Origin of the sequence: Pseudomonas sp. NPDC099000, assembly GCF_044759925.1 — a bacterium.
In the GTDB taxonomy this organism is placed as follows: domain Bacteria; phylum Pseudomonadota; class Gammaproteobacteria; order Pseudomonadales; family Pseudomonadaceae; genus Aquipseudomonas.
On the sequence record NZ_JBIWAF010000005.1, the window covers coordinates 1 to 55,327 of the forward strand.

Annotated in this window: 57 protein-coding genes, 1 tRNA gene and 5 pseudogenes (1 of these 63 cut by a window edge); 39 read left to right on the forward strand and 24 right to left on the reverse strand. The window is 58.6% G+C overall.

From position 1 onward, the window contains the following. The first annotated feature begins 368 nt into the window (after positions 1–368). From ACIQV9_RS08420 to cyoE, 6 genes are all read left to right on the forward strand, one after another. Positions 369–878, forward strand: a complete 510-nt coding sequence (locus ACIQV9_RS08420; protein WP_403100029.1) for a disulfide bond formation protein B — start codon at positions 369–371, stop codon at positions 876–878. 825 nt (positions 879–1,703) lie between these two features. Next, positions 1,704–2,648, forward strand: a complete 945-nt coding sequence (cyoA, locus tag ACIQV9_RS08425; protein ID WP_403100030.1) for a ubiquinol oxidase subunit II — start codon at positions 1,704–1,706, stop codon at positions 2,646–2,648. A 3-nt stretch (positions 2,649–2,651) separates the two neighbouring features. Further along, positions 2,652–4,682, forward strand: coding sequence for a cytochrome o ubiquinol oxidase subunit I (cyoB, locus tag ACIQV9_RS08430; RefSeq protein ID WP_403100031.1), 2,031 nt, complete (start codon positions 2,652–2,654; stop codon positions 4,680–4,682). A 3-nt stretch (positions 4,683–4,685) separates the two neighbouring features. Next, positions 4,686–5,312 (forward strand): cytochrome o ubiquinol oxidase subunit III, encoded by a 627-nt coding sequence (locus ACIQV9_RS08435; protein ID WP_403100032.1) that lies wholly within the window; start codon positions 4,686–4,688, stop codon positions 5,310–5,312. Next, positions 5,313–5,648, forward strand: coding sequence for a cytochrome o ubiquinol oxidase subunit IV (gene cyoD / locus ACIQV9_RS08440; RefSeq protein ID WP_403100033.1), 336 nt, complete (start codon positions 5,313–5,315; stop codon positions 5,646–5,648). 11 nt (positions 5,649–5,659) lie between these two features. Then, positions 5,660–6,547, forward strand: coding sequence for a heme o synthase (gene cyoE / locus ACIQV9_RS08445; protein WP_403100034.1), 888 nt, complete (start codon positions 5,660–5,662; stop codon positions 6,545–6,547). A gap of 87 nt (positions 6,548–6,634) precedes the next feature. Here cyoE and ACIQV9_RS08450 read toward each other — a convergent pair whose 3' ends face one another. From ACIQV9_RS08450 to ACIQV9_RS08465, 4 genes are all read right to left on the reverse strand, one after another. After that, positions 6,635–7,318: a hypothetical protein gene (locus ACIQV9_RS08450; RefSeq protein WP_403100035.1), complete on the reverse strand. Its 684-nt coding sequence runs from the start codon at positions 7,316–7,318 to the stop codon at positions 6,635–6,637. A 164-nt stretch (positions 7,319–7,482) separates the two neighbouring features. Beyond that, positions 7,483–8,667 carry an AAA family ATPase gene (locus ACIQV9_RS08455; RefSeq protein WP_403100036.1) on the reverse strand — a complete coding sequence of 395 codons (1,185 nt, stop codon included), beginning with the start codon at positions 8,665–8,667 and terminating at the stop codon, positions 7,483–7,485. Between the two features lie 161 nt (positions 8,668–8,828). After that, complete coding sequence (locus ACIQV9_RS08460) at positions 8,829–9,107, reverse strand: DUF3077 domain-containing protein (protein ID WP_403100037.1); 279 nt, start codon at positions 9,105–9,107, stop codon at positions 8,829–8,831. 550 nt (positions 9,108–9,657) lie between these two features. Then, positions 9,658–11,070, reverse strand: a complete 1,413-nt coding sequence (locus ACIQV9_RS08465; protein WP_403100038.1) for a PLP-dependent aminotransferase family protein — start codon at positions 11,068–11,070, stop codon at positions 9,658–9,660. A gap of 121 nt (positions 11,071–11,191) precedes the next feature. On the opposite strand from ACIQV9_RS08465, the gene ACIQV9_RS08470 reads away from it, so the two are divergent. After that, positions 11,192–11,686, forward strand: coding sequence for a RidA family protein (locus tag ACIQV9_RS08470; protein WP_403100039.1), 495 nt, complete (start codon positions 11,192–11,194; stop codon positions 11,684–11,686). Positions 11,687–11,962: 276 nt separating this feature from the next. On the opposite strand, the gene ACIQV9_RS08475 is transcribed toward ACIQV9_RS08470, so the two are convergent. The 3 genes and pseudogenes from ACIQV9_RS08475 to ACIQV9_RS08485 all read right to left on the reverse strand — a co-directional run. Continuing rightward, complete coding sequence (locus ACIQV9_RS08475) at positions 11,963–12,667, reverse strand: hypothetical protein (RefSeq protein WP_403100040.1); 705 nt, start codon at positions 12,665–12,667, stop codon at positions 11,963–11,965. Between the two features lie 116 nt (positions 12,668–12,783). Next, positions 12,784–12,912: pseudogene (locus ACIQV9_RS08480) on the reverse strand (DUF72 domain-containing protein); the annotation flags it as partial. Between the two features lie 6 nt (positions 12,913–12,918). Further along, positions 12,919–13,145, reverse strand: a pseudogene (locus ACIQV9_RS08485) (two-component sensor histidine kinase); the annotation flags it as partial. Positions 13,146–13,147: 2 nt separating this feature from the next. Between ACIQV9_RS08485 and ACIQV9_RS08490 the strand changes: the two are divergent. Next, a pseudogene (locus ACIQV9_RS08490) lies at positions 13,148–13,297 on the forward strand (peptide-methionine (S)-S-oxide reductase); the annotation flags it as partial. Positions 13,298–13,309: 12 nt separating this feature from the next. Here ACIQV9_RS08490 and ACIQV9_RS08495 read toward each other — a convergent pair. From ACIQV9_RS08495 to ACIQV9_RS08505, 3 genes are all read right to left on the reverse strand, one after another. After that, positions 13,310–13,714 carry a GNAT family N-acetyltransferase gene (locus ACIQV9_RS08495; RefSeq protein WP_403100041.1) on the reverse strand — a complete coding sequence of 135 codons (405 nt, stop codon included), beginning with the start codon at positions 13,712–13,714 and terminating at the stop codon, positions 13,310–13,312. Beyond that, positions 13,711–14,724 carry a diguanylate cyclase domain-containing protein gene (locus tag ACIQV9_RS08500; protein ID WP_403100043.1) on the reverse strand — a complete coding sequence of 338 codons (1,014 nt, stop codon included), beginning with the start codon at positions 14,722–14,724 and terminating at the stop codon, positions 13,711–13,713. The genes ACIQV9_RS08495 and ACIQV9_RS08500 overlap by 4 nt, the downstream gene beginning before the upstream one ends. A 72-nt stretch (positions 14,725–14,796) precedes the next feature. Then, positions 14,797–15,702 carry a LysR family transcriptional regulator gene (locus ACIQV9_RS08505; protein WP_403100044.1) on the reverse strand — a complete coding sequence of 302 codons (906 nt, stop codon included), beginning with the start codon at positions 15,700–15,702 and terminating at the stop codon, positions 14,797–14,799. Positions 15,703–15,804: 102 nt separating this feature from the next. Between ACIQV9_RS08505 and ACIQV9_RS08510 the strand changes: the two genes are divergently transcribed. Beyond that, a complete protein-coding gene (locus ACIQV9_RS08510; protein ID WP_403100045.1) occupies positions 15,805–16,980 on the forward strand; it encodes an aspartate aminotransferase family protein in 1,176 nt (391 codons plus the stop codon). 52 nt (positions 16,981–17,032) lie between these two features. Here the strand turns inward: ACIQV9_RS08510 and ACIQV9_RS08515 are convergent, their stop codons facing one another. From ACIQV9_RS08515 to ACIQV9_RS08540, 6 genes are all read right to left on the reverse strand, one after another. Continuing rightward, a complete protein-coding gene (locus ACIQV9_RS08515; protein WP_403100047.1) occupies positions 17,033–17,233 on the reverse strand; it encodes a hypothetical protein in 201 nt (66 codons plus the stop codon). A 103-nt stretch (positions 17,234–17,336) separates the two neighbouring features. Beyond that, a complete protein-coding gene (locus tag ACIQV9_RS08520; protein WP_403100049.1) occupies positions 17,337–17,780 on the reverse strand; it encodes a bleomycin resistance protein in 444 nt (147 codons plus the stop codon). An 11-nt stretch (positions 17,781–17,791) separates the two neighbouring features. Then, entirely contained in the window at positions 17,792–18,301 is a 510-nt protein-coding gene (locus ACIQV9_RS08525; RefSeq protein WP_403100050.1) for an adenylate kinase, read from the reverse strand. Positions 18,302–18,315: 14 nt separating this feature from the next. After that, entirely contained in the window at positions 18,316–20,238 is a 1,923-nt protein-coding gene (locus ACIQV9_RS08530; RefSeq protein ID WP_403100051.1) for an alkaline phosphatase D family protein, read from the reverse strand. Between the two features lie 146 nt (positions 20,239–20,384). Beyond that, positions 20,385–20,648, reverse strand: coding sequence for a hypothetical protein (locus tag ACIQV9_RS08535; protein WP_403100052.1), 264 nt, complete (start codon positions 20,646–20,648; stop codon positions 20,385–20,387). Next, positions 20,638–21,429 carry a VacJ family lipoprotein gene (locus ACIQV9_RS08540; RefSeq protein WP_403100053.1) on the reverse strand — a complete coding sequence of 264 codons (792 nt, stop codon included), beginning with the start codon at positions 21,427–21,429 and terminating at the stop codon, positions 20,638–20,640. The genes ACIQV9_RS08535 and ACIQV9_RS08540 overlap by 11 nt, the downstream gene beginning before the upstream one ends. Before the next feature lie 167 nt (positions 21,430–21,596). On the opposite strand from ACIQV9_RS08540, the gene ACIQV9_RS08545 reads away from it, so the two are divergent. The 3 genes from ACIQV9_RS08545 to ACIQV9_RS08555 are packed head-to-tail and all read left to right on the forward strand — an operon-like array spanning position 21,597 to position 24,042. Continuing rightward, positions 21,597–22,307 carry a response regulator gene (locus tag ACIQV9_RS08545; RefSeq protein ID WP_403100055.1) on the forward strand — a complete coding sequence of 237 codons (711 nt, stop codon included), beginning with the start codon at positions 21,597–21,599 and terminating at the stop codon, positions 22,305–22,307. Further along, complete coding sequence (locus tag ACIQV9_RS08550; protein ID WP_403100057.1) at positions 22,304–23,644, forward strand: ATP-binding protein; 1,341 nt, start codon at positions 22,304–22,306, stop codon at positions 23,642–23,644. Before ACIQV9_RS08545 ends, ACIQV9_RS08550 begins: the two co-directional genes overlap by 4 nt. Positions 23,645–23,673: 29 nt before the next feature. Then, complete coding sequence (locus ACIQV9_RS08555) at positions 23,674–24,042, forward strand: PH domain-containing protein (RefSeq protein ID WP_403100059.1); 369 nt, start codon at positions 23,674–23,676, stop codon at positions 24,040–24,042. Between the two features lie 189 nt (positions 24,043–24,231). Here the strand turns inward: ACIQV9_RS08555 and ACIQV9_RS08560 are convergent, their stop codons facing one another. The 4 genes from ACIQV9_RS08560 to ACIQV9_RS08575 are packed head-to-tail and all read right to left on the reverse strand — an operon-like array spanning position 24,232 to position 29,334. Next, positions 24,232–24,453, reverse strand: coding sequence for a formate dehydrogenase subunit delta (locus ACIQV9_RS08560; protein ID WP_403100060.1), 222 nt, complete (start codon positions 24,451–24,453; stop codon positions 24,232–24,234). Further along, on the reverse strand, positions 24,450–27,332 hold the full coding sequence (gene fdhF, locus ACIQV9_RS08565) for a formate dehydrogenase subunit alpha (protein WP_403100061.1): 2,883 nt from the start codon (positions 27,330–27,332) through the stop codon (positions 24,450–24,452). Before fdhF ends, ACIQV9_RS08560 begins: the two co-directional genes overlap by 4 nt. Next, positions 27,329–28,861, reverse strand: coding sequence for a formate dehydrogenase beta subunit (locus ACIQV9_RS08570; protein WP_403100062.1), 1,533 nt, complete (start codon positions 28,859–28,861; stop codon positions 27,329–27,331). The genes fdhF and ACIQV9_RS08570 overlap by 4 nt, the downstream gene beginning before the upstream one ends. Next, positions 28,858–29,334, reverse strand: a complete 477-nt coding sequence (locus ACIQV9_RS08575; protein ID WP_403100064.1) for a formate dehydrogenase subunit gamma — start codon at positions 29,332–29,334, stop codon at positions 28,858–28,860. Before ACIQV9_RS08575 ends, ACIQV9_RS08570 begins: the two co-directional genes overlap by 4 nt. A 517-nt stretch (positions 29,335–29,851) precedes the next feature. Here ACIQV9_RS08575 and ACIQV9_RS08580 point away from each other — a divergent pair. Continuing rightward, positions 29,852–30,211, forward strand: coding sequence for a potassium channel family protein (locus ACIQV9_RS08580; RefSeq protein ID WP_403100066.1), 360 nt, complete (start codon positions 29,852–29,854; stop codon positions 30,209–30,211). A 12-nt stretch (positions 30,212–30,223) separates the two neighbouring features. After that, a pseudogene (locus ACIQV9_RS08585) lies at positions 30,224–30,328 on the forward strand (PH domain-containing protein); the annotation flags it as partial. A 203-nt stretch (positions 30,329–30,531) separates the two neighbouring features. Here ACIQV9_RS08585 and ACIQV9_RS08590 read toward each other — a convergent pair. Beyond that, positions 30,532–30,868, reverse strand: a pseudogene (locus ACIQV9_RS08590) (DUF3077 domain-containing protein). A gap of 764 nt (positions 30,869–31,632) precedes the next feature. On the opposite strand from ACIQV9_RS08590, the gene ACIQV9_RS08595 reads away from it, so the two are divergent. Beyond that, on the forward strand, positions 31,633–32,550 hold the full coding sequence (locus ACIQV9_RS08595) for an Abi family protein (RefSeq protein ID WP_403100067.1): 918 nt from the start codon (positions 31,633–31,635) through the stop codon (positions 32,548–32,550). A gap of 139 nt (positions 32,551–32,689) precedes the next feature. On the opposite strand, the gene ACIQV9_RS08600 is transcribed toward ACIQV9_RS08595, so the two are convergent. Further along, positions 32,690–33,019, reverse strand: coding sequence for a hypothetical protein (locus ACIQV9_RS08600; protein ID WP_403100069.1), 330 nt, complete (start codon positions 33,017–33,019; stop codon positions 32,690–32,692). A gap of 149 nt (positions 33,020–33,168) precedes the next feature. Continuing rightward, a tRNA-Leu gene (locus ACIQV9_RS08605) sits at positions 33,169–33,253 on the reverse strand. 107 nt (positions 33,254–33,360) lie between these two features. Here ACIQV9_RS08605 and queA point away from each other — a divergent pair. The 6 genes from queA (at position 33,361) to ACIQV9_RS08635 (ending at position 39,447) form a co-directional block, all read left to right on the forward strand. Continuing rightward, positions 33,361–34,410, forward strand: coding sequence for a tRNA preQ1(34) S-adenosylmethionine ribosyltransferase-isomerase QueA (gene queA / locus ACIQV9_RS08610; protein ID WP_403100070.1), 1,050 nt, complete (start codon positions 33,361–33,363; stop codon positions 34,408–34,410). A gap of 14 nt (positions 34,411–34,424) precedes the next feature. After that, on the forward strand, positions 34,425–35,540 hold the full coding sequence (gene tgt, locus ACIQV9_RS08615) for a tRNA guanosine(34) transglycosylase Tgt (protein WP_162130724.1): 1,116 nt from the start codon (positions 34,425–34,427) through the stop codon (positions 35,538–35,540). Positions 35,541–35,583: 43 nt separating this feature from the next. Continuing rightward, positions 35,584–35,922, forward strand: a complete 339-nt coding sequence (gene yajC, locus ACIQV9_RS08620) for a preprotein translocase subunit YajC (RefSeq protein WP_007916913.1) — start codon at positions 35,584–35,586, stop codon at positions 35,920–35,922. A 63-nt stretch (positions 35,923–35,985) separates the two neighbouring features. After that, positions 35,986–37,854 (forward strand): protein translocase subunit SecD, encoded by a 1,869-nt coding sequence (gene secD, locus ACIQV9_RS08625; protein WP_403100072.1) that lies wholly within the window; start codon positions 35,986–35,988, stop codon positions 37,852–37,854. A gap of 9 nt (positions 37,855–37,863) precedes the next feature. Next, entirely contained in the window at positions 37,864–38,778 is a 915-nt protein-coding gene (gene secF / locus ACIQV9_RS08630; RefSeq protein ID WP_403100073.1) for a protein translocase subunit SecF, read from the forward strand. Between the two features lie 120 nt (positions 38,779–38,898). Beyond that, positions 38,899–39,447, forward strand: coding sequence for a glycine zipper 2TM domain-containing protein (locus ACIQV9_RS08635; protein ID WP_010457893.1), 549 nt, complete (start codon positions 38,899–38,901; stop codon positions 39,445–39,447). Between the two features lie 252 nt (positions 39,448–39,699). Here ACIQV9_RS08635 and suhB read toward each other — a convergent pair whose 3' ends face one another. Next, positions 39,700–40,518: an inositol-phosphate phosphatase gene (gene suhB / locus ACIQV9_RS08640; RefSeq protein WP_008053258.1), complete on the reverse strand. Its 819-nt coding sequence runs from the start codon at positions 40,516–40,518 to the stop codon at positions 39,700–39,702. Between the two features lie 146 nt (positions 40,519–40,664). Here suhB and trmJ point away from each other — a divergent pair, with 146 nt between their 5' ends. The 18 genes from trmJ to bamB all read left to right on the forward strand — a co-directional run. Then, positions 40,665–41,435, forward strand: coding sequence for a tRNA (cytosine(32)/uridine(32)-2'-O)-methyltransferase TrmJ (gene trmJ, locus ACIQV9_RS08645; protein ID WP_010457884.1), 771 nt, complete (start codon positions 40,665–40,667; stop codon positions 41,433–41,435). A gap of 2 nt (positions 41,436–41,437) precedes the next feature. Then, positions 41,438–42,214, forward strand: a complete 777-nt coding sequence (gene cysE / locus ACIQV9_RS08650) for a serine O-acetyltransferase (RefSeq protein WP_403100075.1) — start codon at positions 41,438–41,440, stop codon at positions 42,212–42,214. Between the two features lie 264 nt (positions 42,215–42,478). Beyond that, positions 42,479–42,970, forward strand: coding sequence for a Fe-S cluster assembly transcriptional regulator IscR (iscR, locus tag ACIQV9_RS08655; RefSeq protein ID WP_007903581.1), 492 nt, complete (start codon positions 42,479–42,481; stop codon positions 42,968–42,970). 51 nt (positions 42,971–43,021) lie between these two features. Next, positions 43,022–44,236 carry an IscS subfamily cysteine desulfurase gene (locus tag ACIQV9_RS08660; protein ID WP_403100076.1) on the forward strand — a complete coding sequence of 405 codons (1,215 nt, stop codon included), beginning with the start codon at positions 43,022–43,024 and terminating at the stop codon, positions 44,234–44,236. Between the two features lie 84 nt (positions 44,237–44,320). After that, positions 44,321–44,707, forward strand: coding sequence for a Fe-S cluster assembly scaffold IscU (gene iscU, locus ACIQV9_RS08665; RefSeq protein ID WP_003443374.1), 387 nt, complete (start codon positions 44,321–44,323; stop codon positions 44,705–44,707). A 28-nt stretch (positions 44,708–44,735) separates the two neighbouring features. Next, positions 44,736–45,059 carry an iron-sulfur cluster assembly protein IscA gene (gene iscA / locus ACIQV9_RS08670; RefSeq protein ID WP_007903589.1) on the forward strand — a complete coding sequence of 108 codons (324 nt, stop codon included), beginning with the start codon at positions 44,736–44,738 and terminating at the stop codon, positions 45,057–45,059. Positions 45,060–45,067: 8 nt separating this feature from the next. After that, positions 45,068–45,589: a co-chaperone HscB gene (hscB, locus tag ACIQV9_RS08675; RefSeq protein ID WP_403100504.1), complete on the forward strand. Its 522-nt coding sequence runs from the start codon at positions 45,068–45,070 to the stop codon at positions 45,587–45,589. Between the two features lie 51 nt (positions 45,590–45,640). Beyond that, positions 45,641–47,503: a Fe-S protein assembly chaperone HscA gene (gene hscA / locus ACIQV9_RS08680; RefSeq protein WP_403100079.1), complete on the forward strand. Its 1,863-nt coding sequence runs from the start codon at positions 45,641–45,643 to the stop codon at positions 47,501–47,503. Between the two features lie 2 nt (positions 47,504–47,505). Then, complete coding sequence (fdx, locus tag ACIQV9_RS08685) at positions 47,506–47,847, forward strand: ISC system 2Fe-2S type ferredoxin (protein WP_219094529.1); 342 nt, start codon at positions 47,506–47,508, stop codon at positions 47,845–47,847. A 14-nt stretch (positions 47,848–47,861) separates the two neighbouring features. Beyond that, positions 47,862–48,062: a Fe-S cluster assembly protein IscX gene (gene iscX / locus ACIQV9_RS08690; RefSeq protein ID WP_282375258.1), complete on the forward strand. Its 201-nt coding sequence runs from the start codon at positions 47,862–47,864 to the stop codon at positions 48,060–48,062. Positions 48,063–48,154: 92 nt separating this feature from the next. Then, positions 48,155–48,580 (forward strand): nucleoside-diphosphate kinase, encoded by a 426-nt coding sequence (gene ndk / locus ACIQV9_RS08695; RefSeq protein ID WP_007916882.1) that lies wholly within the window; start codon positions 48,155–48,157, stop codon positions 48,578–48,580. A gap of 28 nt (positions 48,581–48,608) precedes the next feature. Further along, a complete protein-coding gene (rlmN, locus tag ACIQV9_RS08700; RefSeq protein ID WP_403100082.1) occupies positions 48,609–49,751 on the forward strand; it encodes a 23S rRNA (adenine(2503)-C(2))-methyltransferase RlmN in 1,143 nt (380 codons plus the stop codon). Between the two features lie 17 nt (positions 49,752–49,768). Then, positions 49,769–50,527 carry a type IV pilus biogenesis/stability protein PilW gene (gene pilW, locus ACIQV9_RS08705; RefSeq protein WP_403100083.1) on the forward strand — a complete coding sequence of 253 codons (759 nt, stop codon included), beginning with the start codon at positions 49,769–49,771 and terminating at the stop codon, positions 50,525–50,527. Then, entirely contained in the window at positions 50,527–51,555 is a 1,029-nt protein-coding gene (locus ACIQV9_RS08710; RefSeq protein ID WP_403100085.1) for a RodZ domain-containing protein, read from the forward strand. Before pilW ends, ACIQV9_RS08710 begins: the two co-directional genes overlap by 1 nt. A 3-nt stretch (positions 51,556–51,558) precedes the next feature. Continuing rightward, positions 51,559–52,668 carry a flavodoxin-dependent (E)-4-hydroxy-3-methylbut-2-enyl-diphosphate synthase gene (gene ispG / locus ACIQV9_RS08715; RefSeq protein ID WP_010457850.1) on the forward strand — a complete coding sequence of 370 codons (1,110 nt, stop codon included), beginning with the start codon at positions 51,559–51,561 and terminating at the stop codon, positions 52,666–52,668. 23 nt (positions 52,669–52,691) lie between these two features. After that, positions 52,692–53,981 carry a histidine--tRNA ligase gene (hisS, locus tag ACIQV9_RS08720; RefSeq protein WP_403100086.1) on the forward strand — a complete coding sequence of 430 codons (1,290 nt, stop codon included), beginning with the start codon at positions 52,692–52,694 and terminating at the stop codon, positions 53,979–53,981. A 42-nt stretch (positions 53,982–54,023) separates the two neighbouring features. After that, positions 54,024–54,665, forward strand: coding sequence for a tetratricopeptide repeat protein (locus ACIQV9_RS08725; RefSeq protein WP_403100088.1), 642 nt, complete (start codon positions 54,024–54,026; stop codon positions 54,663–54,665). Then, on the forward strand, positions 54,658–55,327 hold the 5' portion of the coding sequence (gene bamB / locus ACIQV9_RS08730; RefSeq protein ID WP_403100089.1) for an outer membrane protein assembly factor BamB. The gene runs 482 nt beyond the window's last position; only the first 670 of its 1,152 coding nucleotides appear in the window; the start codon lies at positions 54,658–54,660; the stop codon falls past the right edge of the window. The genes ACIQV9_RS08725 and bamB overlap by 8 nt, the downstream gene beginning before the upstream one ends.

Consider the following 55,327-nt stretch of genomic DNA (forward strand, 5'->3'; position numbering starts at 1 on the left):
GCAATAATCCTGTACCGCTGATAGCTTCGCTTGAATCGTGTACTTTCCCATGAAACACCCCATCGGTCGTGTCCAACTTTTGGGGTGCACACCACTCTGCGTGGGAATGCCTCCCCAGACGCTCCGCGTCTGCTTTTGGGACGCAGAGCGTCCCTTGCTGCATTCCCACGCAGAGCGTGGGAACGATCTCTAGCAGGACAGACCGAGTCGCCTTCTTCGCGGTCTTCATTCGTAATAATCTCGAAAGTTAATCCGTTCTTAACCGGTTTATCGTCTATTCCCCGATCACCACCGGAACGCTCCGGGCTCTCAAAGGTTGGAGCCTGCGTGTAGACTTCCGGGCAATCGATCTTTACAAGGGAAACGCGATGAGCGAGGAAACGATGCGGTTGGGACGTGAACGGCGCTATCTGGTGTTGCTGGGCATCATCTGCCTGGCGCTGATCGGCGGCGCTCTGTACATGCAAATTGTGCTGGGCGAGGCGCCGTGCCCGCTGTGCATCCTGCAACGCTATGCGTTGTTGCTGATTGCGCTGTTTGCGTTCATTGGCGCGGCGATGCGAAACCGACGCAGCATCACGGTATTCGAGACGCTGGTGGTCATCTGCGCCATCGCAGGCGTCGCGGTGGCCGGGCATCACGTCTACACCCAGTTCTACCCGGCAGTGAGTTGTGGCATCGATGTGCTGCAACCGATTGTCGATGGCTTGCCGCTGGCGAAGATCTTCCCGCTGGGCTTCCAGGTCGATGGTTTCTGCTCCACGCCGTACCCGCCGATCCTCGGTTTGTCGCTGGCGCAGTGGGCGCTGGTGGCGTTCGTGCTGATCGTGGTGCTGGTACCGCTGCTCACTTCGCGTAACCGCAAAGCGCTGCGCTGAGGTCATCCGCCACTCGGGCGGCCACCCCGTCCCTGAAACGAAAAATGCCCCGGTCCTCATCAAGAGGACTGGGGCGTTTTGCATTTCAGGGCCAGCGTAAAAAGTTCGTGATGTGTGGCAGCGAAGGGTGCGACACGTGTGCGACATGTTGTCACAGCGAGGCTGTCGCAAGGCATTTCAAGACGCCTGATCGGTGTATAGCCAGGCAACGAAATTGGTCTACTCAGGCCTCTGCCGATTTATAGGCTATCGCGCGCAAGCAGGCAGTTTTAACAGGGGCTGGCGAATCGCCAGAGCCCTTGTCTCATAGGGGCTAGGGCACCTTCGAAGTGCCTGCATAAGCACCGATAGCTGTCTGAACTGCGCGCTGTAGACCTACAAAATTTGGTGTTTTTGTTGAGAATGAATTTCGATAAGATGCCGCGCTTTTGCAAAAACCGTTAATGATTGTTGCTGGAATGGATATAAATTATTTCGGGATGAGACATGGTTTATGAATCGCTACATATCTACAATCGCCCGCACTGAATTCCGGCACTGCTCACCTTGAGCAGGAAAACAGGGCGTCGAGGAGCTTGAATGCTTCGTGCGACTCCCAGGTGTCGGAGTCTTCCAACTATCCGCACCAAATGGAATTGGTCTGTAACAAGGCCTTTGACCACGAATTCGAATAAGAACTTACCGCTAGCCCAGGATTTGTCGAACAGCGTCTGACGCGCGACGGGCAGCCCTTATTCAATCCAAGAAAATGCCAACCCTTGGCAGGGTGAAGTGTTGGCGATCAAAACCCAACTGCATTGCGCAAGCTGCTTTAGAGGTCGTGAGATGAGTAAAAACAGGTACCCCAGACTACTAGGCTTATTGCCGCTGCTCGGCACGTTGTTGCTGTCAGGCTGCAACATGACCTTGCTCGATCCCAAGGGCCAGGTTGGCCTGGAAGAGCGAAACCTGATCATCACCGCAACGCTGCTGATGCTTCTGGTCGTGGTACCGGTCATCGTCATGACCTTCCTGTTCGCCTGGAAATACCGCGCGTCCAACCAGGACGCCGTCTACACGCCGAAGTGGTCGCACTCCACCAAGATCGAAGTCGCGGTGTGGACGATTCCGGTACTGATCATCATTGCCCTGGGTTACATCACCTACAAGTCGACCCACGCGCTGGATCCTTACAAGCCGCTGGAATCCGACGTCAAGCCGATCACCATTGAAGTGGTCGCGCTGGACTGGAAGTGGATGTTCATCTATCCGGAGCAAGGCATCGCCACCGTCAACAAGATCGTGTTCCCGGCGCACACGCCGATCAACTTCAAGGTGACTTCGGACTCCGTGATGAACTCGTTCTTCATCCCGGCCCTGGGCGGCCAGATTTACGCGATGGCCGGCATGCAGACCAAACTGCACCTGATCGCCAACCAGAACGCTGAAATGGACGGTATCTCCGCCAACTACAGCGGCGCTGGTTTCACCGGCATGAAATTCAAGGCTATCGCAACTTCCCAGGAAGATTTCGACGCCTGGGTAAGTGAAGTCAAAAAGGCACCTAAACAGCTTGAAGAAGCTGAATACGCAGCCCTTTCCAAGCCAAGCCAGAACAACCCAGTCGAGCTCTACTCCTCGGTCACGCCGAACCTGTTCCAGATCATCGTCGACAAGTACGAAGGCATGAAACCGGGTCCGAAGGTGAAGCACGAGAAGAAAGAGAAAGAAGTGGCCGCTACGCAAGGAATGGACATGAACTCGCATTCAGCTGCCGGGGCAGAGGAGTAAACGATGTTTGGTAAATTAAGTTGGGAAGCGGTCCCGTTCCACGAACCGATCGTGATGATAACCATCGCCATGATCGCGCTCGGTGGTCTGGCGCTGTTCGCTGCAATCACCTATTTCAAGAAGTGGACCTACCTGTGGACCGAGTGGCTGACCTCGGTTGACCACAAGAAAATCGGCGTGATGTACATCATCGTCGCCATGGTCATGCTGCTGCGTGGTTTTGCCGACGCCATCATGATGCGTACCCAGTTGGCCATGGCCACCGAGGGTTCGCCCGGCTACCTGCCACCTGAACACTATGACCAGATCTTCACCGCTCACGGTGTGATCATGATCATCTTCATGGCGATGCCATTCTTCACCGGCCTGATGAACCTTGCAGTGCCGCTGCAGATCGGCGCGCGTGACGTTGCCTACCCGTTCCTGAACTCCCTGAGCTTCTGGTTGCTGGTGTCCGGCGTGGTGCTGATCAACCTGTCCCTGGGCGTTGGCGAATTCGCCAAGACCGGTTGGGTTGCCTATCCGCCGCTGTCGGGTCTGCAATACAGTCCGGGCGTGGGGATGGATTACTACATCTGGGCGCTACAGCTATCCGGGTTGGGTACGACGCTGACGGGGGTCAACTTCCTGGCCACCGTGCTGAAAATGCGTACCCCGGGCATGAAACTGATGGACATGCCGATCTTCACCTGGACCTGCACCTGGGCCAACGTCCTGATCGTGGCCTCGTTCCCGATCCTGACCGCTACCCTGGCACTGCTGACGCTTGACCGTTACATGGATTTCCACATTTTCACCAATGAACTTGGTGGCAATCCGATGATGTACGTCAACCTGTTCTGGGCCTGGGGTCACCCCGAGGTGTACATCCTGATTCTGCCGGCGTTCGGGATCTTCTCCGAAGTCATCTCGACCTTCACCGGCAAGCGTCTGTTCGGCCACCACTCGATGGTCTATGCATCGGGCGCGATCTCGATCCTGGGCTTCATGGTCTGGCTGCACCACTTCTTCACCATGGGTTCGGGTGCCAGCGTCAACGCCTTCTTCGGTCTGGCGACGATGCTGATTTCGATCCCGACGGGGGTGAAGCTATTCAACTGGCTGTTCACCATTTACCAAGGGCGTCTGCGTTTCACCAGCCAGGTTCTGTGGACCCTGGGCTTCATGGTGACCTTCGCCATCGGCGGTATGACCGGCGTACTGCTGGCCATTCCGGGTGCGGACTTCGTCCTGCACAACAGCCTGTTCGTGATCGCTCACTTCCACAACGTGATCATCGGCGGTGCTGTATTCGGTTACATCGCAGGCTTTGCCTTCTACTTCCCGAAAGCGTTCGGCTTCAAGCTGCACGAAGGTTGGGGCAAGGCAGCGTTCTGGTTCTGGATCTCGGGCTTCTTCGTCGCGTTCATGCCGCTCTATGCACTGGGCTTCATGGGCATGACCCGTCGTCTGAACGCCACCACCAACCCTGAGTGGGTGCCGTACCTGTACGTTGCCATGTTCGGTGCGGTGATGATTGCCGTCGGTATCGCCTGCCAGCTGATCCAGCTGTACGTCAGCGTGCGTGATCGCAAAAAGCCAGAGAACATGTGCGAACACGGCGACCCGTGGAATGCCCACACGCTGGAGTGGTCGACCTCGTCGCCACCACCGTTCTACAACTTTGCCGTGCTGCCAAAAGCGGAAACCATCGATCCGTTCACCGAAGCCAAGGAAAACGGTACCGCGTACCAGGCTCCGGCCCGTTACGAGCCGATCCACATGCCAAACAACACTGCGACCGGCGTGGTCATGGGTGCTCTGTTGACCGTGTTCGGTTTCGCGATGATCTGGCACATCTGGTGGTTGGCCATCGTCGGTCTGGTCGGCACCGTGGTGTACTTCGTGATCCACGCTGCACGTGATGATCAAGGCTATATGGTGCCGGTCGACGTGATCGAACGCATCGAAGCCGAGCAGCACAAGCGTCTGGTAGCGGCCGGGAAAGTTCCAGCCACCGCCACCCGTGTTGAAACCTCGTTGGAACAGGCTTAAACCATGTCGAACTTAGTGACCAATGCTGGACACACCCATGTCGATGGACATGGGCACGATGACCATCACCACGACTCGGGCGAGATGACCGTATACGGTTTCTGGCTCTACCTGATGACCGACTGCATCCTGTTTGCGTCGATCTTCGCGGTGTACGCGGTACTGGTTAACAACGTAGCGGGTGGCCCGTCGGGCCACGACATCTTCGAACTGCCATACGTGCTGGGCGAAACCGCTCTGCTGCTGTTCAGTTCGATCACCTACGGCTTCGCCATGCTGGCGTTGTTCAAGGGCAAGAAAACCCAGGTACTGGGCTGGTTGGCCATGACCTTCCTGTTGGGCGCCGGCTTCATCGCCATGGAGATCAACGAGTTCCACATCCTGATCGCCGAAGGCTACGGCCCTAGCCGCAGCGGCTTCCTGTCCGGGTTCTTTACCCTGGTCGGTACCCACGGTCTGCACGTGACCAGCGGTCTGATCTGGATGGCGATCATGATGTATCAGGTGCAGAAAAACGGCCTGACGGCGACCAACAAGACTCGTCTGAGCTGCCTGAGCCTGTTCTGGCACTTCCTGGACGTGGTGTGGATCTGCGTATTCACCGTTGTTTATCTGATGGGGACTATGTAAATGGCTAACGCTCATTCCCAGGATAGCCACGACGCCGGCCACGGCAGCGTCAAGTCCTACGCTATCGGTTTCATTCTGTCGGTGATCCTGACTGTCATTCCTTTCGGCCTGGTGATGTACCCATCGCTGCCGAAAGCCATGACCTTGTGGATCGTACTGATCTTCGCAGTGATCCAGGTGCTCGTTCACCTGGTGTACTTCCTCCACCTGGACCGTTCGGCCGCGCAGCGTAACAACGTGATTGCGTTTGTTTTCGCCGCCATCGTGATTGTTCTGCTGGTTGGCCTGTCGCTGTGGATCATGTTCAGCATCCACACCAACATGATGGCGCACTGAGGTAAATCCGGATGTCCTTGAAGCACTTTATCCAAATCACCAAACCGGGGATCATTTTCGGTAACGTGCTTTCAGTGGCAGGCGGATTTTTCCTGGCCTCGAAAGGGCATGTCGATCTGGCCATCTTCCTGGCTGCAATGATCGGCACGTCCCTGGTGGTGGCTTCCGGTTGCGTGTTCAACAACTGCATCGACCGCGACATCGACCTGAAGATGGAGCGCACCAAAAATCGGGTGCTGGTCCAGGGCCTGATCTCCCTGAAACTGGCGCTGATCTTCGCGACCGTCCTCGGTGTGGCCGGCGTTGCGTTGTTGTACAAGGTAGCGAACCCGTTGGCCGCGCTGTTCGCGGTGATCGGTTTCGTCATCTACGTCGGCTTCTACAGCCTGTACCTCAAGCGCAAGTCGGTTCACGGCACGCTGGTGGGCAGTCTGTCCGGTGCGATGCCGCCGGTGATTGGCTACGTGGCCGTGACCAACAGCTTCGACATGGCCGCACTGACGCTGCTGGTGATGTTCAGCCTGTGGCAGATGCCGCATTCCTACGCCATCGCGATCTTCCGCTTCAACGATTACCTGGCTGCATCGATTCCGGTGTTGCCCGTGAAGCGCGGGATTCAAGTGGCCAAGAAGCACATCCTGCTCTACATCCTGGCGTTCCTCGTGGCGACCTTGATGCTGACCTTCAGCGGCTACGCCGGCATGAGCTACCTCGCCGTCGCCGCCGCCATGGGCATGTACTGGTTGTACATGGCCTGGACCGGCTACAAGGCAGTGGATGACACGGTCTGGGCACGCAAGCTGTTCGTGTTCTCGATCTTCACCATTACCGCGTTGAGCGTGATGATGTCTCTGGACTTCAAAGTGCCGAGTGAGTTGTTGCTGACGTATGCGCCTTGAGGTCTAGAGGCTGAATTGAAAAGCCCCGCCTTCGAGAGAAGAGCGGGGCTTTTTGTTGGGGGCGATTCAGGTGATTCAGAACTGGTGCTACTTCTTGCCAGATGATCCGCATGACCTTTCTCCACAGGAAGATTTTTTCATGACTTCATCCTCCGACCAATCGGTTGGATGGCAATGAATTCCTTGTTTGTAGTTTTCCTGTATGAAACGGATGAAGCGCTCTGCCTCGGAAGGAGGAGTCATGTAGCCCTCTTTCGCAGGGCCTTGCGGCACCCGAAGCCGAAATTCAGCAGGAACGTTCAAGGGGCAAGATCCAAAGTAGTAAAACAAATCAGCCACCAGGACGTACTGACCAGAAATGTCGTCATTTAGGTGTTTTTGACATGGCCTATCGCTTGCCCAGTGGTGCGGGTTTTTGATCTGTTCGAAATGAAATGGCTCAGATGCTCCGGGTACCAAGGGGCGGTAGATGTTGTCCCCGACTCTTCTGATAGGGTCCGTTGAATTGGCGAAGGGGATTTTGTCTTGAAAGCGGGGGTCGGCGAAGTAGTCGCGCATATGACATTTTTCGCCAACCCGCATCAAGTAAACGAGCCGCTCTTCACCTACAGGGTCACGGTTCAGGTCAACTGAAGTGAAGCCAGCAATCCATTGGCCTTTATCTTTGGATTTCCTCATATATGGTTTACAGGTAGCCAGTGTGAGCGTATGGCCAAACGGGTTCGGTGCAAACCCAGTGTCATGGGTCATCTTGTAGCTGAACAATTCCATCAATGCCTCCCGCTTGTTCAAATGTGCTGAAGATCATGTCATCTGGGAAAGCGCTGTATGGCATTTGGGAAATCTCCTAAAACCCCACCCTTCTAGAGGGCAGGGCTACTTATCGGAGTTTCTGGCGGCAAACCCCGAGCCTGTTGCGCTCTTGGTCGTTTCTTCTACTGGGGTGGTGCTGCGGTAACCCGCCTCATAAATTCGTCAAAAAGCGGTACCGTGAATGCGATTTGCGCGTATTCGGGGCTGTAGATCATTCCTTTTTTGATCAAGCTGTCCCGTACTGGACCTAGGCTTGTCGCAGTTCGACCCAAGGCTGTCGCTACATCCGCTGATCGTTGCGGTCCTTCGCCTAACTCAGCCAAACAACGCATGTAATCTCGCTCCGCTGGAGTCGTTCGGTCAAAGCGAACCCGAAAAAATGACTCATCGAGTTTCCGAATGCTTTCTGCGGTGGCGGTACGAGCATCCTGTTCAGTGATGGTTTCTCCTTTGGCTATGTTCCATGCGGTATAGCCCCATTCCTGGAGAAAATAGGGATATCCATGTGTTTTGTCGTAGATCTCCCTTAATGCCTCCTCTGATATTGCTGCACCTTCGTCTTCCACCGGATCGCGAATTGCCTTCCAGGCATCAACCTCTAACAGCGCGCCTAGACGGGGGAATTCAAATAGTCGCTCAGCGTAGCTTTTGGCATCACCTGCTTGTCCAGCCAATTGAGGGAGGCCTGCGCCAAAAAGGATCAACGGCAAGCCAGCCTGGTTGATGGCGTGCATACCCCGAATCAGTGCGCCCAGTTCGTCTCTGGAAAGGTACTGCAATTCATCGATCAGAATGGCTACAGGTTTGCCTGCGTCTCTGGCAGCCTCTCCAGTTGCGATTAGGACGTCTCTCAAATCATCTTCAAGGTTTCCGCTGTCCGCATAACCTGCTTCCGAATCTCCCCCCAACGTAACCTCGGCACCTCCTGCGGCAATGGTGATATTGCCGATAAAACTGCGAAGAACTCGGATACCTTTTTTTACCGTCTCTACAGTGTTTTGCATTCGGTCTAAGCGCAGTAGTAAACGACGCAGCACAGGAATCAGCAGCTGCTTAAGCTCTGCACCATCGTGGGCTTCCTGCATTTCGGCGAGATAGTCCAGGCTCACCGCGCGATCCTTGATTTGATTCAAAAGCACAGTCTTCCCAACCCCACGCAATCCCAAAACCATCAGGGATTTCGCATGCCTTCCACGCTTGGTACGTTCCAGTGCTGTTTCAGCAGTTTCCAGCACCTCGGAGCGTCCCGCTAGTTCTGGCGGTGACACGCCTGCTCCAGGGTTGAACGGATTAATGTTTTTATCCACGTCTTGAGCTCATAGTAAGTTATAGATAGTTATAGTGATAATTCTGTATAACTGCAAATAAATGGCTAGAAACCTCAAAGGCACGAGGCTGAAAGCTGGGTTTACGCTTCTGGCTTTGCATAAAAGCCCCGTGTTTCGGGAGAGACGCGGGGCTTTTTCGTTTACGCGTGGTTGTTACATGGCGCGGCGAGCACCTTCATTACGTCATCAATGATCGCTTTGCTCATGTCCTGCAAGTAATGCGAAGCCCAGGCATGCCGGTCGGTGTCGCGGACCATGGCGGCATCGGAAGCGAGCAGTTTGGAGATGTGGAGCAGGTCGGAAGCGTGGGAGAGGGCTTCGACCACCGGGACGCCGGCGTTGATGCGGAACAAGGATTCGTTGGCGTGGAAGGAGAAGTGGGTGAGGCCGATGGTTTTCAGGTCTTTGGGGTTGGTCATTGGGTATCACCTCCGGTGGTTGGGCGGGGGTGGGGGATGAGCGGTGAAGAAGAGGGATTGATATTGTTCATTGAGCATTCCTATATGTCAGTGGAGCTGCCCCGATCGTTATCAGGCGAAAGGGTGGCAGCTGTGCGCAGGCTGATAACCGGGAATATAGGAAACCGGCAGACCCGAAGGTCTCCCGCGCACAGCCGCCATTGCACGAAATACGGGCTTAAAAAGCATGCGATCGTGATTGGAGCGCTGAGGCGCCGATATATTACCCGGGTTATCAGGCCCGGTCGCTGAGTTGGCAGCGACGATCTGAAGTTAGCGTGCGGTCTTGGGTGCCGCAATCGTAGCGATCTGGTGGCTGGGAATGTCATGCCGCCAGCAAACATTTCGTTGAACGCATGTTTTTGTGGCGAGAAAGCTTGCTCCCGTTCGGCTGCGCAGCAGTCGTTAAGCCTGCCAGTGCTGCGTGTTTAATAAAGTGCAGGGGAGCGCTTCGCACTGGAGCGCCAGCCCGGTCCAAAGGGGCCTCCCTCGCCGCAGAGACGGTGGGTGGTTACGCTTTGTAATAGTCGAGCAACCGAAAGAACCGCTCGCGCACCTGCAGGCTATCGCTGTGCGCAACGTTGAAACGCAGGAAGCTGCTGGCATCGACGGCCTTGCTCAACAGAGTGCCAGGCGCCAGGACCAGATTGTTTTCGAGGCCTTTGCTGGCAAGCGTTTCGGCATGCAGGCCTTCGGGCAATCGTGTCCAGATGAACACCCCTTCACCCGGTATCGATGACACCGAGCACCCGGCCTCTACCAGCCATCTCGTCACGCGACTGCTCGATTCATACAGGCGATCAACCGTGCGCCGGGTGTGCTTGGCGTAGCTGCCGTTACTGAGCATGGTGCAGGTGATCTGTTCCGCCAGTTCCGAGGTCACACCGCCGCAGGCCAACTTCAAGGTGATCATTCGTGCGGCCAGTTGCGGCGATAACGCGGTATAGCTGACCCGGCTGTTGGCGGTCAGGGTCTTGGAGAAACCGGAGACGTAACTGACATTGTCCAGACCGCTCGCGGCCAGGCGCGGGGTGCGTCTTTGCTGGATGTCGCCATACAAGTCATCTTCGAGGATGTGGACGCCATAACGGTGGCTCAGCTCCAGCAGGCGATAAACCTGGGCTGCGGAGAACGAGTGCCCGGTCGGGTTGTGCAGCGTGCTGTTGGTCATGTACAGCACGGGGCGATGGGCAATCAGCAATTGCTCGAACGCTTCCAGATCCAGCCCGTCGCAATCCCGGGCGATGGTGATGACCTTGGCGCCGTGCAGTGCCAGATTGGTGTGCATGTTGAAGTAACACGGGTCGTCGAGCAGTACGGTGTCGCCGGGTTTTATCAACAGGCGCATCAGCAGGTCGATAGCCTGCACGGTGTTGGCCGTGGTGGTGATCTGCGCCACCGGCACCTCGATGCCGACGGTCGACAGTTTGACCCGTAACGCCTCGCGCAGCGGGAGGTAACCTCCGACCTCACCGTATTCACCCATGCGCAGCGCGGTCGCACGAAGGGTGCTGCGCACGGCTTTGAGCAATTCGTCGGCGGGCAGCCACGAGGCGGGCAGAAATCCACAGCCGGGGCGCAGCGCGCCGTTGTCCAGCAGCAAGGCGCGGCGGACCCGGCTGAGCGTGTCTTGGGGTTGCAGATCCGGGCCAGCTGCAGATTGGGGCTGGGCGCTTGGGCGATGAATGTAATGCCCCGATCCTTGGCGTGAGACCACCAGACCCTTGGCCCGCAAACGGTCGAGGGCGTCGACCACCGTGGATTTGCCCACGTTCATCAACTCGGAGAGTTCGCGAATCGGTGGCAACTTGGCCCCGTTAGGCAGGCCTCCCTGGCTGATCGCCACAGACAACTGATCGACGATCTGCTGCACCAGCGGCACTCCGGGCTGGAACTCGATGGCGGCGATGACGGCACGCTGCATTTTACTGGTCTCCCTGGCAGTAAAGTTTGTTGGATCTTATACGAAGTTGCCCTGATCAAGACACGCATCTCTCTCTACCATCATCTGCGCGTATGCATGATTGATTAGGAGGGTTCAGTTAATGAGTAATCAAATGAGTCGCGACGAACGCTTCCTCGCGATGGCAAAAGAACTCGGCTTTGATATCTACGACGAGAACTCTGCTGGCGGGCATTACGCGCCGCTGATTCGGCACGATGACGAATTGTATGTCAGCGGGCTGGTGCCGCGAATGAACGGCAAAATCCAATACCCCGGTCGGGTGGGACTGGAACTCAACCTGGCCGATGCCCAAGAGGCTGCCGGTATCAGTGCGATCCGTGGACTTGCACTGATCCGTGAGGCCATCGGTTCACTGGATAACCTCAAGGCACTGCTGCGCATTACGGTCTATGTGAAATCCACGTTCGATTTTGTGGACCTCAGTGAAGTTGCCAATGGAGCGTCTGACGTCTTCACGCATGTATTGGGCGAGGCTGGTAAGCACACCCGAACGACCGTTGGTGTTTACCAGTTGCCGAAAAATGCGCCGATTGAAGTGGACATGATCGCGGCGTTATACCCGTCAGCGCGGTAAATCTTTCGGGCAATAAAAAGCCCCGCTTTCGGGGCGTGATGCTGTTCACTCAAAAATGGGCTCTTGCATTGTGGCGAGGGGATTTAGCGAAACGTTGCACCGCCCCGTTCGGCTGCGAAGCAGTCGTTAGTTCAGACAACTCGGTCTGTCTGAGCGGACCCTGGGGGTCGCTTCGCAACCCAACGGGGGCAAGCCCCCTCGCCACAAGTTTCTTGCTCGACGGAACATTAGTGAACAGCAATACGCTTCCGGAGTGGGGCTTTCAGGTTGATCGGGTTACTGCGCGGCGATGCTGTAGCCGTCGAACGCGGTTTGCTGTTGAAGAGCAGTGATGATGTTCTTGCGGTTGACCGCTTGTTCCGCCCCGGCGTTGTCCAGGAACGTCTCGCTTTCAATCTGCGCATCCTCGCCTTCGCCGACGAAAGTGAAACCGAGGAACTCCAGCGCTTTGCGATCAACGTTCAGGCTCGCCCGTGGCGTGCGCAGCGGCAGGGTGACGCTCACGCCATCCTTGCTGATGGTAAACACTTCGAGGTCTTTCTTGGCGCGAGCCACTTTGCTCTTGCCAGTGCTTGGGTTGCTGATGGCCTGGTGAGTCTGATTCAGCACCTTCAATGCCAGACCATAGACGATTTCCTGAAAGGCCGGGTCGTCCTTGAAACTGGAAAGAATACGGCTGATCGGGAACTTGCTGCTCAGGTCTTCCAGCGCGGCAATATCGGACGCTTCAGCGTCTTTCAGTTGTTTGAGTTCGCCCATCAGTTCATAGGCTTTATCGTCGTCGAAGCTGTCGTGCGCCTGGCGAATCGCGGCGCGCAGCTCGCGGATCTGGTCGCTTTCCCGGGTCGATTGAAAAGCGTCCAGGACCATCTCGCTGATGGTCTTGGCTTGTGGCACATGCTGTGAAAGATTGATGGAGTTTTCGTATTCCGCTTTGGACGACAAGGTGACTACGGATTCAGCGGTATTGGAATCGGACATTGAAATTTCACTACTTCTTTTAACTTGGGTTTAGGCGAGAAAGCACAGGGCCTTTTCAGGCCGCCTAATCTATTGGACCTGACCTGAGTTGTCACGGATGAACAGGCGGTTGGTCATCATTTTCGGCGTGGAGGCGTCATTCGTTGAAGCTCCAGCGCGTTGGTCGTCGCCGCGCCACTGGCGGTGTTGTCGAAGATGCACCAGATGGGAGTGGCGTCGGCGCAGGTTTGTAACGTTTGAGCCAGTTCCGACGGGCGCAGAAACAAACCTTCGCGCAATTCGGGAGCGATGCCGGGGCCGGTGTCGCTGACGGTGACTTTGCCGCGCTTGGGTGGTGAGTTCGAATTTCTGGAAGATGTCCTGTAACAGATCGGTCAGGGAGAAACGCTCCAGCACCGGTTGCACAAAACCGTGTTCCAGCCGCACCAGTTCGCGCAGCGACTGCGCCAGGCCTTTGATCCAGGGCGATGCCCAGATAACCCGGCGGAGGAGGAAGATCAGGACTTTCTGACCGAGCACCCGACGTATCCGTACATGGTGATCAACGACCTGCCGAAAGTCGCGCAGCTGAAACAGCTATACCCGGATCGATATCAGGAAAAACCGGTGCTGGTGAAGGCGGGGATGTGAAGGGCGTTTTGGCTATCGCCTGCGCGGGCGCTCCATCGCGATGCTCGACGGTTCAAAGCCCTGGCGCGAAAAGAATTCCGCAGCGCCTTCACGGCCCGCGCGCAGAAGCCAGGTGATGTCGGTGTTCTCACCCATGACATGCTCGACCAGTGCCCGACCAACGCCTTCACGTCGATGCTGCCCGGACACGACAACCATCGACAGATAACCGTTGGACAGGCCGTCGGTGATGCCACGGGCGAAACCGACGATGTGGGCGTCCTTCACGGCAAGCGCAGTGCGTTGGGAGTTGGCGATCAATTGCGCAAAATGGTCGGTTGATCCCAGGCGGTGAGCCCAGCCGTTCTGCTCAAGAAAAAGCCGCACGGATTCCACTTCCGAGGGCAGTACATCACGGACATGCAGGACGGTGCTCATCCGGAAATCACATTCTTGCCCGCAATCTTCGACCGATACAGCGCCTGATCGGCCCTGGCCAGAAGACCGGTCTGTTGCTCTTCTTCAAAGCGCTGGACCACGCCAAAACTCATGGTCACCTGAAACTCTCCCACCGGCGGCAGGCTCGAGAGGCCATGGCGGATTTTTTCGGCGAAGGATCTGGCGTCGGTCAGCGAGGTATTGGGCAGGATGAGGATGAACTCGTCGCCGCCCCAGCGGGCCAATAGATCGCCGTAGCGCACGCAACGATTCACGCTCTCGACGACCTGCACCAACGCCGCATCTCCCAGGGCATGGCCGTAGTAATCGTTGATGTTCTTGAAGTCATCGATGTCCATGGCGATCAGTGACAGCGGCTGCCGAAAGCGCTGGGCACGGTCGCATTCCTGGGGCAGGGCTTTTTCCAGGCGATAGCGATTGGCGATCGATGTCAGCGCATCGGTTTCCGCCAGTTTGCGGTTTTCTTCAAGTTGAATTTGCAGCTGCTGATTGACCCGCGATAGTTCCCGGGTGCGTTCTTCGACGATGGCTTCGAGGGATTGATTGCGCCGTTCCATCTCCTCGAAAAGGCGTTTCTTGTCTTCGATGCTGCGGTGCGCGCCGACCATCCGCGCCACCGATCCGTCGACATTGCGTGCCAGCACGTAGCCGCGATCTTCGATCCAGGTATAACTGCCGTCTTGCTTGCGGCAACGGTACTCGGCTTGATAGCCCGGCGCGTGTTGATTCAGGTAAGCATCAAACAACGCCATCACCCGCGGGTAATCGTCGGGGTGCATCACGTTTTCCCAGGTAAACACGGTGTTGTCCAGGGAGTGAGGCGCGTAGCCGAGCATTTCGTACCATCCGGGATTGCGGTAGACGAACCCGGTGTTGGCGTTCCAGTCCCAAATGCCGTCACTGACCAGTTCCAGAATGGTGTGCAGCATGTCCTCGTTCAAATCCGACACATTGAATTTCAACGGCTCGATATTCGATGCTTCACCCATCACCGCTCTCCTTGCACTGATATCAAAGTGACCCGTCAGCCGTGGAGATTAGTGCATGGCGTATTGCCCCCGCTAGTGCTTGGCCCACAACTGCATGGCGAAGTCGACGAAGCGACGCAATTTCGGCAATCGGTAGCGATCCTGGGCGTACACCAAGTGCATTGGCCGGCTCGGCAGTCGATAGTTCTGCATCAACGCCACCAGTTTTCCGTTACGCAAATCCTGCTCGACCAATGCATCGGGCAACATCACGATGCCCATCCCGGTTCGAGCGGCCTGATGTAGCCCGGCCGAGCTGTTGATCAGCATCGGGCCTCTGACGGCCACCATGACTTCGCCTTCCGGCCCGCTCAGGCGCCATTGCTTTTCCACGGATTGCCAGTCATCGCCAACCGGATAGGCAAAGGACAAGCAGTCGTGGTGTTGCAGGTCTTCGGGTTTTTCCGGTGTGCCCCGGCGAGCCAGATAGGCCTTCGAAGCGCACATGGTCAGCGTGTAGTCGATGAGCGGGCGGGCGATCAGGTTGGACGGCTCAATAGCGCCCAGGCGAAACGCCACGTCGAGGCCGTTTTCGAGAAGGTCGGGCCGCCCGTTGGTGAGCACCACGTCCAGTTTGACTTGCGGGTAACGCAGGGTGAACTCGCTGAGCGCCGGCGCCAGCTTTTCAGTGCCGAAGGTCAGCGGGGCGGTGATGCGCAAGGTCCCGCTCGGCGTGTCCTGGCTCTGTTCGGCCAGGCGTTCGGAATCGGCCACCAGCCCCAGCACCTCCAGACAGCGCTGGTAATAAGCGGAGCCAAATTCCGTCAGTCGCTGGCGCCGTGTCGTCCGGTTCAACAAGCGCACGCCCAGACGTTGCTCCAGCGCGCGAAGGTGATTGCCCACCATGGTCGTGGACATTTCGCACTGCTGGGCGGCGGCCGTCATGCTGCCGGCTTCGACCACTCTGACGTAAACCGTCATTGCCAGGAATAAATCCATTATCAAGCTCAGCTTTAAGATGATTGAAGTGTTGCAGCGTTTATCCAGCTCAGGTGGCTAACCATACTGCAAAAACACCGACAATTGATGGAGCTTGATGTCATGACCGCCGCTTGCCTGATGACCACTTACCAACCTATGGCCCTGAGTTTCAGCAAAGGTCTGGGCACTCGACTGTGGGATCAGGAGGGACGTGAGTATCTGGATGCGGTGGCGGGTGTGGCGGTGACCAATGTCGGCCACTCTCATCCCAAAATCGTGTCGGCGATCAGCGAGCAGGCCGGGCTGCTGTTGCACACCTCCAACCTCTACAGCATCGACTGGCAACAGCGGTTGGCGCAGAAACTGACAAAGCTGTCGCGCATGGAGCGGGCGTTTTTCAACAACTCCGGTGCCGAAGCCAATGAAACCGCGCTGAAGCTCGCACGGCTTTACGGTTGGCACAAAGGTATCGAGCAACCGCTGGTGGTAGTTATGGAAAACGCCTTCCATGGCCGGACGCTGGGCACGTTATCCGCCAGCGACGGCCCGGCCGTGCGCCTGGGATTCAATAAGTTGCCCGGCGACTTCGTCAGGGTGCCATTCGGCGACTTCGACGCGCTGGAAAAGGTGCAGAAAGCCCACGGCCCGCGCATCGTGGCGATTCTGATGGAACCGATTCAGGGCGAAAGCGGCGTGCAGTTGGCGCCTCCCGGTTACCTGAAAGCCGTGCGCGAACGGTGCAACCGGCGCGGCTGGCTGATGATGCTCGACGAAATCCAGACTGGCATCGGCCGTACTGGCCAGTGGTTCGCCTTCCAGCACGAAGGCATCGTCCCGGACGTCATGACCCTGGCCAAGGGCCTCGGCAATGGCATCCCGATCGGCGCCTGCCTGGCCCGAGGCAAAGCCGCCGATCTGTTCACCCCCGGCAGCCATGGCAGCACCTTCGGCGGCAATCCGCTGGCGTGCCGGGTCGGCTGCACGGTGCTGGACATCATCGAAGAACAGGGCCTGCTGGAAAACGCCAGACTCCAGGGCGAACGCCTGCTAACAAGACTGCGTGCCGAACTGGACGACGACCCGAACGTCCTGGCGATTCGTGGTCAAGGCCTGATGATCGGCATCGAACTCAAGCAACCGATCCGCGACCTGACCCTGATCGCCGCACGCGACCACGGCTTGCTGATCAACGTGACACGGGGCAAGACCATCCGCCTGCTGCCACCGTTGACGATTGATGAGCGGGAAGTGGAGATGATTGTCAGAGGGGTTGGTCGGGCGGTGAGCTCGACCTGACATATGTTTGCCTGTAGGAACTGCCGGACGTGCCGCGAGCCTTCGACTGTTCCTACAGGGGCGGAGTCTCCGCCAGCGTAATCAGTCTTCTTGCTAAGGTTTGTCCTGCACGAAGATTATCAATCGACTTGAGTAAACGTTCAGCGTTGGCTTTGGAGCTCAGGAGATAAGTTGTTTCATCGGTTGCTTCGGACTCGGCCCAAGCGATCTCTTCACTCTGTTTGCGACTTGCTGAGTGTTCGACCTTCTGCATGCGTCTCTCCCGATTGGATAGCGAAAGTGCTAAGTATCCATTGACGAGCCAAAGGACGTTTCCGAGACCGACGTAATCCCTATCCGATTTCCCCGCGATCCATCTACACCGAACTGTGGCCAGACAAACACCGTCGCTCCCCCAAACTCTCCACCAACCGAACCAGATACCCATCCGGATCCTGTACCAGAAACTCCCGTTGCCCGACCTCCACCGCATCAGCGCGATACCAGACATCGGTGCAGGGACGAAACAGCGGCCATTCAACTTCGGCCAATCGTTGGAGTATCGGCTCGACGAGATCTACAGTGATCTGAAAGTTGATGCCCCGACCAAACGGCGCTTCCAATGTCCCGGTCATCCACTGGCCTTCGTCTGGAGCGTATTGCTCCAGCATGATTTGCACGCCGTTGTTATCGAGGTAGGCGAAACCCGCTTCCGGACGCTCGTAGGCAATATTGAAACCAACTAAAGAGGTCCAGAAATGCAGGCTTTCCTTGATGTCGCTGACCATCAGTTCGGGGACTAACTTGCTCCGTGCAAACATACCTATCCTTTTTAAAAGCCGTGAGATGAGTCGGGAGGAGTGTTCACGAAGGCCGTGATTTCACTTCGATCCCTGAGTTTGATCTTTGCCCCGCTGAACCCTTCGAACAGTTGCCGGTGTGCGAAAAACCCACTGAAGTCTTCTCGAACATGGTAACTGCCGGCCCATTCCAGCAACGCTATCAGCAACTCGTCATCGTCCAGCCTGTTTTCTCGCTGACGGATATTAGCGACGCACGTTTGGTCTTCAACACACAGCCAGACAAGCGCTGTCGCACGGTGGATCAGTTCGCTGACGATCCAGCCGTAAACACCCTCAATCACCCAGCGTTCTTCATCGGCCAGCACGCGCGCCATACCCAATGCTTCGGAGCGAGGTCGGACGATGCTGCATTCATTCGACACCCAGTGAACCCGATCAAGATCGGTCCACGGCGCATGAAGGTGTTCGGCCAGTCGTTTAGCCAGCCAACTTTTGCCAGCGCCGGAGTTGCCGATGATCAGGGTTCGGCTGAGGTCCATGGTGGTTCACACTTTCAGTCGTCATTGTCAGGCGCAATCATCCGCGTCTTCGGCACACCGTTTGAGTTGTGCTGATAGATTTCCTGCGGTTGTCCCTTTTCATTGAAGAACACTTGGCCGATCCCCGCCGAATTCCACAATCGTTCACCCGCTTCCGCATGTTCAGGCGTGTGCGGAATGATGCGCATGCGGCGGCGTTTGGTCAGCCAGTTGAGCGGTGAGCGCGGTGAGTAGAGCCAGCGGTTGAGGCGGTCGAACCACTCGAGCAGCGCGGGCGGGAATTCGTTCTTGATGCCGCTGCTGGTGATCTGCCAGATCCTCGGACCGGCCTTGCGGTGTCGGATCAGGACTTCGTAGACGAAGGAATAATGCACGTCACCCGACAGCACCACGTAGTTACCCGGTGTGCGCGAGTGTCGGAAGATGTTCAGGATCACCTGGGCCGCGCCGCGGTGGGCCATCCAGTTTTCCGCATCGACCAGCAAGGGATAACCGCACCAGCTGAAGACGCGTTGCACGGTTTCGATCAGTTTGACGCCGAAGATCGGCGCCGGTGAAACGATGATCGCCGACGGGTGATCGAGCAGTTCCTGTTGCAGTTCGCTGAGCGCTTCCCAGTCCAGCAGACCCGAGGGTTGCTTGAGATTCATCTCGCTGCGCCAGCGTCGGGTGCGGGTGTCGATGACCACCAGCGCCGGGCTGGTCGGCAGCACGTAATGCCAGTGTTGAAAAACCAGCAGCTCATCGATCAGAGCGTCCTGAACGTCGCTGTCGAGATAGTGGTCGTGCCCGGTGGCACTCAATAAGCGGGCTTTTTCCAGCACACCGCCGAACGCATCCGGGTTGTTGCCCCAGCCCTGGCACAGCATGTAGGCGAGCAGCGCGTTGCCGATGATGCGCTTGGAGAACGGATGGCCGTAGGCCGTTTCCTCCCATTGCGCAGACAGATTCCAGTCATCGGTAATGTCATGGTCGTCGAAAATCATCAGGCACGGCAGATGCGCCATCGCCCGCGCGACACCGCCCAGGCCCACCTTGAAGTCATCAATGCGCGTCTGTTCAAGGGCATAACGTTTGCGCCTTTCGGGCGTCAGCGCCGGTGGTTGTGGCGCGATCAGCGTCCAGGGTGTCGGCGACCAGACCAGCAGGTACATGGCCATGACTTCGGCGAATGTCACCAGATGGTTGTCGGCACTGCTGCTGGTGAAAATCGGCTTACGCGCCCCGCCGAAAAATCGCTCGCGCAAGGTTTTGTTGCTCTCAAGCGCCGGTAACAAATCCGCACGATGGTAGTAACTGGCAGGGTGCTCGTAGAGTTTGGCGCTGTCGCTGACCACCGCGCCTTCGAGGTGTTCTTCGAACAGCCCCAGTTGCTCGATCAGGGCATGGATCGCCCGCAACATCGGCCCGGCGACATCGTCGGCGTAAACCTGATCGCCGCTCATCATCAGCAGGGCCGGGCGCTCCGTCGCGGCATGTTCCGTCGCCAGAAAACGGTCGACGCACAGCAAGCCGTCGGCTGCCGGGTGGTGAGGTTTGCGGCAGGAACCGTGCAGCAACTGATCGATGCGCGAACGCAAGACAAAGTTCGGGCAACGGGCTTCGCCGTACAGCAAATGAGGCGCCCAGTCGGCGATGCCTTCCAATGCGTCATCAATCAGCAGGTCATAGTCGATCCGGGTGTCGCAGGGCAGGGCGGTCGACAGCGGCACATCGATCAGATGAACGAAGGCATGCTTGCCAATCGGGATGACCGTGCATTGCCCGGCATCGAGGCGAATGTCACCGACACCTTGCAGGCGCAAGGTCAGCGACAAGGCCCGGGTTCCTACCAGCCAGAGCACCAGGCGCGAGGGTTCCAGACGCCGCAACAGCGGGCCGGCGAGGACCGGTGGCAGAGAGCGATGGCTGTCAGGGAATGGCGAAGACATGGGCATGCAGGTTCAAGACTCTTGGTGCACAGAGCGCGCGATGATAGCGTAGCCAGGGGCCAGGATTATCTGATGGCCACTGGCTTTCAGCTGAATCTGTAACAAGCGATGATCGTTTCGGCATCACTCACACCCGAAGGCTTGAGGGTTCATCAAGGCAGCGAAAGTCTGTCCGCTCTCATGACACTGGTTTCCCCATTGGCCACCAGCCAGCGAAACAGCTCGCTCAGCGACACCGTATGACTGCGCTCGATCCAGCGCACCACCGCCGGGCCGTAGTGTTCGGTGTAGCGGCTGAGCACCAGTTGGCGGCAGTCCGGTGACAGGCGCAGGGTGATTTCCCGGCAGTGCAGATTGACCGAGTCCTGCCGGGTCACTCGCTGTTGCAGCGTCAAATGATTGCTTTCAGAAACCATCGGCCGGTGCTCCTTCGCATTGAGGTTTGGTTGTTTGCGCTGAGCCTTGCTTGCCATCCGCCACATAAGCAGCGCGATGCTCGGCCACCACGTTGCGCAAGGCGCTGTAATAGTCCGGCAGTTTTTGCAGGCTGTCGGTCAGCGGTAACGCTTCTGCTCGACCATCGACGATGCCGCCAACCGTGTTGATAGTGGACAGCGTGTCCACGGTATCGCTGTTGCTGCCGAACGGATCGACCACAAAACTCAGCACTCGCCCGGCCGCATCGCGGCTGTTCGAGGTGCCGAACAAGGGCAGTTCGACGATCGGACCGCCGCCGATGCCCCACACCCCAAATGTCTGGCCGAAGTCCGCGTCGTGACGCGGGATGCCGGCCATGCCGGACACATCGATCAAGCCCACCACGCCGACCGTGGTGTTCAGCGCGAAACGCCCAAAAGTGTTGACCGAGCGCATCGGGTTGCCTTGCAGCAGGTCATTGATAAAGACCTTGGGCTCGCCAAAGTTCGCGACAAAGTTATGCACACCTATCTGGAAAAAGTTCGGCAAGTAGCGATAGCCACGAGCGACCGGCGCCAAGGCATAGTCATCGGCCACCCGATTGAAGGCAAAGATACCGCGGTTGAACGGTTCCACCGGGTCGTACACCGAATAGCCGATTTCGGCGCAGTTCACGGTGGCGGACGCAGGCGGTTGGCTGTTGCAACCCGCCAGCCCGGCGGCCAGCACGGCAATCGAAGTGTTACGGGCCAGCCAGGGAGCACATTTGAAAGGCAACATGGACACAAGTCTCGGGAGGAATTCGCCGAAATGCTGAGCCCCAAGCCTTGCGCAAAGATGTCTGGATTATTGCGACGCCGACGTTTTATTGCAGGATTGAAATATATGACGCGCTGCCGTGAATAGTTTTAGATGGCGGTTCAATTCGGCCCCTTAAGTGACCTTCGGTGAACAGCCTTTTAATTGTGGACGACGACCTTGAAGTCCTCGATCTGCTGAAAAAATTCTTCGTGCAGCACGGCTACAGCGTCGAGGTCGCCACCGACGGCGCGTCGCTGTGGGCGGCCATCGAGCGACAGCCGCCGGACCTGATCATTCTTGACGTGATGTTGCCGGGGGACAGTGGACTGATCCTGTGTCAGCAACTGCGGATTCGCTACGCCATGCCGGTGATCATGCTGACTGCCATGGGCGAACTCAGCGACCGGGTCGTCGGCCTCGAACTCGGCGCCGATGATTACCTGACCAAACCCTTCGACGCCCGCGAGCTGCTGGCCCGGGTGCGCGCCGTGCTGCGGCGCGTGGACGAGCGTCGCCCCGCAATGCAGGAGCGCCCACGGCCATTGATCGACTTCGCCGACTGGCACCTCGACGTCACGCGCCGTGAACTGCGCTCGCCGGACAACGTGATGATCCCGCTCTCGGCCGGTGAGTTCGATTTGCTGCTGGTCTTCGTCGAACATCCCCAGCGCATCCTCACCCGCGAGCAGTTGCTGGACCTGGCGCGCGGGCATTGCCATGACGCGTTTGATCGCAGCATCGATGTGCAAGTCAGCCGCCTGCGGCGCAAACTCGAGTCTGACACCAAGCGCCCGGCGATGATTCGCACGGTGCGCAACGGCGGTTATCTATTCACCCCCAGCGTGACCCGGCGATGAGCTGGCTGAAGCAGATTCGCCGGGACACGGTGGCGCGCTGGATCGCGTTGACCATTATCCTGGCCATGCTTATTTCACTGGCGCTCAACGGGCTGTTTATCCAACTGGCCGGCGTGTGGGCGCGCCCGCCGCTGACCGAAACCGGGCTGCTGGACAAAATGGCCGCCATCACCCGCATCATCCAGGCCGCCCCGGCACCGCTGCGCAGCCAACTGGCGCACGCCGTCAGCGATGAGGGCTTCATCGTCAGTTGGCACCTTGATCGACGTGAGCTCAATCTGCCAACGGTGGAGGACCTGGATTCCGAAATCGGCTCGACCGTCCTGCATCCGTTGCTTAAGTTCGCTGGTCGTATTCAGGTCTATGAGCCGGCTGACTGGACGGAAAACTCAGCGGACGCGCATTACGCGCTACTGATCGAGCTGCCGGACGCCTCCTGGCTGATGTTCGCCGCACACTCGCGCAATTGGGGTCTCGACGACACGCCGCGCTACCTGATCGTCCTCTTGCTGGTACTCATCTCCACCACCCTCGTCACACTGATCGCCACCCGCCGCCTCGCCACTCCTTTGCAACACTTCGCCGAAGGCGCCCGACGTTTCGGCGTGGACTTCCGCGCGCCCCCCATCGAACCCCTCGGCCCCCAGGAAATCCGCCAGGCGATCCTGGCCTTCAACGCCATGCAGGCCCAGCTGCAACACTTCATCCGCGACCGCACGCAAATGCTCGCCGCGATCTCCCACGACCTGCGCGCGCCCCTGACGCGGATGCGTTTGCGCGGGGAATTCATCGAAGACAGCGAGCAACAGCAGCGGCTGTTTCGTGACGTGGATGAAATGCAGGCGATGATCAATTCGGCGCTGGAATTTTTTCGCGATGATGCGCGGCTTGAACCGGCGACCCAGTTTGATCTGGCTGAACTGCTGCAAACCTTGCTGGATGATTATCGGGATCAGGGTGTCGAGATTGCCTTCAGCGGGCCGTTGCGGCGGGTGTATCTCGGGCGACCGCTGGGGCTGAAGCGGGTGATGACCAATTTGCTGGATAACGCGATCAAGTACGGGAGTGAGCCGGCGATTGAGCTGATCCCTGATGCAGGGGAAGTGCGGATCAAAGTACTGGACCGTGGGCCGGGGATTCCGGAGGCCAGCCTTGAGCAAGTGTTTGCGCCGTTCTTTCGCATGGAAGGATCGCGCAACAAAAGCACCGGCGGTGTGGGGTTGGGATTATCGGCGGCGCGGGCGATAGTGTTGGAGCATGGCGGGGAACTGAAACTGCGTAATCGGTCGAAGGGCGGGCTGGAGGCGTTGGTGGTGTTGCCCGTGCATCCGGCTTAGGTGTTCATTTGAAAAACAGGGAATGACAGATGATTGATTTCAACAACAAAGGCTTCTTCAAACTCAAGCAGAACGACGAATACGCCGAACGCGTCACCGCGTTGCTACTGGACGGGGAGCAGGTCATTGACTCCTACAAATCCATGCGCGATGGCGTGGTGTTTACCAACAAGCGGATCATCGCGGTCAACGTCCAGGGCCTCACCGGCAGCAAGAAAGACTTCACCTCGCTGCCGTACAAAAATATCGTGGCGTATTCGGTGGAAACGTCCGGCACGTTTGACCTGGATTCCGAGTTGGAGATTTATTTTTCATCGCTGGGGAAGGTGAAGTTCGAGTTCACCGGCAGGACATCGATGGTGGAAATTTCGAAGCTGATTTCCAAGCATTTGCTTTGATCTGAGTGATCGAAGGCCCCGAAAAACTCGGGGCTCATCCCGGATGTCAGTCAGTTACACAAACCCCCTGTAGGAGCGAGCCTGCTCGCGATAGGGTCAGTGCAGTCAACATCAATGCTGAATGTACTGCCCTCATCGCGAGCAGGCTCACTCCTACAGGTTTTGGGTCAATCTTGAGTTCGTATGAGCCTAAGCCTCCCACCCCGCGCCACTGACCGCCGCCTGCGCCAGCGGGTGCAAATCCGCCCCGTGATGCGCTGTCTGCCAGGCCAGCAATTCCTTGCGCATGCCCGGCGTCCAGTACATCTGCAGATGATTACGCACACCGAGCACGGCCACTTTCTGGTCCGGTTCGGTGGCGAAATACAGGGCGATCTGGTTGGCCATCTTGATCAGGTTCTGCGTACTCATCGGCGCACCTCCGCTTTAGCGCCACGCGCCTGACGGCGATCTTTGAGCAAGCGGTCCTGTTCGTCGCTGAATGCCTGATAGCGTTTTTGCCACTCGGAAGGGTGATAGACGCGGCTGACTTCCACGGCGGTGACCTTGTACTCCGGACAGTTGGTGGCCCAGTCGGAGTTGTCGGTGGTGATGACGTTAGCCCCCGATTCCGGGAAGTGGAAGGTGGTGTACACCACGCCTGGAGCAACCCGTTCGGTGACCCGCGCACGCAGCACGGTCTGGCCGGCGCGGCTGCCGATACCGACCCAGTCGCCTTCGTTGATGCCACGGCTCTCGGCGTCGGTCGGGTGGATTTCCAGGCGGTCTTCATCGTGCCAGGCGACGTTTTCGGTTCGCCGTGTCTGAGCACCGACGTTGTACTGACTGAGGATGCGCCCGGTGGTCAGCAGCAGCGGATAACGATTGTTGACCTTCTCTTCAGTGGGCACGTAGCCGGTGAGCATGAAGCGCCCCTTGCCGCGCACGAACTCCTCGATGTGCATGGTCGGCGTGCCGTCCGGTGCCGCGGCGTTGCACGGCCATTGCAGGCTGCCGTGGCTGTCCAGTGCGGCGTAGCTGACGTTGGTAAAGGTCGGCGTCAGGCTGGCGATTTCATCCATGATTTGCGACGGATGCGTGTAATTCATCGGGTAGCCCAAGGCGTTGGCCAGCGCCACGGTGCCTTCCCAGTCAGCCTTGCCGCCCAGCGGCTCCATGACCTTGCGCACCCGGGAAATGCGGCGCTCGGCGTTGGTGAAGGTGCCGTCTTTTTCCAGGAACGAACTGCCCGGCAGGAACACGTGGGCAAACCGGGCGGTTTCGTTGAGGAAAATGTCCTGCACCACCACGCATTCCATGGCCGACAGGGCCGCGGTGACGTGCTGGGTATTCGGGTCGCTCTGGGCGATGTCTTCGCCTTGGCAATACAGGCCTTTGAAACTGCCGGCCAGTGCAGACTCGAACATGTTGGGAATGCGCAGTCCCGGATCGGGTTGCAAGGTCACGTTCCACGCTTGTTCGAATTGCGCCCGAACTACCTCGTTGGAGATGTGCCGGTAGCCGGGCAGCTCGTGGGGGAAGGAGCCCATGTCGCAAGAGCCCTGGACGTTGTTCTGTCCGCGCAGCGGGTTCACACCGACGCCTTCGCGGCCGATGTTGCCGGTGGCCATGGCGAGGTTGGCGATGCCCATGACCGCGGTGCTGCCTTGGCTGTGCTCGGTGATGCCCAGGCCGTAGTAGATCGCCGCATTGCCAGCGCCCGCGTAAAGACGGGCGGCGGCGCGGATGTCGGCAGCGTTTACGCCGCAAATGTCGCCAAGCACTTCCGGCGCGTTTTCCGCGCGGCTGACGAACTCGCTCCAGCGGGCGAAATCGCTGCCCTCGCAACGGGCGTCGATAAAGGCCTGGTCGAGCAGGCCTTCGGTGACGATGGTGTGGGCCAGCGCGTTGAGCATGGCGACGTTGGTGCCCGGGCGCAGGGCCAGGTGCAGTTCGGCGCGGGCGTGTACCGAGTCCACCAGGTCAATGCGGCGTGGGTCGATGACGATGAGTCGCGCACCTTCACGCAGGCGGCGTTTGAGTTGGGAGGCGAACACCGGGTGGGCGTCGCTGGGGTTGGCGCCCATCACCAGGATCACGTCGGCCTGCATCACCGAGTCGAAACTCTGAGTGCCGGCGGACTCGCCCAGGGTTTGTTTCAAGCCATAGCCGGTCGGCGAGTGGCAGACGCGCGCGCAGGTGTCGACGTTGTTGTTGCCGAACGCGGCGCGCACCAGTTTCTGCACCAGATAGGTTTCTTCGTTGGTGCAGCGGCTGGAGGTGATGCCACCAATGGAATCGCGGCCGTACTTTTGCTGCAACCGGCGGAGTTCGCTGGCGGCGTAGGTCACCGCTTCATCCCAGCTGACTTCCTGCCAAGGATCGTTGATGTGCTGGCGGATCATCGGCTTGGTGATTCGATCCGGGTGGGTGGCGTAGCCCCAGGCAAAGCGCCCTTTGACGCACGAGTGGCCGTGGTTGGCCTGGCCGTTCTTGTCGGGAACCATGCGCACCAGCTTGTCGCCTTTCATCTCGGCGCGGAACGAGCAGCCCACGCCGCAATAGGCACAGGTGGTGATCACGCTGCGTTCGGGCTGGCCCAGTTCGACCACGCTTTTTTCCATCAAGGTCGCGGTGGGGCAGGCTTGCACACAGGCACCGCAGGACACGCATTCGGAGTCGAGGAAGTTCTCGCCTCCGGCGGCCGCGACCCGGGATTCGAAACCGCGCCCGGTAATGGTCAGGGCAAAGGTGCCCTGGGTTTCTTCGCAGGCGCGCACACAGCGGTTGCAGACGATGCACTTGCTCGGGTCGTAATCGAAATACGGATTGGATGTGTCCTTCACGTCGGCCAGATGGTTGTCGCCTTCATAGCCGTAACGCACCTCCCGCAGGCCAACCTGGCCGGCGACGGTTTGCAGCTCGCAGTTGCCGTTGGCCGAGCAGGTCAGGCAATCCAGCGGGTGATCGGAGATGTACAGTTCCATGACGTTGCGGCGCAAGGTCGCGAGCTTCGGCGTCTGGGTGTGCACGGTCATGCCTTCGGTGACCGGCGTGGTGCAGGACGCCGGGTAGCCGCGCATGCCGTCGATCTCAACCAGGCACATGCGGCAGGAGCCGAACGCTTCGAGACTGTCAGTGGCACACAGTTTCGGAATGGTGGTGCCCAGCAGCGCCGCGGCGCGCATCACCGAAGTGCCTTCGGGCACGCTGATGCTGCGGCCGTCGATGTTCAGGGTGACTTGCACCTGGCTGTCGCGGGCCGGCGTTCCAAGATCGATATCGGTTTTCGGGTCGAAGAGGGTGATCATTGGTCGGCCTCCGAGGCTTGCAGACCGAAGTCGGCGGGGAAGTACTTGAGGGCGCTGACCACCGGAAAGGGGGCCATGCCGCCCAAGGCGCACAGCGAACCGTATTGCATCGTGTCGCACAGGTCCTTGAGGATGATGGCCTGCTCATCGCGACCGCTCTGGTCCGGCGCCGCCAACAGGCGATCAATCACCTCCACGCCCCGGGTCGAGCCGATACGGCAGGGGGTGCATTTGCCGCAGGATTCTTCGGCGCAGAATTGCATGGCGAAACGCGCCATGTGGGCCATGTCCAGGCTGTCGTCCGCGACCACTACACCACCGTGACCGAGCATCGCGCCGATGCCGGCGAAGGCCTCGTAATCCAGCGGCGTATCGAACTGCGAGGGCGGCACCCAGGCGCCGAGCGGGCCGCCGACCTGAGCGGCTTTCAGCGGTCGGCCACTGGCGGTGCCACCGCCGTAGTCTTCCACCAGTTCGCGCAGGGTCAGGCCAAAGGCTCGTTCCACCAGACCGCCGTGACGAATATTGCCCGCCAGTTGGAAAGGCATGGTGCCCAACGAGCGTCCCATGCCGTAATCACGATAGAACTGCGCGCCCTTGGCCAGAATCAGCGGCACCGAGGCCAGCGTCAGCACGTTGTGCACCAGCGTCGGCAAGCCGAACAGGCCCTTCAACGCAGGGATCGGCGGCTTGGCGCGGACAATCCCGCGCTTGCCTTCGAGCGAGTCCAGCAACGCGGTTTCTTCACCGCAGATGTAAGCGCCGGCTCCGACGCGCACTTCCATATCGAAGGCTAAGCCGCTGCCGCCGACATTGGCGCCGAGGTAACCGTTGGACCGGGCAATCTCCAGCGCCTCGTTCAGCGTGGCGACGGCCTGTGGATATTCCGAGCGCACATAGATGTAGCCATAACTGGCGCCAACGGTGATGCCGGCAATGGCCATGCCCTCGATCAGCAGGAAGGGATCGCCTTCCATCAACATGCGGTCGGCGAAGGTGCCGGAGTCGCCTTCGTCGGCGTTGCACACAATGTATTTCTGCGCAGCCTGGGTGGCGCGAACCGTTCGCCATTTGATCCCGGCGGGGAAGGCTGCGCCGCCACGGCCACGCAGGCCTGAATCGAACACTTCCGTTGCGGTTTGCTCGCCACCAACGGCGACGGCCCTGTTTAAACCTTCGAAACCACCGTGGGCTCGGTAATCGTCCAGCGACAGCGGCCGGGTGATGCCTGCTCGGGCGAACAGCAAACGTTGTTGGGTCTTCAGATACGGCAATTCTTCCACCAGGCCCAAGGCCAGTGGGTGCGAGGACGGATCGCCGTGCAGCGCATCGAGCACGGACGGCACATCGGCAGCGGTCAGCGGGCCGAAGCCGATACGGCCTTGCGAGGTGTCGACTTCCAATAACGGTTCCAGCCAGTACAGGCCACGAGAACTGGTGCGTTGCAGATCCTGACTGGCAAGGGCAGACGCCACCACATCGGCACCCACGGCACGGGCCAGCGAATCACAGGATAGATAGAGGCTCATACGTCCTCCCGGCAAGCGTCGAGCAAAGCATCGAGACGCTCGGCACTGAGCCGCGCATGCACCTGACCATCAAGCTCCAGAGCCGGCGAACAGGCGCAAGCACCGAGGCAATACACCGGCCGCAAACTGATGCTGCCGTCGGCGCTACTGCCGTGGTCGTCCAGTTGCAGGCGTTCGCGCAACTGCGCGGCAAGCTGCTCGGCGCCACGACTCTTGCAGGATTCAGCCCGGCACAGCCGCAGGATATGCCGGGCCGGCGGCGCGGTACGGAAGTCATGGTAAAAGCTGATCACCCCGCGAATCTCCGCCTGACTCTGATTGAGCGCGTGGGCAATCTCGGGGATGGCGGCATCGGGGATGTAACCGATGCCCGCCTGAATCTCATGAAGAATGGGCAACAGCGCCCCCGGGCAGCCCTTATGGCGCTCCAGCAGGCTGTTGACCATCGGCAGGTGCAACATCTCATCAGGCATACAGCAATCCTCACGGTCACGGACAAACCAGATGGTTGTCGGTCGTCCGAAAGTGTCGGCTGCGGCACTCACACCACGTCACGGTATCGTGGCAATTTCAGGCCGGTGGCCAGGGCACCCTTGGCGGGCATCTTGTTGTGCCCGGTGCGGTCTTTGCCGCACCTCTTAAAGGGCATAAAAAGCAGATTGCCACGCTGCTTATGATTTAACTGCACCAAAGCGACGTGTTCGGTTCTTTCTACGACCTTCTATTGAGTCTAGAAGAGTGCGGCCAAAGGCGTCGTCCCTGAATGGTCGGGGACGATGTGCAACGCTATCGCGAATCATGCTTGAACCACCCCCAACCCGCTGCTGATGCACCGCGCCGACTGGCCGACGTCATGGGCGGGGGGGAATCAAGGATGTGATCAAGACGGGAGGGGAGTGGATCAGTTGGCCACCAGTTTCCCGCACTTGTGCCAAGCTGATCGAGTGTTAATACGCCTGCCGCTCAGGCTAACCTCAGGAAGCCCATGACATGAAGCCCACTCATGCATCGCACGTCCGTCGAGAATTCTTCAAAGCATTCGGGTTCTACTTGCGCGTTGTCTGGCCGATCTTTTCCGTACTGATTTTTCTGATCGTGCTGTTCGGCCTCATCATCAGCAAGCTGGAGGGCTGGAATCCTTTTGACGGCATCTATTTCGGCTTCGTGACCGGTTTGACCATTGGCTATGGAGAGCTCGTGCCGAAACTTGGCGTCTCGCGGATTCTAGCGATTTTGCTGGGGTTCAACGGGGTGCTGATGACGGCGATATTTGCGGCGATCAGCGTTCGGGCGATTGAGGTTGCAGTGCGGGCGGCGGGGCGGGAAGAGTCGGGTAAGCCGATGGCGTGAAGTCATGCTTGGTTGCTACTGGAAGGGGAGAAACCATCGACTCATGCAAATCCATGCGCGACGACGTGGTGTTTACCAACAAACGCATCATCGCGGTCAACGTGCAGGACATCACCAGCAGGTCGAAAGCCCCGAAAGAACTCGGGGCTAACAATGCCAGTCAATTCACCGCAAACCCTGTAGGAGCAAAGCTTGCTCGCGAAAGCGCCAGACCATCCAACATCAATGCTGAATGCCCTACCATCATCCCAAGCAGTCCGCTCCCCCTGACTTCACACCTCACCGACCGACATCAGAACCATCCCGCCATTTCCCAGCCACTACCCTTCAGACTTCGCCCCCGCCCGCTTAGACGCCAGCTCATTGTCCCGATCCCGATTCAGCACCTTCACCGCATCATCCACCACCGCCTTACTCATCGCCGTCAAATAATGCCCAGCCCAGCCCAGCCCAGCCCAGCCCAGCCCAGGCGTGGCGGTCGGTGCCCCTGGCGTAGGCGGCATCTTCGTTCAGCTTCTTGGCGAGAAACAGAAAATCAGAAGCCATGGATAACGCATCGCCGAGGGGAACGCCGCGAGTAACGTGGAACAGTGGTTGATCCGCGCAGTAGATGGCGGGTGTCAGGCCGATGGTTTGGAGTTCTGGTTGATCGGTCATTTGCCACCTCCGATGAGGGAGAGGCGGTGGGAGAGGGTGGACGGTGGGGCGATACGCAACTGGGAGTCGCGTTGAGGGAAAAGCCAAAATTTGTACGGATTGATGCTGCGCATTATCAGACTCCTTGATATGTGAAGCTGCCGCATTCGTTTCCACACGAATGGGTGACAGCTGTGCGCAGGGTGGAAAACCGGGAATCAAGGAAACCGGCACGCCCAAAGACGTCCCACGCACAGCCGCCATAACTCACGCCGCAGACACAAAAAAAGCGCCGGCAGACGTGATGGGGGCGCTGTTGCGCCTTGAATTACACGGGTTTCCACACCCGGTCGCTGAATTGGCAGCGACGTCGGAAGGGTAGCGTGCAAGCCTCATTACTGCAACGTTCATAAGCTCTTTGCTCAGCGCTTTCTCTAGGAAAACTAGCATCGGGGATCGCAGAGAATATCCCTACCGCACTCTCGGAATGGCCCGACAACAATCTGCAGCGCACTGTTTTAGGCTGCGCATAAGCGCGCTGCCTCGTCAGTCGAAAATCCGCATAAACCGTAGTGTTTGCCGCGTTTTATGCGACGTACAGATTTGACATGGTCATTAGGCTACGGCAGCATTGACCTCAATCGCGCCCGATCCTCTGGTGCTGGCTTAGTCCGGCATTACGTTCGGGCCTTCTTGTTTCTGGAACATGGAAGTTGTCTACCCCAGCCCCTCCGAAGCCGTTCCGTACATACACTGATTTGGTCGCGATTTTGGCCAGCAGGGGTATGCAGATCCATGACCCCTCACGTGCAGAGCGCAAGCTTGCGCAGTTAGGCTATTACCGCCTCAGCGGTTATTGGTACCCGGCTCGAGAGTTCAAAATGAACGGCCTGCAGCAAGACGTTTGCCCGGTCACGGGCAAGCCTTTGCGTCTGGACACTTTCCAGGCAGCCACCTGCTTCAACTCGGCCGTAGACCTTTACAAGTTCGATAAACGATTGAGAATGCTTATGCTGGATGCGGTCGAGCGGTTGGAGGTTCACCTCAAGACCGTAATGGCTCACGAGGTTGGGTATCACGACCCAATGGCTTACCCCAATGCGAAATTCATCCTGCAAAAATGGACTCAACCGTACACGGACCGCAGCGGCAATAGGCGGAACAAGTGGGTGGAGTGGAGCCAGAAGCAGCAGTCGCACATTGCGCGGAGCAAAGAGGACTGCATTCAGTGGCACTTTCGAGCCGGTAAGTCCATTCCCGTTTGGGTTGCGGTAGAAGCATGGGATTTCGGTGATCTTTCTGAGTTCTTCGAACTGCTTAGTAGCAAGTATCAGAATCTCATACTCGCGCGCCTAGGCTTGGATAACGCCAGGATGCTCAGCCGATGGATGCAACAGATCAGCCATTTGCGCAACCGCTGTGCACACCATACGCGTATCTGGAATCAGGCTTCGCCTAACCCGTTGGCAGTACCCGCAGAACCGTATTTTCAGACGCTAGGGCTAGATCAACACGCACTCAAGCGGTTGTATGGATCAGTCTCGGTCATATGGTTTCTTCTGCGGAAGGTCGCACCAGCCTCGACCTGGATCAGCGAAGTCGCGGATTTGATTGACAGCAAGCCGGCTATGCCGGGTTGTACCTTCAAGGCTATGGGTTTCCCGGATGAGACCGGATTCCCTCGGCAACTGTTCGGGATTTAGTTGGCTTTGGCGTAAGTCCATGTCGGGTGTGCCATCCCATCCATCCCAGATCGCATCGAGTAGCCGGCCACCCAATTGAAATCCTTACTGGATAGCTTTCAGTCATGCTAAGACCACGACTGCCACTCCACTTCATCAATCACAGAATGTGTTTCAGATAATCCTTGAGCCCGATAAGCGGCGCATCGAGTTGCTCCATCGTCCGTGCAGCGCTGAAGTCTTCCGCCAACCTATTCAACTCGCGGCCTAAGACTGTATCCACACCGCCGATAGCGTTCAGCGCCAACTTCAGGCATTCATCCACTTTACTGTGGATCACCTCAACATCCCCCCTACGCACCAACAACCCAAAAACCTCCCGCTCATAATCACTCATCATCAAATCATCCCGCAGGATCGGACTTGAATCTTCCGTCTCGTAAGCGAGCTTGAGGCAGAACAGGGCGACGGTTTCCAGCAGCAGTTCCATGGGGTGAATCCTTGGGAGGTGTCGGGCCGGCCTAGGGTGCAAAGATCAAAAGATCGCTGGCAAGCCAGCTCCTACAGGACGGCGGTGGGTGAGGGCACTTTCCTACAGACGAAAAAAAAGGCCTTGCAAAGCAAGACCTTTCTTAATTTTGGTGCCCCGAGGGAGACTCGAACTCCCACTTCTTGCGAAAACGGATTTTGAATCCGCCGCGTCTACCAATTCCGCCATCAGGGCTCAATGGCGGCGAAGTATAGAGATGAGATTACCGTCGGTCAATCAGGTACATAGAGAATTTTCACTATTTCGGCTAGACTTCCGGCCCCTGCTAGACGAACCCCATCATGCGCGTTGCTGACTTTACTTTCGAACTCCCTGATTCGCTGATCGCTCGCCACCCTTTGGCTGAGCGTCGCAACAGTCGCCTGTTGACCCTTGATGGGGTCAGCGGCGCCCTGGCGCACCGTCAATTCACTGATTTGCTCGAGCATTTGCGCCCGGGCGATTTGATGGTGTTCAACAATACCCGGGTGATTCCGGCGCGGCTGTTTGGCCAGAAGGCTTCCGGCGGCAAGCTGGAAATCCTGGTGGAGCGGGTGCTCGACAGTCATCGCGTGCTGGCCCATGTGCGGTCCAGCAAGTCGCCGAAGCCGGGTTCGAAGATCCTGATCGACGGCGGTGGCGAAGCCGAGATGCTGGCGCGTCACGATGCGTTGTTCGAGCTGGGGTTTGCCGAAGAGGTGTTGCCGCTGCTCGACCGCGTCGGGCACATGCCGCTGCCTCCTTATATAGACCGCCCGGATGAAGGCTCGGACCGCGAGCGTTATCAGACGGTGTACGCCGAGCGCCTGGGCGCGGTGGCGGCGCCGACGGCGGGGCTGCATTTCGATCAGCCGCTGATGGAGGCGATTGCCGCCAAGGGCGTCGAGACGGCGTTCGTGACCTTGCACGTCGGTGCGGGTACGTTCCAGCCGGTGCGGGTCGAGAAGATCGAAGATCACCACATGCACAGCGAATGGCTGGAAGTCGGCGAGGACGTGGTCGATGCCGTCGCGGCTTGTCGGGCTCGTGGTGGCCGGGTGATTGCCGTGGGGACCACCAGCGTGCGTTCCCTGGAAAGCGCCGCGCGCGATGGCGTGCTCAAGCCGTTCAGTGGCGACACGGACATCTTTATCTACCCGGGCCGGCCGTTTCATGTGGTCGATGCCCTGGTCACCAACTTCCATTTGCCCGAATCCACGCTGTTGATGCTGGTTTCGGCGTTCGCCGGTTATCCCGAAGCCATGGCCGCTTATAAAGCCGCTGTGGAGCATGAATACCGCTTTTTCAGCTACGGTGATGCGATGTTTATCACCCGTAACCCCGCACCACGTGGCCCTGAGGACAAAGAATGAGTCGCCAAAGTCGTATGTCGTTTGAGTTGCTTGCTACCGACGGCAAGGCTCGTCGCGGTCGTTTGACCTTCCCGCGCGGTACCGTCGAGACCCCGGCCTTCATGCCGGTGGGCACGTATGGCACCGTCAAGGGCATGCTGCCGCGGGATATCACCGCGACCGGCGCGGAAATCATTCTGGGTAACACCTTCCACTTGTGGCTGCGCCCTGGCACCGAAGTGATCAAGAAGCACGGCGACCTGCACGATTTCATGCAGTGGAAAGGCCCGATTCTGACCGACTCCGGCGGTTTCCAGGTGTTCAGCCTGGGCGCGATGCGCAAGATCAAGGAGGAGGGCGTGACCTTCGCTTCTCCGGTCGACGGCGCCAAAGTGTTCATGGGCCCGGAAGAGTCGATGCAGGTCCAGCGCGATCTGGGCTCGGACATCGTGATGATTTTCGACGAATGCACGCCGTACCCGGCTGATGAAGACGTCGCACGTATTTCCATGGAGCTGTCGTTGCGTTGGGCCAAGCGTTCGAAAGAAGCTCATGGCGACAACACGGCGGCGCTGTTCGGCATCGTTCAGGGTGGCATGCACCAGGATTTGCGCATGCGCTCCCTGGAAGGCCTCGACAAGATCGGCTTCGATGGCCTGGCCATCGGCGGTCTGTCGGTGGGTGAGCCCAAGCACGAGATGATCAAGGTGCTGGATTACCTGCCAGGCCAGATGCCGGCTGACAAACCTCGTTACCTTATGGGCGTTGGCAAACCGGAAGATCTGGTTGAGGGTGTGCGCCGCGGTGTGGACATGTTCGATTGCGTGATGCCAACCCGTAATGCCCGCAATGGGCATCTGTTCATTGATACTGGCGTGCTGAAGATCCGTAACGCGTTTCATCGCCATGATGATTCGCCGCTCGATCCGACCTGCGATTGCTATACCTGCCAGAACTTCTCCCGTGCTTATCTGCATCACCTGGACAAGTGCGGCGAAATGCTGGGAAGCATGCTCAATACCATCCATAACTTGCGTCATTATCAAGTGCTTATGGCTGGTTTGCGCGAGGCTATTCAACAGGGTACATTGGCCGCCTTTGTCGATGCCTTCTACGCCAAACGCGGGTTACCTGTTCCGCCTTTGGACTGAGTTTTCTGACCCCAAGATTCAACATTTGCAACTGGAGTGCTAAATGAGCTTTTTTATCTCTAATGCCATGGCTGACGCTGCTGCACCGGCAGCTGCCGGCCCTATGGGTGGCGGTTTTGAGTGGATTTTCCTGGTCGGTTTCCTGGTCATCTTCTACCTGATGATCTGGCGTCCACAGGCCAAGCGCGCCAAAGAGCAGAAGAACCTGCTGAGCAGCCTGCAAAAAGGTGACGAAGTTGTGACCACCGGCGGCATCGCCGGCAAGATCACTAAAGTGGCTGATGATTTCGTGGTTCTGGAAGTTTCCGACACCGTCGAAATGAAGTTCCAGAAAGGCGCCATTGCCGCCACGCTGCCAAAAGGCACGCTGAAAGCGATCTAAGTTTCAACTTCTACTCAATCGACGGGGCGCGCAAGGCGCCCCGCGTCATAAGCGGGCGGCGTGATGCTGAACAAATACCCTCTGTGGAAATACATTCTGATCCTGGCAGTGCTAGCGGTCGGTCTGATTTATTCCGCTCCCAATCTATATCCTGATGACCCGGCCATTCAGGTCAGCGGCGCAAGCACTTCGCTGCAAGTCAATCAGGCTGATCTGGATCGTGTGAGCGCTGCGCTCAAGGAATCCGGGATCAACGTCAAGGCTGCCACCCTGGCAGCAAACGGCAAGGGCGGTCTGATTCGTCTGACCAAGGCTGAAGATCAGCTGCCTGCCAAGGACGTCGTGCGCAAGGCATTGGGTGATGACTACGTCGTTGCACTGAACCTGGCACAAACCACCCCGCAATGGCTGCGCAGCCTGGCCGCGCACCCGATGAAGCTGGGTCTGGACTTGTCCGGTGGTGTGCACTTCCTGCTGGAAGTGGACATGGACAAAGCGCTCGATGCGCGCCTGAAAGTCTACGAAGGCGACGTCAAGAGCCTGTTGCGTAAAGAGAAACTGCGCTATCGCAGCCTGCCGCAACTCAACGGTGCCATTCAGCTGGGCTTCACTGATGAAGCAACCCGCGAACAAGCCCGTGCGCTGATCCGCAAGAGCTTCAACGATTTCGACATTGTTCCGGCCGACCTCAATGGCCAACCGGTACTGCGTCTGGCGATGACCCCGGCCAAGCTGGCGGAAATCCGTGAATACTCCATCAAGCAGAACTTGACCACGGTACGTAACCGCGTCAACGAGCTGGGTGTTGCCGAACCGATCGTTCAGCGTCAGGGCGCCAACCGCATCGTGGTTGAGCTGCCGGGCGTGCAGGACACCGCCGAAGCCAAGCGTATCCTCGGCAAGACGGCCAACCTTGAATTCCGTCTGGCTGCTGAGCCAGGCGCTTCGAAAGCCACTTCCGAAACCTTCGAGTTCCGTGAAGGCAATCGTCCGCCGGCACAGATCGAGCGTGGCTTGATCATCACTGGCGATCAGGTGACTGACGCCAAGGCTGGCTTCGGCGAGCAGGGCACGCCAGAAGTGAACATCCGTCTGGATGGCCACGGTGGCGAGCTGATGAGCCGCGCGACGCGCAGCAACGTTGGCCGCAGCATGGCGGTGATTTTCATCGAGCAGCGTCCGGTCACCACGTACACCAAGCAAATGGTGAATGGTGTCGAGAAAGACGTAGCGGTTCAAACGTTTAAAGAAGAGAAGAAGATCATCAGCCTGGCGACCATCCAGTCGCCGCTGGGTGCTCAGTTCCGCATCACTGGCCTGAACGGTCAGGGTGAGTCGTCCGAACTGGCGCTGCTGCTGCGTGCCGGTGGTCTGGCTGCCCCGATGTACTTCGCTGAAGAACGTACCATTGGCCCGAGCCTGGGTGCGGACAACATCATCAAAGGTGTCGATGCATCGCTGTGGGGCATGCTGTTTGTCTCGCTGTTCATCATCGCCATCTACCGCTTCTTCGGCATCATCGCCACCGTCGCACTGTCGGTGAACATGGTGTTGCTGTTGGCCTTGATGTCGCTGCTGGGGGCAACGCTGACCCTGCCGGGTATCGCCGGTATCGTATTGACCATGGGTATGGCGGTCGACGCCAACGTGCTGATCTTCTCGCGGATTCGTGAAGAGATCGCGGCGGGCATGACCGTACAACGGGCAATCAACGAAGGCTTCGGCCGGGCATTCACCGCGATTCTCGACGCCAACCTGACAACCTTGTTGGTCGGCGGGATTCTCTTTGCGATGGGCACAGGTCCAGTCAAAGGTTTCGCAGTGACCATGTCCCTCGGGATCTTTACCTCGATGTTCACGGCCATCATGGTGACCCGCGCGATGGTCAACCTGATCTTCGGCGGTCGTGACTTCAAGAAGTTGTGGATTTAAGGGGCTGCCATGTTACGTACAATTAACTTCATGGGCGTTCGCAACTTTGCGTTCGGCGTCACATTGTTCCTTACCGTGCTGGCTTTGTTCAGCGTCGCCACCAAGGGCATGAACTGGGGCCTGGACTTCACCGGCGGTACGCTCATCGAGCTGACCTACGAGCGTCCGGCCGATGTCACCAAGGTGCGTGAGCAGCTGGCTACTTCGGGTTATCACGAGGCAATCGTGCAGAGCTTCGGTGCAACTACCGATTTGCTGGTGCGCATGCCAGGTGAAGATCCGCAGCTGGGTCATCAAGTGGCAGAAGCGCTGCTGAAAGTCGGCGGCGACAACCCGGCGACGGTCAAGCGCGTCGAATTCGTCGGCCCTCAGGTCGGTGAAGAACTGCGCGACCAAGGCGGCCTCGGCATGCTGATGGCGTTGGGCGGCATCCTGATCTACCTGGCTTTCCGCTTTCAGTGGAAGTTTGCGGTCGGTGCCATCGTTTCGCTGATCCACGACGTGATCGTGACCATCGGTATTCTGTCGTTCTTCCAGATCACCTTCGACCTGACGGTGCTGGCGGCAGTACTGGCGATCATTGGTTACTCGCTCAACGACACCATCGTGGTATTCGACCGGGTTCGTGAGAACTTCCGCGTACTGCGCAAGGCGACCCTGATCGAGAACATCAACATCTCGACCACGCAAACCCTGCTGCGCACCATGGCGACGTCGATCTCCACCTTGTTGGCGATCGCGGCCCTGTTGTTCTTTGGTGGTGACAACCTGTTTGGCTTCTCCATCGCCCTGTTTATCGGTGTTCTGGCGGGTACCTACTCGTCGATCTACATCGCCAACGTCGTGCTGATCTGGCTGAACCTGAGCACTGAGGATCTGATTCCTGCAGTGGCTACCGATAAGGAAGTCGACGACCGCCCATAACGGCCATCGCTCCTCCAGCTGTCAGCCCAAAAAGGCGCGAGTTGAACTCGCGCCTTTTTTTATGCTCCAAGGCTGGGAGAAGCGCGGGCTTGTCCCGCATGTGATGGTCAGGAGGTTCATGTGAACAAGTCGTTGCTGGTTGGTGCGGTATTGGGTGCTGTCGGCGTAACTGCCGGGGGTGCTGTTGCCACCTACAGCCTGGTTAAAAGCGGCCCTGAGTATGCGCAAGTGCTAGCCGTTGAACCGGTCAAGACACAAATCAAGACGCCACGTGAAGTGTGCAAGGATGTAGCAGTGACCCGGCAAGCGCCGGTGAAAGATCAACACCAAATTGCCGGTACGGTGGTCGGTGCATTGGCTGGTGGCCTGTTGGGCAATCAGATCGGTGGTGGTACAGGCAAGAAAATCGCTACAGTGGCCGGTGCGGTCGGTGGTGGTTATGCGGGCAACAAGGTTCAGGAAGGCATGCAAGAGCGTGACACCTACACCACGACTCAGACTCGCTGTAACACCGTGAATGACATCAGCGACAAGGTTGTAGGCTACGACGTTCGTTATTCGCTGGATGGCAAGGAAGGCAAGGTGCGGATGGATCGTGATCCGGGCAACCAGATTCCGGTCGACAAGGAAGGCAAGCTGGTCCTGTCGCAGAACGAACAGGCCCACTAAAAAGCTGAAGTTCAGATTCAAAAAGAAGCACCCTGCGGGGTGTTTTTTTTGTGCCTACGATTTAAGCGACACAGCAAACCCCCTGTAGGAGTGAGCCTGCTCGCGATAGCAATCTATCATTCGAAACAGGTGGTGACTGATACATCGCTATCGCGAGCAGGCTCACTCCTACATTGGGTCTGTGGTGTGGCAGGGCAAATCCCAGGCATAAAAAAAGCACCCCGCAGGGTGCTTTTTTGTGGCCGGTGTCGCTTAGCGTTTCAGCGAGGCCGGCAGGTGCGGCTGGATCGCCGTCAGCACTGCCTTGAAGCACTTGGTGTTGCCGGCAACGACGTGGCCTTTCTCAAGGAAGTCGTGGCCGCCGGTGAAGTCGCTCACCAAGCCGCCGGCTTCCTGGATCAGCAGGGCGCCTGCCGCCATGTCCCACTCGGACAGGCCCGACTCCCAGAAGGCGTCGAAACGGCCGGCAGCCACGTAGGCCAGGTCCAGGCTTGCCGAACCTGCGCGGCGGATGCCGGCGGTCTGGCCAACCAGAGCGCGGAACATGCCCAGGTAGTTGTCGAGGTTGTCCATCTGGTCGTCACGGAACGGGAAGCCGGTACCCAGCAGGGCGCCGTCCAGGCTGGTGCGGCCGCTGACGCGCAGGCGACGACCGTTCAGTTGGGCGCCGCGACCACGGCTGGCGGTGAATTCTTCCTGGCGAACCGGGTCCAGAACAACAGCGTGTTCCAGGCGACCGCGGTATTTGCAGGCGATGCTCACAGCGAAGTGAGGAATGCCGCGCAGGAAGTTGGTGGTGCCGTCCAGCGGATCGATGATCCACAGGTATTCTTCGCCTTCGATCCCGGTGCCGGCGTGCATGCCGGTTTCTTCACCCAGGATCGAGTGATTCGGGTAGGCCTTGCGCAGCGCGTCGATGATTTTCTGTTCGGCGGCACGATCCACCTCGGATACGTAATCCTTGGCGTCTTTTTCGTCGACCTTGATGGTATCCAGGCGCTCGATGGAGCGGAAGATCAATTCACTGGCGCTGCGGGCGGCGCGCAGCGCGATATTCAGCATGGGCTGCATGGATGTGTCACCTAAGGTTGTTAAAGAAAGCCGGGCATTCTATCAGAACTTTTCTACAGGTGAAGGTTGGTGTTCGCTTTCATAGCTTAACGGTAGGTTGAGCTGTAAGATTCGGCTCCCGATTATCGTGTTCGAGAGCGCCTCCCTTGCTGCATAACATTCGTGTCGTCCTGGTCAATACCAGCCACCCTGGCAACATCGGCGGGGCTGCGCGTGCCATGAAGAACATGGGCCTGTCGCGGCTGGTGCTGGTCGAACCGCGGTTGTTCCCGCACCACGAGGCCGATGCGCGAGCTTCCGGCGCCGGGGACATCCTTGAAAACGCGCAAGTCGTCGCCACCTTGGAAGATGCCTTGGTCGGCTGCAATCTGGTGCTCGGCACCAGTGCCCGTGACCGGCGCATTCCCTGGCCGTTGCTCGATCCCCGCGAATGCGGTGTGAAAGTGGTCGAGGAAGCCGCGTCGGGTGCCGAGATTGCCTTGGTCTTTGGTCGTGAAGATTCCGGCCTGACCAATGAAGAGCTACAGCGATGTCATTATCACGTGCATATCCCATCAGACCCTGAGTTCAGTTCGCTGAACCTTGGGGCAGCGGTGCAGGTGTTGAGCTATGAAGTGCGCATGTCCTGGCTCGCGGCCCAAGGCCAGCCGAGCAAGGTCGAGAAGGATGAAGTGGCCTCCACCAAAAGTGGTGAGCTGGCGACCATGGATGAGCTGGAGCGATTCTATGAGCACCTGGAGCAAACCCTGGTGGCCATCGAATTCCTCGATCCGGAAAAACCACGGCACTTGATGGCGCGCCTGCGCCGGTTGTACGGTCGCAGCTCGGTGAGCCGGGCGGAAATGAATATATTGCGTGGCATCCTCACGGAAACCCAGAAAGCGGCCCGTGGCGAGCTTCTAAAGCGGAAGGATTAAAAATGTTCGAGCGTTTGCGTGAAGATATCCAGAGTGTTTTCCATCGTGATCCGGCAGCGCGCAACGCCTTTGAAGTCCTGACCTGCTACCCCGGCATGCATGCCATCTGGATCCATCGCCTGTCATCGGCCCTGTGGGGCATGGGCTGGAAATGGCTGGCGCGGCTGGTGTCGAACTTTGGTCGCTGGCTGACCGGGATCGAGATCCATCCGGGTGCCAAGGTCGGTCGTCGCTTCTTTATTGACCATGGCATGGGCATCGTCATCGGTGAGACCGCCGAGATCGGCAACGATGTCACCCTTTATCAGGGCGTGACGTTGGGCGGCACCAGCTGGAACAAGGGCAAGCGTCACCCGACACTGGAAGATGGCGTGGTGGTAGGGGCGGGCGCCAAGGTGCTCGGTCCGTTCACGGTGGGTGCGGGCGCCAAGGTCGGCTCCAACGCCGTCGTTACCAAGGCGGTTCCAGCCGGGGCGACGGTGGTCGGGATTCCGGGGCGGATCATCGTCAAGTCCGATGAAGAGACAGACGCCAAGCGCAAGGCGATGGCCGAGAAGATCGGCTTCGATGCCTATGGTGTTGGTGAAGACATGCCCGACCCGGTGGCGCGAGCCATTAACCAGTTGCTTGACCATCTGCAGGCGGTCGATGGTCGTCTGGAGGGGATGTGCGGGGCGTTGAAGGATCTGGGCAGCAATTACTGTGCAAAAGATCTGCCTGAGCTGCGCGAAGAAGACTTTGCCTGTGTGAAGGACAAGGATCAGAGTCAGGCCGGCTAGACCGAGTCGACTTCAATTGCGGGCAAGCCCGCTCCCACATGTATTGCGCCATGCATGCCATCGAAGGCAGACAAAGGCCCCTGTGGGAGCGGGCTTGCCCGCGATGAACGATAACGCGCAATTGCTGGCTGTACGCCGCCAGCCTTTGCTATGATGCGCGCGCTCTTTTGCGGGTAATCCTGACTAAAGTACTAGGTCTTATAGTTGACTTAAATACTCGGGAATTGCATACTCGCCCCATTCCGAACTCCGTGGTAATTGTCCATGCGACTGACTACAAAAGGCCGATACGCCGTAACCGCCATGCTTGACCTGGCGTTGCACGCGCAGCACGGGCCGGTGTCCCTGGCCGATATCTCCGAGCGCCAAGGCATCTCCCTGTCCTACCTCGAACAGCTTTTCGCCAAATTGCGCCGCAGCAATCTGGTCTCCAGCGTTCGTGGCCCGGGCGGTGGCTACCAACTGTCCCGCGACATGCAGGGCATCCAGGTCGCCCAGGTGATCGATGCGGTGAACGAATCGGTCGATGCGACCAAATGCCAGGGCCAGGGTGATTGCCATCAAGGCGACACCTGCCTGACCCACCACTTGTGGTGCGATCTGAGCCTGCAGATTCACGAATTTCTGAGCGGTATCAGCTTGGCTGACCTTGTAACTCGCCGTGAGGTGCAAGAAGTAGCCCAGCGTCAGGACCAGCGCCGTTGCAACAGCAAGGCGCCACGCCTGGACAAGATTGAAGCGTCCGCCGTCGAATGACAGCCAGAGAGCGAAGCGGTACGCCAGCCAGCCTGATTTAGGAGATAGTCCATGAAATTGCCGATTTACCTTGATTACTCTGCGACCACCCCGGTTGATCCGCGTGTTGCGCAAAAGATGAGTGAATGCCTGCTGGTCGACGGAAACTTCGGTAACCCGGCGTCCCGTTCCCACGTGTTCGGCTGGAAAGCTGAAGAGTCCGTCGAAAACGCTCGTCGTCAGGTCGCCGACCTGGTCAACGCCGACCCGCGTGAAATCGTCTGGACCTCCGGTGCCACCGAGTCCGATAACCTGGCAATCAAGGGTGCGGCGCATTTCTATGCGACCAAAGGCAAACACCTGATCACCACCAAGATTGAGCACAAGGCTGTCCTCGACACCATGCGCCAACTGGAGCGTGAAGGCTTCGAAGTCACCTACCTCGAGCCTCAGACCGATGGCCTGGTGACTCCAGCGATGATCGAAGCCGCCCTGCGCGACGACACCATCCTGGTTTCGGTCATGCACGTGAACAACGAAATCGGCACCATCAACGACATCGCAGCCATCGGCGAACTGACCCGTTCCAAGGGCATTCTGTTCCATGTTGACGCCGCTCAGTCCACCGGCAAGGTCGAGATCGACCTGTCGAAGCTGAAAGTCGACCTGATGTCGTTCTCTGCCCACAAAACCTACGGCCCTAAAGGCATCGGCGCGCTGTACGTCAGCCGCAAGCCGCGTGTTCGCATCGAAGCGACCATGCACGGCGGCGGTCACGAGCGTGGCATGCGTTCCGGCACCCTGGCGACCCACCAGATCGTCGGTATGGGTGAAGCGTTCCGCGTAGCCAAGGAAGACATGGCGGCCGAGAACATCCGTATCAAAGCCCTGAGCGACCGTTTCTTCAAACAGGTCGAAGACCTGGAAGAGCTGTACATCAACGGCAGCATGACCGCTCGCGTACCGCACAACCTGAACCTGAGCTTCAACTACGTTGAAGGCGAGTCGCTGATCATGGCGCTCAAGGATCTGGCGGTTTCGTCCGGTTCGGCCTGCACCTCGGCATCGCTTGAGCCTTCTTATGTACTGCGCGCCCTGGGCCGCAACGACGAACTGGCACACAGCTCGATCCGCTTCACCTTCGGCCGTTTCACTACCGAAGAAGAAATCGACTACGCCGCGCAGAAAGTCTGCGAGGCCGTTACCAAGCTGCGCACCCTGTCGCCGCTGTGGGATATGTACAAAGACGGTGTCGACATTTCGAAAATCGAGTGGGCGGCACACTGATTTCAAGTCGCCGCAAACCGGCCCTGCAAAACCAAGGTTTTCAGGGCTCAAGAGCGACTCTCTGATGAGTGAGGATTAAGAATCATGGCTTACAGCGAAAAGGTCATCGACCACTACGAAAACCCGCGCAACGTCGGCAAGATGGACGCGGAAGACCCTGATGTCGGCACCGGCATGGTCGGCGCTCCGGCGTGCGGCGACGTGATGCGCCTGCAGATCAAGGTCAACGAACAAGGCATCATCGAAGACGCCAAGTTCAAGACCTACGGTTGCGGTTCGGCGATCGCCTCCAGCTCCCTGGCGACCGAGTGGATGAAAGGCAAGACTCTGGATGAAGCAGAGACCATCAAGAACACTCAGCTGGCTGAAGAGCTGGCCCTGCCGCCAGTCAAAATTCACTGCTCCGTACTTGCTGAAGACGCTATCAAAGCGGCCGTTCGCGACTACAAGCAGAAGAAAGGCTTGATCTAAGCGTTAAGCGACGAGTAAGGAGTCACCGATGGCTATCAGCATGACAGAAGCGGCTGCTCAACACGTGCGACGCTCCCTCAACGGGCGCGGCAAAGGTGAGGGGATTCGCCTGGGTGTTCGCACCACAGGCTGTTCCGGCCTTGCCTACGTGCTGGAGTTTGTCGACGAGGTGGTTGCAGAGGATCAGGTGTTCGAAAGTCACGGCGAGAAAGTGATCATCGACCCGAAAAGCCTGGCCTACCTGGACGGCACCGAACTCGATTTCGTCAAGGAAGGGTTGAACGAAGGCTTCAAGTTCAACAACCCCAACGTGCGCGGTGAATGTGGCTGCGGCGAAAGCTTCAACATCTGAGGCTGCACGTGGGTACTCCTTGTCATTTCGCTTTATTTGAACTGCAGCCGAGCTTCCGTCTGGATCTCGATCAGTTGGCCACGCGCTATCGTGAGTTGGCGCGCGGTGTTCATCCGGACCGCTTTGCAGACGCTTCCGAGCGCGAGCAACGGCTGGCGCTAGAGCAATCCGCGAGCCTCAACGAGGCCTATCAGACGCTCAAAAGTCCCCCAAAGCGCGCGCGATACCTGCTCGCCATGGGCGGGCGCGAGCTGCCGCTGGAGGTCACGGTGCATGATCCGGAGTTCCTTCTGCAGCAGATGGAGCTGCGTGAAGAGCTCGAAGACCTGCAAGACAGCGCCGACCTGGCGGGTGTTGCAGTGTTCAAGCGTCGCCTGAAGACGGCTCAGGATGAACTGAACGAAAGCTTCGCAGCCTGTTGGGATGATGCAGTGCAACGTGAACAGGCCGAACGCCTGATGCGGCGCATGCAGTTCCTCGACAAGCTCACCTACGAAGTGCGCCAGTTAGAAGAGCGCCTCGACGATTAACCCAGTGCCGCTCCGGTCGCACGCCTGATATACAGATAAGTCCTGATAACGATGGCCCTACTGCAGATCGCCGAACCCGGCCAAAGTCCTCAACCGCACCAGCGTCGTCTGGCTGTGGGGATCGACTTGGGCACTACCAATTCGCTGGTCGCTGCGTTGCGCAGTGGTCTTTCCGAGCCTCTGGCCGACGCCGAAGGGAAGGTCATCCTGCCGTCTGCCGTGCGATACCACGCCGATCGCGTCGAAGTCGGCGAGTCGGCCAAGCTGGCTGCCGCTACCGATCCGTTGAACACCGTGCTGTCGGTCAAGCGCTTGATGGGTCGTGGTCTGTCCGACGTCAAGCAATTGGGCGACCAACTGCCGTACCGCTTTGTCGGTGGCGAGTCGCACATGCCGTTCATCGACACCATTCAGGGCCCGAAAAGCCCGGTCGAAGTCTCCGCCGATATCCTGAAAGTGCTGCGTCAGCGCGCCGAAGAGGCATTGGGCGGCGAACTGGTGGGCGCGGTGATCACCGTTCCGGCCTATTTCGATGATGCTCAGCGTCAAGCCACCAAGGATGCGGCCAAGCTGGCCGGTCTGAACGTGCTGCGTTTGCTCAATGAGCCGACTGCTGCCGCAGTGGCTTACGGTCTGGATCAGCATGCCGAAGGCCTTGTCGCGATTTACGATCTGGGCGGCGGCACCTTCGATATTTCGATCCTGCGCCTGACCGGCGGTGTGTTTGAGGTTTTGGCTACCGGTGGCGACAGCGCCCTGGGTGGCGATGACTTTGACCATGCCATCGCTGGCTGGATCATCGAGAGCGCCGGCCTGTCCGCCGACCTCGACCCGGGTGCCCAGCGCCATCTGCTGCAAACCGCTTGCGCGGCCAAGGAAGCCCTGACCAATACTTCGTCCGTTGAAGTCGCCTACGGTGACTGGAAGGCACAACTGACCCGTGAAACCTTCGATGCGCTGATCGAGCCAATGGTCGCTCGCAGCCTGAAAGCCTGTCGCCGCGCGGTGCGCGATTCCGGCATCGAGCTGGATGAAGTGCACGCCGTGGTCATGGTTGGCGGCTCGACGCGCGTGCCTCGCGTTCGCGAAGCCGTCGCTGAAGCCTTTGGTCGCCAGCCGCTGACTGAAATCGATCCGGATCAAGTGGTGGCCATTGGTGCTGCGATCCAGGCCGATACGTTGGCAGGCAACAAGCGCGATGGCGGTGAATTGCTCTTGCTCGACGTCATTCCGTTGTCCCTGGGGCTGGAAACCATGGGCGGCCTGATGGAGAAGGTGATTCCACGCAACACCACCATTCCCGTCGCCCGCGCCCAGGACTTCACGACTTACAAAGACGGCCAGTCGGCCATGGCGATTCACGTGTTGCAGGGCGAGCGTGAGCTGATCAGCGACTGTCGTTCCCTGGCGCGCTTCGAATTGCGCGGCATTCCGGCAATGGTCGCCGGTGCCGCGAAAATCCGCGTGACGTTCCAGGTCGATGCCGACGGCCTGCTCAGTGTCTCCGCTCGCGAGTTGGGTTCGGGCGTCGAGGCCAGCATTCAGGTCAAGCCGTCCTACGGCCTGACCGACGGCGAAATCGCCAAGATGCTCAAGGAATCGTTCCAGCACGCCAACGACGACAAGGTCGCCCGTGTGTTGCGTGAGCAGCAGGTCGATGCGCAGCGCCTGATCGAGGCGGTGCAGGCCGCCCTTGATGTCGACGGTGAGCGCTTGCTCGACGCCGAGGAGCGCATGGTCATCGAGCTGCAGATGCAGGAACTGACCGAACTGATGAAAGGTACCGATGGTTTCGCCATCGAGCAGCAGACCAAGCGTCTGTCGCAAGTGACCGACGCTTTTGCTGCCCGCCGCCTGGACTCGACGGTGAAAGCCGCGCTGGCGGGGCGCAACCTGAATGAGATTGAGGAATAACGATGCCGCAGGTCATTTTTCTGCCACACGAAAAGTTTTGCCCGGACGGCATGGTCGTGGAGGCTGAGCCTGGTACGTCCATCCTCGAACTGGCTCATGAGCACCATATCGAGATGGAAAGTGCCTGTGGCGGCGTCTGCGCCTGCACCACCTGCCATTGCCTGATTCGTGAAGGCTTTGACTCGCTGGAAGAGGCCGATGAGCTGGAAGAAGACTATCTTGATAAGGCTTGGGGGCTGGAAGCCCAGTCACGCCTGGCCTGTCAGGCAAAAGTCGGGACGGAAGACCTGACCGTCGAAATTCCGAAATACTCGCTCAACCATGCGGCCGAAGCGCCGCACTGATTCAAGGAAACGTCATGAGTCTGAAATGGGTTGATGTGCTGGAAATCGCGATCCAACTGGCTGAATCCAAGCCGGATACGGACCCGCGTTACGTGAACTTCGTCGATCTGCACAAATGGGTGCTGGCATTGCCGGAGTTCAGTGATGATCCGACCCGCGGTGGCGAGAAGGTGCTTGAAGCCATTCAGGCCGCCTGGATCGAAGAAGCAGACTGAGTCTGCGCCGTATGCAGTTAGGCAATACCAAAGAACCCGCGTATAATTCGCGGGTTTAATTTTTCGAAAATTACCGTTTCTGGAGTTACACCATGGCTGTTCAACGTACTTTCTCCATCATCAAGCCTGACGCTGTTGCAAAAAACGTCATCGGCGAGATCACCACTCGTTTCGAAAAAGCAGGCCTGCGCGTTGTAGCTTCGAAACTGAAGCAGCTGTCCAAAGCTGAAGCTGAAGGCTTCTACGCTGAGCACAGCGCTCGTGGTTTCTTCGGCGACCTGGTTGCTTTCATGATCTCCGGTCCGGTTGTCGTTCAGGTTCTGGAAGGCGAAAACGCTATCGCTCTGAACCGTGAGCTGATGGGCGCTACCAACCCTAAAGAAGCTGCTGCCGGCACCATCCGTGCTGACTTCGCTGATTCGATCGATGCCAACGCTGTACACGGTTCGGACTCCGAAGCCGCTGCTGCTCGCGAAATCTCGTACTTCTTCGCAGCTACTGAAGTAACCACTCGCTAAGCATTGGCTTATGAGTGAAGGTGAATCCATGACTACATCGACTGTAAAAACCAACCTGCTGGGTCTGACTCAGCTGGAAATGGAAAAATTCTTCGACTCAATCGGGGAGAAGCGTTTCCGTGCCGGTCAGGTAATGAAATGGATTCACCACCTTGGCGTCGATGATTTCGACGCCATGACGAACGTCAGCAAGGCCTTGCGCGACAAGCTCAAGGCTATTGCCGAGGTTCGCGGTCCTGAAGTTGTCAGCGAGGACATCTCCACCGACGGCACCCGTAAGTGGGTAGTGCGCGTGGCGTCCGGTAGCTGCGTCGAGACCGTGTACATTCCCCAGGGCAAACGCGGCACTTTGTGCGTTTCGTCCCAGGCAGGCTGTGCCCTGGATTGCAGTTTCTGCTCCACCGGCAAGCAAGGATTCAACAGCAACCTCACTGCCGCCGAAGTCATCGGCCAGGTGTGGATTGCCAATAAATCGTTTGGCAGCATCCCGGCGACCGCCGACCGTGCCATCACCAACGTGGTGATGATGGGCATGGGTGAGCCGCTGCTGAACTTCGACAACGTCGTGGCCGCCATGCATCTGATGATGGATGACCTGGGCTACGGGATCTCCAAGCGCCGCGTGACCCTGTCCACTTCGGGCGTGGTGCCGATGATCGATGAGCTGTCCAAGCACATCGACGTCTCCCTGGCGTTGTCGCTGCACGCACCAAACGACGCATTGCGTAACCAATTGGTGCCGATCAACAAGAAATATCCGCTTAAGATGCTGCTCGAGTCGTGCCAGCGCTACATGTCGTCCCTGGGCGAAAAACGTGTGCTGACCATCGAGTACACCTTGTTGAAAGATATCAACGACAAGGTTGAGCATGCCGTCGAGATGATCGAGCTGCTCAAGAACATCCCGTGCAAGATCAACCTGATTCCGTTCAACCCGTTCCCGCATTCCGGTTACGAGCGCCCGAGCAACAACGCGATTCGCCGGTTCCAGGATCAGCTTCACCATGCAGGCTTCAACGTCACCGTACGCACCACCCGCGGTGAAGACATCGATGCCGCGTGTGGCCAATTGGTAGGGCAGGTGCTGGATCGCACCCGTCGCAGCGAACGTTATATCGCCGTGCGCGAATTGAGCGCCGAGAACGATATGGCGCAAAACGCCGCGAAATAAATCAAGAGAGGATCTCTATGTCCCTGCGCTTCGCGCTGCTTTTGCTGTTGGCCAGCCTGTGTGCTGGCTGCGTCCTGTCGGGCGATTTCAACCCGATGAAAACCAGCAAAGGTCGCGATGAAGCGCGCACTGCCTACGTGCAACTGGGCTTGGGATATTTGCAGCAAGGCATGACCGAGCGGGCGAAAGTGCCGTTGAAGAAGGCTTTGGATCTGGATGATTCGGATCCGGACGCCAATGCCGCGCTGGGGCTGGTGTTCCAGGCCGAGATGGAACCTGAGCTGGCCGACCAGCACTTTCGCAAGGCGCTGTCTTCCCGTCCCAACGATGCACGAATCCTGAATAACTACGGCAGCTTTCTCTTCGAAGAAAAACGCTACAAAGAGGCGTACGAGCGCTTTGAACAGGCCGCCGCCGATACCCTGTATCCTGAGCGTTCGCGGGTGTTCGAGAACCTGGGTATGACCGCTTCGAAGCTGGGCCAGCGTGATCTGGCGCAGCAGCAACTGGAAAAAGCCCTGCGTTTGAACCGCCAACAACCGCGTGCATTGCTGGAAATGGCTGAGTTGTCCTTCGAAGACAGGCATTATGTGCCCGCGCGTGACTACTACGACCGTTTTAGCCTGCTCACCGAGCAAAATGCACGTAGTCTATTGCTCGGCGTTCGGCTGGCAAAAGTGTTTGAAGATCGCGACAAGGCCGCCAGTTTTGGCCTGCAACTAAAACGACTCTATCCCGGTACGCCGGAATATCAGCAATACCTGTCGGAGCAATGATGAAAGCGGCGCATCCCGAAGTTGTAGCAGCGAATCGCGTTAACCCCGGTGAGACTTTGCGCCAGGCCCGCGAAAGCAATGGCTGGTCGCTGGCCGAAGTGGCCCTCAAGCTCAACCTCACCGTCAATTCCTTGAGCAATCTGGAAGCCGGCGCTTTCGACAAGCTGCCGGGGCACACCTTCGCTCGCGGTTATATTCGCGCGTACGCCAAATTGTTGGGCATGGACCAGACCGTTCTGGTGCAGCAGTTCGACCAATCCACCGGCACCGACTCCCAGGGCAGCAACGTCCACAGCCTGGGGCGTATCGAAGAACCGGTTCGGGTTTCCCACACTATTTTGCGCATTGTCAGCCTGCTGTTACTGATCGCAGTGATTGGCGGTGGTTTTGTCTGGTGGCAGGATCAAACCTCGCTGCGCACCAAGGACCTGATCAGCCCGAGTCCGGAGCACGTCGAAGTCGAAGGCGCTGATGGCACCACCCAGATCCATCCGCTGGACGAGCCGGAAGACCAGGCCGTCGCGCAAGGTCAGGCTGAAGGTGCAACCGCGCTCGCGTTGCCGCAAGCCGAGAATTCAACTGAAGCACCGGCCGAGGCTGAAGCCACCGCGCCTGCCTCCGCCCCGACTGCACCCGCTGCCCCAGCGCACAGCACCGCTCCGGTTGTCGCGACTCCCGTAGCGCCAGCGCCGACTGCGCCTGTTGTGTCGACGCCGCCTGCAAGCGCTTCGGTGATGCCGACCATCCCCGCTCCAGTACCAGCAGCACCAGCAGCTCCGGTTGCCGGTTCGGGCCAGGTTCAATTGCAGTTCACCGCCGATTGCTGGACGCAAGTGACCGATGGCACCGGCAAAGTGCTGTTGAGCGGTTTAAAGCGTAAAGGCGAAAGTGTTTCCCTCAGCGGCAAGCCGCCGTTTGCCGTGCGTCTGGGCTTCGCCCGTGGCGCGCAGGTCAGCTACAACGGGCAGGCGGTCGATGTCGCTCCGTTCACCAGTGGCGAGACTGCTCGCCTGAAGTTGGGTCAATAAGTCATGCACGGCGAATCTCCAATCAAACGTCGCGAATCCCGCAAAATCTGGGTCGGTAACGTGCCCGTTGGCGGCGATGCGCCCATCGCTGTTCAGAGCATGACCAACAGCGACACCAATGATGTGGCCGCCACCGTGGCCCAGATCAATCGTCTGGAAGCCGCTGGCGTCGATATCGTGCGCATTTCCGTGCCGGACATGGACGCCGCCGAAGCCTTCGGCAAGATCAAGCAATTGGTCAAGGTGCCGCTGGTTGCCGACATCCACTTCGACTACAAGATTGCGCTGCGCGTAGCCGAACTGGGCGTTGACTGCCTGCGGATCAACCCGGGCAACATCGGTCGTGAAGACCGCGTACGTGCGGTAGTCGATGCCGCCCGTGATCGCGGGATCCCGATCCGCATCGGCGTCAACGCCGGTTCCCTGGAAAAAGACCTGCAAAAGAAATACGGCGAGCCGACCCCGGCAGCGCTGGTCGAATCGGCCTTGCGTCACGTCGAGCACCTTGAACGCCTGAATTTTCAGGACTTCAAGGTCAGCGTGAAGGCCTCCGACGTGTTCATGGCCGTCGCCGCCTACCGCCTGCTGGCCAAGGAAATCGTCCAGCCGCTGCACTTGGGCATCACCGAAGCCGGTGGTTTGCGCTCAGGCACAGTGAAATCCGCCGTGGGCCTCGGTATGCTGCTCGCCGAAGGGATTGGCGATACTATTCGCATCTCGTTGGCGGCCGACCCGGTCGAGGAAGTGAAAGTCGGCTACGACATTCTCAAATCCCTGCACCTGCGTTCCCGTGGCATCAACTTCATCGCCTGCCCGAGTTGCTCGCGGCAGAACTTCGATGTGGTCAAAACCATGAACGAGCTGGAAGGGCGCCTCGAAGACCTGCTGGTGCCGCTGGATGTCGCGGTCATCGGTTGCGTGGTCAACGGGCCGGGCGAAGCCAAGGAAGCCCATATCGGCTTGACCGGCGGCACGCCAAACCTGATTTACATCGACGGCAAGCCGTCGCAGAAACTGACGAATGACAATCTGGTGGATGAGCTTGAACGCTTGATCCGCCAGAAAGCGGCCGAAAAGGTCGAGGCCGACGCGGCAGTAATCGCCCGCGGCTGATCGAACGAATTTAAGGATTTATAGTGAGCAAGTCTCTGCAAGCCATTCGTGGCATGAACGACATCCTGCCCGAACAGACTCCCCTGTGGCGTCATTTCGAGGGTACCGTCTCGCGTTTGCTGGATAACTACGGTTACAAGCAGATCCGCATGCCGATCGTCGAGTTCACCGAGCTGTTCAAGCGCTCCATCGGTGAAGTGACCGACATCGTCGAAAAAGAGATGTACACCTTCGACGACCGCAACGGCGATTCCCTGACCCTGCGCCCTGAAGGCACGGCGGCCTGCGTGCGTGCGGTGCTCGAGCACGGCATCACCGGCGGTGGCCAGGTGCAGAAACTCTGGTACATCGGCCCGATGTTCCGTCACGAACGTCCGCAGAAAGGCCGTTATCGCCAGTTCCACCAGATCGGTTGCGAAGTGTTCAACCTCGACGGTCCGGACATCGACGCCGAGCTGATCGTGCTGACCTGGCGCCTGTGGGGCGAGCTGGGCATCCGTGATGCGGTCAAGCTCGAACTCAACAGCCTGGGCACCGCCGAGTCCCGTGGTCGTTATCGCGAAGCGCTGGTCGAGTTCCTCTCGGCCCGCCTGGACAAACTGGACGAAGACAGCCAGCGCCGTCTGAAGACCAACCCTTTGCGGGTTCTCGATACCAAGAACGCCGACACTCAAGCGGTCCTGGTCGACGCGCCGAAAATGGCCGACTACCTGGACGAAGAATCCCGCGTGCACTTCGAGGGCCTGAAGGCTCGTCTGGACGCCGCCGGCATTCCTTACGTGATCAACCCGAAGCTGGTTCGCGGGCTGGATTACTACAGCAAGACCGTTTTCGAATGGGTCACCGACAAGTTGGGCGCCCAGGGCACCGTGTGTGCCGGTGGTCGTTACGACGGTCTGGTGGAGCAGATGGGCGGCAAGCCGACCCCGGGCGTTGGTTTCGCCATGGGTATCGAGCGCCTGGTGCTGTTGCTTGAAACCCTGGAGCAGATCCCGCAAGAGATCTCCCGTCAGGTCGACGTCTACCTCTGCGCCTTCGGTGAAGCCGCCGAGCTGGCCGGTCTGGCCCTGAGTGAACGCGTTCGTGATCAATTGCCCAACCTGCGCCTGCAAGTCAATGCCGGCGCCGGCAGCTTCAAAAGCCAGTTCAAGAAGGCCGACAAGAGCGGTGCGCTGTATGCGCTGATCCTCGGTGACGACGAAATGGCCCAGCAAGTGGTAGGTTTCAAACCCCTGCGTGGCCAGGGCGAACAACAAAGCATTGCCTGGGATGCGCTTGCTGCACACCTGGCCACCTGCGTCGTGCAGGGTTGAAGCTGTCATAAACAGCCGATTTAGCGATTAAGGAGTATTGGGGTGTCGAGTACCGAAGACGAAAACCTGGCGGATTTAAAGGACTGGTGGACACGCAACGGCAAGCCCCTGGTCACTGGCGGCCTGTTGGCGCTGGTCATCGTGTTCGGCTGGCAGGCCTTTCAGAAGTATCAGAGCAATCAGTCGCAAGGCGCCTCGATTCTCTATCAGCAATTGCTCGAAACCACGCTGACGCCTGACGGCAAGCCTGATGCCGCCCGTGTTTCGGACCTGGCCGGCAAGCTCAACAGCGAGTTCGGCGGTAGCGCCTATGCACAGTACGGCAGCCTGTTCGTGGCGAAAGTCGCGGTCGACAGCAGCAAGCTGGACGACGCGGCCACCGAGCTGAAAGCCATCGTTGCCAAACCGGCCAACCCGGCGCTGGGCGAAATCGCCCGTCAGCGTCTGGCGCAGGTGCTGGCCGCGCAGAACAAGGTCGATGAAGCCCTGAAGCTGCTCGAAGGTGATGCCGACAAGGCGTTCCTGGCCACTCGCGAAGAACTCAAAGGCGACCTGCTGGTGCAGTTGGGTCGTACCGACGAAGCAAACGCGGCGTATCAAAAAGCCAAGGCGGCACTGTCGGATGAAGCGGCGGTCGGTGGCCTACAAATCAAGCTGGACGACCTGGCCAAAGGGGATGCGTGACGTGATCCGTTGGAAACATGCAGCATTGCTGGCTCTGGCCATTTTGGCCGCGGGTTGCAGCAGCAACAGCAAGAAAGAACTGCCACCGGCCGAGTTGACCGACTTCAAAGAAGAAGTGGTTCTGCAAAAGCAGTGGAGTCGTTCGATCGGTGACGGTCAGGGCGAGACCTACAACATGCTGGTTCCGGCGATCGAAGGCGATACCATTTATGCCGCCGACGTCACTGGTGTGGTGATGGCGCTGGATCGCAGCAACGGCGACGTCAAATGGAAGAAGGACCTTGAACTGCCTGTTTCCGGCGCCGTTGGCGTGGGTTACGGTCTGGTCATGTTCGGTACCATCAAGGGCGAAATCGTTGCCCTGGATGCGATCAATGGTGAAGAGAAATGGCGCGCTCGCGTGTCCAGCGAAGTCCTCGCACCGCCGGCCAACAACGGTGACGTTGTGGTGGTTCAGACTCAGGACGATCGTCTGATCGGTCTGGATGCCGCTACCGGTAACCAGCGCTGGTTGTATGACAGCACCCCTGCGGTCCTGACCTTGCGCGGCACCAGTGCACCGATCGTTACCAACCGCCTCGCGGTGGCTGGTCTGTCGACCGGTAAAGTGGTCGCTCTCGATATCTCCAACGGCGTGCCGGTGTGGGAACAACGGGTCGCGA

What these genes read in the sequence shown, in the direction of transcription:
- ACIQV9_RS08660 (WP_403100076.1), top strand. Translation starts at nt 43,022, where the DNA reads ATGAAATTGCCGATTTACCTTGATTACTCTGCGACCACCCCGGTTGAT.
- cyoA (WP_403100030.1), top strand. Translation starts at nt 1,704, where the DNA reads ATGAGTAAAAACAGGTACCCCAGACTACTAGGCTTATTGCCGCTGCTC.
- fdhF (WP_403100061.1), bottom strand. Translation starts at nt 27,332, where the DNA reads ATGATCACCCTCTTCGACCCGAAAACCGATATCGATCTTGGAACGCCG.
- ACIQV9_RS08560 (WP_403100060.1), bottom strand. Translation starts at nt 24,453, where the DNA reads ATGAGTACGCAGAACCTGATCAAGATGGCCAACCAGATCGCCCTGTAT.
- iscR (WP_007903581.1), top strand. Translation starts at nt 42,479, where the DNA reads ATGCGACTGACTACAAAAGGCCGATACGCCGTAACCGCCATGCTTGAC.
- ACIQV9_RS08575 (WP_403100064.1), bottom strand. Translation starts at nt 29,334, where the DNA reads ATGCCTGATGAGATGTTGCACCTGCCGATGGTCAACAGCCTGCTGGAG.
- ACIQV9_RS08495 (WP_403100041.1), bottom strand. Translation starts at nt 13,714, where the DNA reads ATGAGCACCGTCCTGCATGTCCGTGATGTACTGCCCTCGGAAGTGGAA.
- rlmN (WP_403100082.1), top strand. Translation starts at nt 48,609, where the DNA reads ATGACTACATCGACTGTAAAAACCAACCTGCTGGGTCTGACTCAGCTG.
- yajC (WP_007916913.1), top strand. Translation starts at nt 35,584, where the DNA reads ATGAGCTTTTTTATCTCTAATGCCATGGCTGACGCTGCTGCACCGGCA.
- ACIQV9_RS08420 (WP_403100029.1), top strand. Translation starts at nt 369, where the DNA reads ATGAGCGAGGAAACGATGCGGTTGGGACGTGAACGGCGCTATCTGGTG.
- secF (WP_403100073.1), top strand. Translation starts at nt 37,864, where the DNA reads ATGTTACGTACAATTAACTTCATGGGCGTTCGCAACTTTGCGTTCGGC.
- ACIQV9_RS08550 (WP_403100057.1), top strand. Translation starts at nt 22,304, where the DNA reads ATGAGCTGGCTGAAGCAGATTCGCCGGGACACGGTGGCGCGCTGGATC.
- cysE (WP_403100075.1), top strand. Translation starts at nt 41,438, where the DNA reads ATGTTCGAGCGTTTGCGTGAAGATATCCAGAGTGTTTTCCATCGTGAT.
- ACIQV9_RS08515 (WP_403100047.1), bottom strand. Translation starts at nt 17,233, where the DNA reads ATGCAGAAGGTCGAACACTCAGCAAGTCGCAAACAGAGTGAAGAGATC.
- ACIQV9_RS08595 (WP_403100067.1), top strand. Translation starts at nt 31,633, where the DNA reads ATGCAGATCCATGACCCCTCACGTGCAGAGCGCAAGCTTGCGCAGTTA.
- ACIQV9_RS08450 (WP_403100035.1), bottom strand. Translation starts at nt 7,318, where the DNA reads ATGGAATTGTTCAGCTACAAGATGACCCATGACACTGGGTTTGCACCG.
- secD (WP_403100072.1), top strand. Translation starts at nt 35,986, where the DNA reads ATGCTGAACAAATACCCTCTGTGGAAATACATTCTGATCCTGGCAGTG.
- ACIQV9_RS08520 (WP_403100049.1), bottom strand. Translation starts at nt 17,780, where the DNA reads ATGTTTGCACGGAGCAAGTTAGTCCCCGAACTGATGGTCAGCGACATC.
- ACIQV9_RS08710 (WP_403100085.1), top strand. Translation starts at nt 50,527, where the DNA reads ATGAAAGCGGCGCATCCCGAAGTTGTAGCAGCGAATCGCGTTAACCCC.
- pilW (WP_403100083.1), top strand. Translation starts at nt 49,769, where the DNA reads ATGTCCCTGCGCTTCGCGCTGCTTTTGCTGTTGGCCAGCCTGTGTGCT.
- ACIQV9_RS08570 (WP_403100062.1), bottom strand. Translation starts at nt 28,861, where the DNA reads ATGAGCCTCTATCTATCCTGTGATTCGCTGGCCCGTGCCGTGGGTGCC.
- cyoB (WP_403100031.1), top strand. Translation starts at nt 2,652, where the DNA reads ATGTTTGGTAAATTAAGTTGGGAAGCGGTCCCGTTCCACGAACCGATC.
- ACIQV9_RS08555 (WP_403100059.1), top strand. Translation starts at nt 23,674, where the DNA reads ATGATTGATTTCAACAACAAAGGCTTCTTCAAACTCAAGCAGAACGAC.
- ACIQV9_RS08600 (WP_403100069.1), bottom strand. Translation starts at nt 33,019, where the DNA reads ATGGAACTGCTGCTGGAAACCGTCGCCCTGTTCTGCCTCAAGCTCGCT.
- iscU (WP_003443374.1), top strand. Translation starts at nt 44,321, where the DNA reads ATGGCTTACAGCGAAAAGGTCATCGACCACTACGAAAACCCGCGCAAC.
- ACIQV9_RS08470 (WP_403100039.1), top strand. Translation starts at nt 11,192, where the DNA reads ATGAGTAATCAAATGAGTCGCGACGAACGCTTCCTCGCGATGGCAAAA.
- iscX (WP_282375258.1), top strand. Translation starts at nt 47,862, where the DNA reads ATGAGTCTGAAATGGGTTGATGTGCTGGAAATCGCGATCCAACTGGCT.
- suhB (WP_008053258.1), bottom strand. Translation starts at nt 40,518, where the DNA reads ATGCAGCCCATGCTGAATATCGCGCTGCGCGCCGCCCGCAGCGCCAGT.
- tgt (WP_162130724.1), top strand. Translation starts at nt 34,425, where the DNA reads ATGTCGTTTGAGTTGCTTGCTACCGACGGCAAGGCTCGTCGCGGTCGT.
- ACIQV9_RS08580 (WP_403100066.1), top strand. Translation starts at nt 29,852, where the DNA reads ATGAAGCCCACTCATGCATCGCACGTCCGTCGAGAATTCTTCAAAGCA.
- ACIQV9_RS08500 (WP_403100043.1), bottom strand. Translation starts at nt 14,724, where the DNA reads ATGGGTGAAGCATCGAATATCGAGCCGTTGAAATTCAATGTGTCGGAT.
- ACIQV9_RS08525 (WP_403100050.1), bottom strand. Translation starts at nt 18,301, where the DNA reads ATGGACCTCAGCCGAACCCTGATCATCGGCAACTCCGGCGCTGGCAAA.
- ACIQV9_RS08475 (WP_403100040.1), bottom strand. Translation starts at nt 12,667, where the DNA reads ATGTCCGATTCCAATACCGCTGAATCCGTAGTCACCTTGTCGTCCAAA.
- ACIQV9_RS08460 (WP_403100037.1), bottom strand. Translation starts at nt 9,107, where the DNA reads ATGACCAACCCCAAAGACCTGAAAACCATCGGCCTCACCCACTTCTCC.
- queA (WP_403100070.1), top strand. Translation starts at nt 33,361, where the DNA reads ATGCGCGTTGCTGACTTTACTTTCGAACTCCCTGATTCGCTGATCGCT.
- ACIQV9_RS08530 (WP_403100051.1), bottom strand. Translation starts at nt 20,238, where the DNA reads ATGCCCATGTCTTCGCCATTCCCTGACAGCCATCGCTCTCTGCCACCG.
- cyoE (WP_403100034.1), top strand. Translation starts at nt 5,660, where the DNA reads ATGTCCTTGAAGCACTTTATCCAAATCACCAAACCGGGGATCATTTTC.
- ACIQV9_RS08535 (WP_403100052.1), bottom strand. Translation starts at nt 20,648, where the DNA reads ATGGTTTCTGAAAGCAATCATTTGACGCTGCAACAGCGAGTGACCCGG.
- ACIQV9_RS08435 (WP_403100032.1), top strand. Translation starts at nt 4,686, where the DNA reads ATGTCGAACTTAGTGACCAATGCTGGACACACCCATGTCGATGGACAT.
- cyoD (WP_403100033.1), top strand. Translation starts at nt 5,313, where the DNA reads ATGGCTAACGCTCATTCCCAGGATAGCCACGACGCCGGCCACGGCAGC.
- ACIQV9_RS08540 (WP_403100053.1), bottom strand. Translation starts at nt 21,429, where the DNA reads ATGTTGCCTTTCAAATGTGCTCCCTGGCTGGCCCGTAACACTTCGATT.
- ndk (WP_007916882.1), top strand. Translation starts at nt 48,155, where the DNA reads ATGGCTGTTCAACGTACTTTCTCCATCATCAAGCCTGACGCTGTTGCA.
- ispG (WP_010457850.1), top strand. Translation starts at nt 51,559, where the DNA reads ATGCACGGCGAATCTCCAATCAAACGTCGCGAATCCCGCAAAATCTGG.
- ACIQV9_RS08505 (WP_403100044.1), bottom strand. Translation starts at nt 15,702, where the DNA reads ATGGATTTATTCCTGGCAATGACGGTTTACGTCAGAGTGGTCGAAGCC.
- ACIQV9_RS08510 (WP_403100045.1), top strand. Translation starts at nt 15,805, where the DNA reads ATGACCGCCGCTTGCCTGATGACCACTTACCAACCTATGGCCCTGAGT.
- fdx (WP_219094529.1), top strand. Translation starts at nt 47,506, where the DNA reads ATGCCGCAGGTCATTTTTCTGCCACACGAAAAGTTTTGCCCGGACGGC.
- ACIQV9_RS08465 (WP_403100038.1), bottom strand. Translation starts at nt 11,070, where the DNA reads ATGCAGCGTGCCGTCATCGCCGCCATCGAGTTCCAGCCCGGAGTGCCG.
- iscA (WP_007903589.1), top strand. Translation starts at nt 44,736, where the DNA reads ATGGCTATCAGCATGACAGAAGCGGCTGCTCAACACGTGCGACGCTCC.
- hscA (WP_403100079.1), top strand. Translation starts at nt 45,641, where the DNA reads ATGGCCCTACTGCAGATCGCCGAACCCGGCCAAAGTCCTCAACCGCAC.